Source organism: Vibrio sp. UCD-FRSSP16_30 (assembly GCF_001676025.1).
Lineage (GTDB): Bacteria > Pseudomonadota > Gammaproteobacteria > Enterobacterales > Vibrionaceae > Vibrio.
Window position 1 is genome coordinate 1 of the sequence record NZ_LZFW01000013.1, and the last position, 57671, is coordinate 57671.

A 57671-nucleotide genomic window follows, 5' to 3' on the forward strand; every position below is an offset into this window, starting at 1 on the left:
ATCTTTCATCGATTTATTATTATAAATAGCCATTCCCACAAGTAGCCAAACCATAGACTCGAGTGTGAGTTTTCGTTTTCTCATAGTCACGGTATCGGTAAGGGAATAGGCCTCATTGATTAGCTCTATCGGTAGCAAGTCAGACAAGGTTTCTACATTGCTAGGTTTCCAGTCATTAATTACGTTTAGGGCTTGGGAGACATCCATAAAAAAATCCATGTGCATTAGATACACATGGATTTTGACACCTCTGGAGGATCGGTCAACTGATCATATTTTGCTTAAATGATCGGCATTACCACTTAGGTGGGCTTTATGCCGTTTATTTTCAGTATCTAATTGATCGCATCACTCACCACACAATAAGCATGGCGCATAAGTCATGTTGATAAGTAATGAACATTAACACTGGAAAATTCTCGAGTAGGGATTAAAATGCGACGCTAACCTCCATTGCTAACTAGAGCGACCTTATGCTTCGTGATTACACCTTTAATTGTATTGTGACTATGCCCCGCCATGAACTGGAAGAGTTCAGCGCACGAATGATCAGTAAAATGGTACCTGAAGATGTAATGAGTGAATTGTTCACTTTTGAACACGAAGAAGTCGATAGCGAAGAGCGCATGATGTCCGCGCAGCTTGATGCCAATTTGCGTATGACTGCCATTGCGCTGAGTGAAATACAACAAGCGTTTGATGATTCAGAAAACGCCCAGCAAAACAGTCAAAGAATGACCCGTTTGGTACTGTGGCACTTCTACGCCATGTCCTTTAACTTAGAGCAAGCGATCTCTTTGGAAATACACTGCGAGCAAGTTGAAAAGCTATTGCTTAATACCCCTCAAGACGCCTTAGGTTGGGTGACTGCACTTACCGAGCTATTGCACACCTACGCTCGCATTAACGCCGAGCAAAACGGATAAGTCTCTAACTGCACCAATTTAAAAAAATAATGCGAGGATCATTGACTGCCCTCGCATTATCTAACCAATACCTACAAAGCGTTCAAAAAACGCTTAGCTATATTGTATCTCATGCTCGATATAATCTTCTTCACTAAACCAAGTGACAATACCGATATAACCACCGTCATTGAGCTTAGCATCAATTAAAGCCGCCAAGCGCGTGGTCATTCTAAAGCAACCTTCGTCATTTTCTAATTCATCAAGCAACTCACCCACCATCGCTTGCGCGTCAGTGTCTAATTGCAAACTCATGTAATGCATTCTTTATTATCCGTTTAGCCCATACGCTCGATTTAAGCAGCCTATAAGGCAATAATTCGTCGATTGATTTTACGCTAATACCACTGGTACGCGGTGATAACCGCCTACAGGTGATACTTCTCGTTCGCTGACATCTTGCTCAGTAAAAGAGATATTTTGTACTGAATTTAGCAGTGCTTTAATGGCAATTCTTAGCTCCCATGTCGAGAGTAAACGACCCGGGCAGACGTGTTTTCCGATCCCGTAGACCAGATTTTTATCTGCGTTGCCCTCAGGGTCAAACTGGTTCTGATCAAATACGCCTTCATCACGATTAGCCGATGTCCAGTTGAGCTTCACTTTAGCACCTGCTGGAATATCTTGCCCTGCCACGTGCATAGGACAAGTGGTAACTCGTCTGTTAGAAACGAAAGGATCATCAATGCGAAGAATTTCGTCGATAATCGCGTCCACTTTACTATCAGAACCTTGGCGTATTTCTTCGATTAACTGCGGATGCTCCACAATATAAGCCACAATAACGCCGATACATAACGCGATAGAACCTAGATCCCCACCCGTCCAGTTGCGCAGTATTGAAACAAGTTCTTCTTCGGTAAGTAATCGACCGTTGATGGTTTCAGCGCACAGCTTACTGGTGACATCATCAAAGGTATTATTGTTATCGGCTCGGCGCGGTTGAACCACTGAACGTATGATAACATCAAATTTTTCAGCGACTTGCGCAGTTAAATCATGTTTACCTGAACGCGTAGCAATATGATTGTCATCCATCCATTCCAGCAATACCGCTTCCAACTCTTTAGGCCAGCCTAACCATTCACATTGCAGACGCACAGCCAAAACTGCGCCAATATCATTAACCGCATCCAAAGTTTGCCCTTTTGGCAATTCCGACATCAGTTGCGCCGCAACATTTTCAAATACAGAGATAAAAGGCGTTAAGGCTTGCTTGCTAAGATAACGATCAATAATCGCGCGATATTGAGTATGCTCTTCGCCATCTAAACCGTTGGGGATTTGCAGGTAACGCGATACTTTAGAAGAAAAACGCTCATCATCAAGCGCTGCTGCCATGACATCCGCATGCTTTAATAACACCCATTCGTTATTGATGTTTTTTACTATGGGATGTTTACTTCGCAGATCATCGGTAAACGCTCGAACGTCAAGACCTGAGACAGATATATCATGTGGCATTTTATCAGCCATAATGGCTCCTTTATTGAAAGTATCGTGTGTAGATAAAGTGTTATTGCAACCAAAGCTCATAACCAAAATATAGTTGATAACTTTTAGCAATAAACACTTTCAGGTTACATTCTGTCGTAACCATCACTTTCTTCAAGTTACCATTAACTTACGGCATCAACAATTTGCAGTTTAGTAAGATCAATTTCCACTTTAATGATCAAAAAGATGATGAAATAAAAATGCCGAGTCAGATTAGCGGAATAATCTACCTCGGCATTTGTTTGTATTTAAAAGATTTTTACAAACTGGTTACTGTCTCATTTAAAAAGCGTAACTCACCCCAACTCGGATATCACGGCCTGCGGCATAAACGCCAGCAACACTTTCAAAACCAGGAAGTGATGTGAAATCACCAACACTAGAATGATCGCGGTAGTATTCGTTAAATAGGTTTGTCACGGTTAAGTTAACATTCAGATCTTGGCTGTTTAATGGGTACCATTGAACATAAATATCGTGCACTTGGTATCCAGGCTTATCAATGCTTGAACCATCCGCTACATAAGCATTTTTCACTTCAACATTGTTTAAATCAGCAACGTAAGAGTAGTTCCAACCTAATTCTAGGTGTTGGTTCATGTTATAAGTCAGGTTTAGACCTAATGTATCGCCTCGTGAATTACCGATACCTACATGGTCGTAGCCATTTAATGTTTGTCCATTTAGCTCTGAATCAACACTGCTAAAGCTTGCCATTGCGGTTACTTTTTCAAACCAATACGTCGCTCTTAGCTCATAACCTTTAGTTTTTAATGTGCCGACGTTTTCGTACTGACGACCATCTACGTCAATCACATCATCAATAGTACTTTGGAAGACCGTTGCCGATGCAAGCCAGTTCTCTTGTCGGTACTCTAGACCTATCTCTGCATTTTCTGCGGTTTCGGCTTTCAAATCTGGATTGATGGTATAAACGTCAAGAGTGAACGTATCCCCCACTTGCTTACCACGTAATGCTTGTGCGTAACCTGCGTTAAGCTTCAAACCATCGATAATTTGATAGTTAAAGCCAACGTTTGAGCTTAAACCATCGCTATCAATCTCTGTACCTGTCGAGTGCTGCTTGAGTGTGTATCGGTCATATCGAGTACCAAAACTTAGCAAAAATGAATCTGCTAGTTGCCAATGATCTTGCGCGTACACACCGAATACATCACCATCTTCATTGACCTTAGGACCAGCGCCAGGTTCAAGAGATTTAGCCACGGCTTCATCACTACGATATTCAATTCCGTAAGTTACGGCGTGATCTTGAATGTAGGTGGTGTTACGTACATCTAAACCAATGGTGTTCACTTCACCGTTATATTTGCCCCAGCGAGCATCTTGAGTGACATCGGCTTGAGTGTAGTAAACCGTATTTTCAAGATTGAGCAGGTCATTAAGGCTAAAAGTATGGTTAGCAGTGAAAGTATGGCGTTGCGTCTCAAGGGGATACAGAGGATCGGTTGCCGTTGCTGGCCAGTTTGGACGTTGACCAAACTCACCTTTTTCGTTGCGGTTTTCATAGCTAAACGCCAATGTTTGATTGTCAGTTAGATCGCCGTCAATCTTGATAAAACCAAGCGCTCTATCCGATGATGAACCATAAATTTCATCACCGTTACCATCGGTCATATTTTCATTTTTTGTTTGAACAAAAGAGCCTAAAATACCCCAATTGTCGTTGATTTCACCATATGCACTGGCACTGCCTGCGTAACCATCATTAGTAAAGTAATTAGCACTCACTCTGCCACCAAAGCTCTCGCCTGGCGCTAATAAATCATGAGCACTTTTAGTTTTAAATCGAATTGAACCGCCTAATGCACCAAAACCACTTGTGGCTTCACCTGCACCCGCTTGAACTTCAACGGTTTTGAGAAGATAAGGGTCAATAGATAAACGACCAATATGATGGAATAAAGTACTGGTTTGCGGCGCACCATCAACAGTAACGTTTAGATAAGTATCCTCTAGCCCCCTAACATACACTTTTTGTGCAACCCCGATAGAACCACCAACGGTCACTGAAGGGTCAGTGCGGAAGATATCTTCTAAGTCTTGTGCTTGATAGTTTTCAAGCTCAGTATCGGTGACAGATACGTTAGTCAGCTCACCCACAACAACCATGACTTCAGGACTGTGACTCTTGTCTATTTCTGCATCCGTTTCTTTAGTTTCTGCAAGAGCGACCGGAGAGGCTAAAGCACTTGCGACAAGCATTGCAAGTGATGTTACTTTGAATTCCATATATATTATTCCGTAATTTAGTAGCGTTAAGTTCCTCCATTTGAGTGCCAAACCAACCGATTTACCACACAAATGGTAATGATATTAAGAGTGATTACCATTTGTGTTATACTGATATTTTTGCGCTATGTATATGGATAACAATATAATTTAGAGTCCTTTCCATACAGAATGTGATATGAAACACGTTAATTTAACTCAATTGTGCATCGCACAATTGTGACGACGGCTTCAATAGGGGGTCTATTACTAATAGGAAAGGACAAAGTTAAAGATATTTAGGTGTAATAAAAGCTAACTCGTTTATCATCCACCACCTGAACTTGCATGGGCATATCAAAGACTTTTTCTAGTTTTTCAGCAGTCATAAATTGCTGACTTTGTTGATGATAAATAATAGCCCCATCACGCATGGCGATAATTTGATCGGAATAAATCGATGCAAAATTAATGTCATGCAGCACCACAATCACACGCTTTCCTGATTCATCCGCAGCTTGTCGAATCAGTTTCATCATAATGCGACTGTGTTTCATATCTAGATTATTCAGTGGTTCATCAAGAAGGACATAATCACTATCTTGCGCAAATACCATTGCAATAAAAGCGCGCTGTTTTTGCCCGCCACTTAATTGGTCAAGAAAGCGATGTTGCAGCGCCTGTAAATCAAAAAATCGGATTGCATCATCAATAAGGCGATTATCTTGTTCAGTCGGACGACCTTTGTGATAGGGAAAGCGCCCAAACGTCACTAACTCTCGAACGCTAAGTCTGGCTTGCACCTGCTGACTTTGGGTTAATATCGCCATTTTTTTCGCCAGTACGCTCGGTTCATAATCGTCAAGAGCGATATTATTTAGCGTGACCGTGCCTGAGGTTGGCACTAACAGTCGCGACATAATACCTAGTAATGTCGACTTACCCGCCCCATTACCGCCAATAATGGATGTCACGCCATGCATTGGGATCTGTAAGTTAATATCTGAAATGACCCTAGTATCAGAAAACTTCATTTCAATCTGCTTAAGTTCGAGCATAGCGCCCCTGCCTCACTAAAAGAATAAGAAAAAAGATCCCACCGACAAATTCAATGATGAAACTTAGGCGAGTATTAAACTGAAAAACATGCTGTAGCAGGACTTCACCGCCAAGTAAGCATATACAACCAAGTAATGAGGCTGTAACGAGCGTCACGCTGTGTTTGTAAGTTCCGCTAAGGTGATAAGCTAGATTAGCGACCATCAAACCAAAAAAGGTGATCGGCCCGACTAATGCGGTAGAGATAGAAACCAGCACCGCAATGATAACTAAATGTTTTAGTACCAGTTTTTGATACTCGATACCTAGATTAATTGCATGATCTTTGCCCAGCAATAACACATCCAATTTATGTCTGTCTTTCCACGCTATAGCGCTAGCTACGCATAAAAAAATCGCGCTCAAGCCCATAATATTGACAGGGACTTGGTTAAAACTGGCAAACATTGCGTCTTGCAAGACGACAAATTCACTAGGATCAATCATTCGGGTCATAAATAATGTCAGGCTGCGAAACAGTACCCCAAAAACAACGCCAATTAAGACCAAGGTGTGCAAATCTTGCCTTTGCTTGCCAAATAACCATCTGAACAGAACAAACATAAATCCTGATAGTAGGCACACTTCTATCAGCCACATCAGAGCGCTGTCTAATTGACTGTATTGTTGGCTGCCCAGCAGCCACAGCACTGTGGTTTGCAACAGAATATATAAGGTATCAAAGCCCATTATGGCTGGAGTCAAAATTCGATTATGAGTAATGGTTTGAAAAAGAACGGTCGCGATTGCAACGCTTGCCCCAACTAGCACAAACAGCAGTACTTTTTTCCCTCGGAATTGCAAGGTAAACGACCAACTGGCTTGTTGATTTAAGGTTAAATAAGCACCTATACAGACAGTTAATAATCCAAGCATGAATAGCAGTGAAAGCCCAAAGCGATTAACCACGGCGAAGGCTCCCATTGTTAAGAAGTAGCTGAATGAAAATCACACTCCCCAGCACGCCCATAATGACGCTAACACTGATCTCATAAGGGTAAATCACCAGCCTACCTATGATGTCACACAGCAACACTAATCCTGCGCCAGATAGGGCTAAAAGAGGCAGAGAGTTTCTTAAATTATCACCCATTTTTAAGCGAATAATATTAGGTACCACTAAACCTAAAAATGGTATCGCACCAACGGTCACCACCGTTAATCCGACAATGGCAGCAATGAATGCAAGGGCAAGGTAATAATAGGCTTGATAGTTCAGTCCAAGATTGGTGCTCATTTCTTTACCCAGAGTGAGCATGGTAAATCGGTCAGCAAATAGGTACGCCAAAATCGTAATAAATAAGGTTAGCCAAAGCACCTCATAACGTCCTTGAATAACAGCCGAAAAATCCCCTGATAACCACAACATGATCGATTGCAATAGATCAAACTGATAGGCAAAAAAGCTGACCACCGCACCAATAACCGCAGCGTACATCATGCCAATAAGAGGCACAACAACCGTTGAGCGCAAAGAGACCCGTTGAATAAGCCACATAAAGCCAATTGCGCCAACAAAGGAAGCAGCGCATGCAATCAAAATTTTAGCCAAAATGGACATTTGCGGATTAAAGATAGCAATAGCTAACAGCGCTAAAGCCGCCCACTCAGTAGTGCCCGTTGTGGTTGGTTCGACAAACTTATTGCGAGTAATTAACTGCATTAGCATACCCGCCACCGCTAAAGCCACACCGCTTAATAATAAAGCGGCAGTGCGAGGCCAACGAGATAGCCACAATAATTGAAGATCTTGCGACAGATCTCCTGCGCCAAGTAAGAGACTCACCAGTGCTAATAGCGCGGTGAGTATAATCATAATAAACATCTCGGTTAGTGAGATTTCTGAAGCGCGTTTATATACTCATCAATACCTGTTTCAACCGCGGTTAAACCAGACATGACAATGTACCAGTTGGTTGGGTCTAAATAGATAATTTGATCATTTTGATAAGCATTCATCTTATGCACTATTGGGTTATCGAGCAGAGATTTAGCCCCGCCACTGCCCTGCCCAATCGCAGAATCTCTATCCACCACAAATAACCAATCTGGATTGGTTTTTAGTAGAAATTCAAACGAGATAGGATCGCCATGAGTGGCCGCTTTTACATCTTTAATGGCTGGTGTCATGCCTAATTCATCATGTAACCAACCAAAGCGTGAACCTGAGCCATAAGCGCTGATCTTTCCGCCACTAGTCAGAATAATTAAGCCATTACCCGCCTCTTTTGAAAGCGCATTAGCATGCTGAACTTTTTTATCGAGTGCCGCTAATTTTTGTTCAACGATATCTGATTTATCAAAAATCACGGCAAAGCTGCGCGCTACATTTCTTATTTGATTAAGAAAACCGGGGCCCCAAACGGTCATATCAACGGTTGGAGCAATATTATTAAGTGGTTTAAAAGCTTTTGCTGAACGATTAGCCACAATAATAAGGTCGGGCTGCATGGATGCGACCGCTTCATAGTTTGGTTCAAATAAAGAACCGACATTTCTATACTTTGAGGATTTATATTGACTTAAATAGTCCGGCACAAAAGCTTGAGGTAAACCTGCAACCTCGACGCCTATTGTGTTTAAGGTATCAAGGGAGGCAATATCGAAAGTCACCACTTTCTGTGGAACTGCGTCAAGTTTTAGAACTCCCTGAGCATGGTTTGTCGTAATGGAGGCATGGCTATTAAAAGACAAGATGAAAGTGGCTAATGTAAAAACAATCTTTTTAAATGTCATAACGGACTATCAATGTAAATAAGTTATCTGATTGCATTAGAGTAACACCATTGCAAATAAAAACCATTACCATTTACATTTAGTAATTAACTCGCTAGTCTATATTTGAATTGGAGATTGGTTTAGATTCGACAGCGTATCTGCGCCTTGCCCTTCTTTGTTTGTTGAGCGAAATCGGTATTAATAATCTTATGACCAAGCCAAAACTAAAAGAAATTGAAGTCGTCTTTTGTGAACGAACTACGCCGAACATGCAGCGAATTACTTTTTATAGTACAGAACTTGCAAGTTTGCCCCATGACTGTGAAGGGGGATACATTAAGCTGCTGTTTAATCACAATGGTGGCACTGACATCCGTGATTATAGTGAAAACAAGCGTCCGATAATGCGTACCTATACCATACGCAAATACTGCGCTCATGACTGCACTATCGAAGTCGATTTTGTCTGTCACACCACAACTGATATTAATGCTGGATTTGCCTCCCGCTGGGCAATGCAAGCAAAAGCAGGAGATTCCATTTCTATGGGTGGTCCTGGCATTATAAAAAATCTAAATTCTCATGCCGACTGGTTTTTTATGATTGCGGATATGACAGCATTGCCAGCGCTCAGCGCCAAAATTAAAAATCTGCCAGCAGACGCTAAGGGCTACGCACTCATTCAAGTCATTTCAAAACAAGATATACAGGAAATTGATGCACCAAGCGGTATTAATATTGATTGGCTAACAGATGAAGATTGTTTAGTTGAAAAAGCACGTTCATTACATTGGCATGCCGGTATTCCCTTTGCATGGGTAGCCTGTGAGTTTGATTCGATGAAACAACTACGCCAATATTTTACCAATGAAAAAGCGCTTAATAAATCCAATATGTACATTAGCAGTTATTGGAAAAAAGGGGTTACTGAAGACGGGCATAAGATCATTAAATATGAAGATGCACAAAGTTTAGGTTAAATTAAATACAGAGCTCTACACCACTACATATGCAGGTGGTTTTATAAAAATACTTGTTACTGATTTATATTCTAACCCTTTGTTTTGTAGTAACATTTCTTTTACAAACCAGCCTGTATCTTGGCATATATAGTGTCCATTATTTAATGATTAATTACCTCTCACATTCAACATTCTGTCGATAAATAACTCAATTCAATTACTTTGCGGATTTAGTTAATATTTTTCAAAATTATTTTGGGTACTTGCTCACAGAGTTAATTTTCACTTCTGCACTTCTTTACATATATCAGTACAAAGAGGAGACAAGCAATTTTAGGTCAAACCTCTTAATAATCCTTATTGGAGGTAAGACGAAATATCCTCTACACAAAAGGTGAACGAAGTGTTAAAAGATAAAAGTTTGCTCGGCAATCTTGGTGTACAAGTCGTCATAGCGATGGTCATTGGTACCCTCGTTGGTGCGGTCATGGGTGAAAGCGCAACCGTTTTTGCACCACTTGGCACAATTTTCATTAACCTCATTAAAATGTTGGTTATTCCTTTGGTCGCGGTTGCTCTAATTTCGGGCGCAGCAGGTCTGGGTGACAGCTCATCAGCAGGTAAAGTTGGCTTATCAACACTGGCTTTCTTTGGTTTAACATCTGCACTAGCGGTGACATTAGCACTGGTTATGGGCAATATTTTTCAACCAGGAACTGGCATTGATCTCGCTTCTGTTGAAAGTATGTTCTCTAGTGAATATGCATCTCAAGGGGCAATACCTGGTTTTTGGGATACCGTAACCGGTATGATCCCAACCAATATTTTCCAATCTTTAAACGAAGCTAACATTCTACAAATTTTAGTATTCTGCCTGTTCTTTGGTGTTGCTGTTTCAAGTTTAGAGAAAAAACGTCGTGAACCATTGATGAACGGTGTGAATGCCATTGTTGATGCGATGGTATGGATGATCAACAAGGTTATGCTAGTTGCACCACTAGGTGTATTTGGTTTGATGGCCGACGCAGTGGGTTCATTCGGATTTAGCGCGCTTACTGTCGTACTAAAACTGTTTATCGTTTATGTTGTAGCGATTCTGATTTTCGGTTTTATTGTCTACCCTGCATTAGTTCATGTACTGACTAAAACTTCAGCTAAGAAGTTCTTAGTGGCAATGAAGAAACCACAAGCGGTTGCACTATCAACAGCGTCATCTATGGCAACTCTTCCTGTTACGATGAACACCGTTGAAAAAGAATTGGGCGTAAGAAATTCCACCAGCTCTTTTGTATTGCCTCTAGGCGCAACTATCAATATGTCTGGTAACGCTATCTACTATGGTTTAGTGGCGATTTTCTTTGCTCAAATGTTTGGTATCGATTTAAGCCTTGGCGCTTATATCGCCATCATTGCAACGTCAACGTTGGGCGCAGTTGGTCAAGCCGGTGTGCCTGGACCATCATTCCTAGTAGTTGCAGTATTACTTGCCGCCGGCATCCCAATTGAAGGTCTACCACTTCTATTCGCTCTTGATCGTATTTTTGACATGATTCGTACCGCGCTAAACATCACTGGTGATGCCGCGTGTGCTTTGATTGTTGATTCGCTATTAGAAGATGAAGTATCGACTGTAGAGCAGCACGGTTAATTGCTAACAGTTAAGTCATGAATCGCTAATTTATTAGTACTCATTCATTAGTAAAAAACGGACTAAATAATTAGTCCGTTTTTTTGTTCTACTCTATCAAGCAAAATATCAATAGCGCGAGAAAGTGAAATTAGAAAGGTGATCATGGTTAAGCCTGAGTGGGCGAAGCCATAAGATGGACAAATTTTAGAAGCAAGTCTTTGCTCACGAGGCAGACGAGTGACTTGATAGCTGTCTAGCATTTGACTCACCAAGTGCGCTGGCGTGTCATCATCAAGTTCCCAATGCTGGGTAATATCAAATGCAAAATAGTGACGAAAGAGCGAACTAATCGCTTGAGAGTCGAACACCACATACCCTGCCATCTCTTTTTCCATGCCAGCCTTCATTACCCTAGCAAGATCCTGCGTTTGCTCGCTTTGGTATTTAGCATCAAATAATTCTCTCAGCAACGCTTGGATATAATCATCCCACGCCATAAGAGCGGTTATTGATAAAGTGCTTGGTGTTGGCTCATTATTATGATCTTGGCTGGACGCATTCGAACTAGCGCTTACGCTTGTATGGGTAAGAGTGTGGGTATGGCAAGACAACATAGAAGACTCTATGTTGTCCAATACGGTACTAAAATTAGACTGAGCGCTAGACATATCATTCCTTTTGCCAAGTGCATTTGAAATAGCCAAATCAATTACTTAGCTATCATAACCATCAATCCTTTGATGGCAGCAACGCAAGTAAGCATCACCTTTTAATACTGTAGCACCTTTTTAGCGGATATATAGTTTGTGTCTGTATCTGATGATTAATTCGCCATTACTGCTGCAATTTGAGCACAGGTTAGTTTGGCATCTTTATAATCAATGGCTATCGGTGTCACGCTATCTTGCCCGACAACAAATAAAGAAGGAAAACTATTCCCACCAATAGAGCGCGCAAATGAAATCTCAGAAATAAGAGCTTCGTTTATCTCATTTGACTCAATATCCGAGCAAAACTTAGCAACGTCTAAGCCAATGTCATCGGCCAAAGCAACCAATACACTCATGTCACTAGGATTTTTTGCCTGTAAATAATAGGCATGCTGCACGGCGGTAAGCATTTGCAACTCCCTACCCTGACGCCTTGCCGCCAACATGGCTCGGCACGAAGGATAAGTTGAACGGCGCGGCGTATTCATTGACCAAAAGTCATGATTAAATTCAGTGCCCAGTAGCGATGTGATTTTATTCCAATACGATGCAATTTGAGCCTGCATCTGCCCTGGCATTGCAATATCAGAATCAGGCGCAAGTCCACCCACGACATAGACAATGTCTAGCTTATCTTGAAAGCTTGCTTCAATTTGCTGCCAAGTGGGTTTATACCCCCAGCACCACGCGCACATGGGATCATAAACATAATATAAACGATAATGTTGAGTGTTCATTGCAGCTCCTAACGCTTTTGCTAGTCGGTAAGACAAATACTATTGTGCTTATATTCACTGTAATTAATATCATTATATAAGCTCAAGTGTGATGGAATCGGCGACACAGCCCTAAAGATTAAAGAATCCAATCATCACTTGCTACATTTTGTTACTAACCGCAAGTCAATCGCTATATTTCATGGGTTCGATTAGGTAGACTAAGCCAAACATCGAACTCAGTAAGACCAATGAAACAACTACTTGACTTCATCCCTCTCATCATCTTTTTTGTATTGTATAAGATGTATGACATTTATGTGGGAACCGGGGCGTTAATTGCGGCGACAGCACTGCAACTTTTAATCACGTATTTTGTGTATAAAAAAGTTGGAAAGATGCAATTGATCACCTTTTTGGTGGTGGTGATTTTCGGCAGTATGACCATACTTCTTCATGATGAAGACTTTATCAAATGGAAAGTTACCCTCGTCTATACTCTGTTTTCATTCGGTCTTATTATTTCACAACGATTAGGGAAACCAGCGATCAAGGGAATGTTAGAGAAAGAGATTTCTCTACCTGACAACGTATGGAAGAGAATTAACTGGGCATGGAGCTTATTTTTTGCAGCTTGCGCCCTACTCAACATCTACGTTGCCTTTCATCTTTCTCTTGATGTATGGGTCAACTTCAAAGTGTTCGGCTTATCCATTGCCACACTGTTGTTTGCCTTATTAACTGGATTCTATATCTATCAACACATACCTAAAGAGAGTAAAAAATAGAATGAGTAACCCGTCATCTCTATCTGACAAGATAGCACCTAACGGAGAAATGCTACTAAGAACACTGGCTATGCCAGCTGACACCAACGCCAATGGTGATATCTTTGGTGGTTGGATTATGTCTCAGCTTGATCTTGCCGGTGGTATACTAGCCAAAGAAATATCTAAGGGTAGAATTGCCACGGTATCAGTATCGACGATTACCTTTAAGCGACCTGTTTCTGTCGGTGATATCGTCTGTTGTCATGGTAAATGCAGTCGTATTGGCAACTCATCTATGTCTATTGAGTTGCAAGTTTGGAATAAAAAAGTGCTGGGTGACCGAGCAGGGGAAAGAGAACTGGTTTGTGAAGCCACTTTCCACTATGTTGCTATAGATGAGAATGGTCGTCCTCGCCAAATTCAAAAGTAAAAGGGTTTGTTATGTGGTATGTTATTTTTTCAACTGATGTAAAAGATTCACTACAAAAACGTCTTAGCGTAAGAGAACAACATCTGGCACGTTTACAAGACTTACATGATCAAGGGCGTTTACTCACAGCAGGTCCTATGCCTGCTATTGATAGCGAAAATCCAGCGGATGCAGGGTTTACCGGTTCAACTGTTATTGCTCAGTTTGAAACACTGCAAGATGCTCAATCTTGGGCTGATAACGACCCATACATCGAAGCAGGCGTCTATCAGGACGTTATTGTTAAACCTTATAAGAAAGTATTCTAATTATGTATTCAATATTTAAAAATGCCCTTGTCATCACTATTGCAGCCATTATCTTAGCTGGGTGTGCATCAAGCAGTGCCGAGCAACGTGAACTAAAATTGATGGCTGACCGCCGCGCAGGGATCCTTGCATCAAGTTTACCTATCGAATATGGCCCACTGACCATCACTCGAGCTACAGCAAAAGAGACCACGGTTATCATCGAAATGCTTTATAACCAGTCAGGCCATAAACCTGCTGATAAGCTGGTAACAAGTGCTAATGATTTCTACTGTAACTCTAAAGACGTGCGAGAAACGATGGATAAAGGTATTAACTACCTAATCAAAATTCGTAATAATCGCGGTCAACAAATTATAGAGCAAGTTATCAGCGCTAAAACATGTGCCGCTGAAGCTGAAAAAGAAAAAGAATAACGCTAAAACTATTATCACCGTTTTACCGCTATAGCTTAAATTTACAAAGGCCAAGGCTCATTAGAGTCTTGGCCTTTTCTGTCTTATAAACGGAACAGCTGCACTTTAAGGCTCGCTTCTGGATCAACATCTGCAAACTCATCAGGGTTTGCTAAACGCTCCACATAAGTCAGCTCTGGTGCGTGTTCTGCCATTCCATCAATCACAAAATCTGAAGTCACGGATGGAGAGTTAACGCAAGCCAATACTTGCCCCCCTTCTGCGAGTAAATCAGGTAAGCGACGCAGTATTTTTTGATAATCTTTGGTTAAAGCAAAACTGCCTTTTTGGAACGACGGTGGATCAGAAATAATCAAATCATAAGGCCCCATACGTTTGATTTTTCCCCATGATTTAAAAATATCATGGCCTAAAAATTTCACGCGGCTCAAATCTTGATTATTTAAATGATGGTTTTCACGCCCTCGGTTTAAAGACGAACGAGCCATATCCACATTCACGACTTGGCTAGCATCGCCTGCAATTGCCGCAACAGAAAAACCGCAAGTATAAGCAAACAGGTTGAGCACATTTTTGCCTTTGGCATTGTCTCTCACCCAATCTCGTCCTAAACGCATATCAAGAAACAGACCTGAGTTTTGGTTAGAAGTAATGTTCATCAGGTAATTTAAGCCTGACTCGACCACTTCAACTTTATCTTGCTGCTCTCCAAGCAAAAACTGCGTTGGCGCGCCGTGTTCATAGCGGTGCTGAATAGAGATAGAGCGTATCGTCACATGCTTAGTATCTGTCGCTAACTGCTGCAATCCTTCGGTAAGATGCGTTAAAAACTCATCAGACACAGGTCTAAATAATTGCACCACAAGATGCTGACCAATCCAATCGCAAGTCAGTTGTTCCAGTCCTGCAACAGTGCGTCCTCTGCCATGAAAGAAGCGTCTAACTTCTGTCGACGCTTGGGCTAACCCTTTGTGCAACGCAGCAAAAAATACAGGTAACGACTCTGGATTCATTGGTTTTGGTATATCTTCGTTCATTTAATTTTTGGCCAGTTAAGTAAGTGAGGTTGTTGCCACGCGGCAAGTTGCTGCTTGATTGATTCATTTTGCCACAGCAACCCTAGACGGTTATCTGTTGTCGGATCAAGTTGGTAGCGATAAGTGTCACCGGCAAAGTCAAAGCTAAGAGCAAAAGCATGCAAATACCCTCTATCGATTGTAGCGGTATCAGCACTGGTATCTGCTGTAGCATAAATAGGATCACCGACAATGGGACTGCCTATTGATTTAAGCGCTACCCGAATCTGGTGCGTTTTTCCCGTGCGCGGCTTACAAAGAAAAAGGCGGTAACCTTCTGCTGATGCAGAAAAAAATTGAGTAATTGCAGGGTTTTCATTACTTGGCAATAGCTTCCACATAGAGCGGCGGCTTTTTGCCATATCCCCTTTAATCAACCCTTGTTTCTTCTTAGGTTTCTTATCAGAAATCGCTAAATAAAATTTCTCAACTTGTCGATTAGCAAATGCTTGAGATAACTCACTGGCCGCTGACTGCGTTTTTGCTAATAGCAATAATCCAGAAGTCATTTTATCCAGTCGATGTACTAGATACAGTGCTTTACACTCTAAATGCAGACGCACTTCTTCTACTAATCCACGCTCTTGTTCATCCTTGTGGACGCTCACTCCAGCATGCTTATTAATCAGCACAAAGTGCGCTTGATTATCGACAATATCAAACATAAATTACTCTAAGTGGGGACGCGCTATCGCGAAAGTATGTGATTATATCTTGAGGTGAAGCTTAAACCCAACTTTTGTCTGTAATGCTTTTTTTTACTATCAACTTCAGTTATTCGGTTAACAAAAGGTTAAGCCTTTATGAAGATTCGCGGTTAAAGTAGTCAAACTTCACTCCGTTGAAGGTAAAAACCGCACAAGGCCATGTTTTGTGTATACACTGGTCTATTAAGTTATTGATTGTTCACTGGGATAAATGGAAGAATTTTACCAAGCACTTACTGTTATAGGGTTGATACTGTATTGGGTATTAGTCGCCGGTGTCACTATACGTGTGGTGATTAAGCGCCGTTCTGTCAGTGTTTCTTTAGCTTGGCTAATGATCATCTATATCCTGCCTATCTTTGGTGTGATCTTTTACTTTTTATTTGGTGAGCTTAATCTTGGCAAAAAAAGGGCTGAGCGAGCGCAAGCGATGTTTAACCCCTATAAAGCATGGTTTCTTAAACTGCTTGATTGTAATGCTCACTTACCTGAAAAAACCCCAACTCACATCACTCACATTGATGAACTCTGCACCAATAGAATGGGCATTCCGGCTCTATGTGGTAACACATTATCACTGCAAGATACCCCTCAAAAGATTCTAAAATCGATTATTGAAGATATTGAAAAGGCGCAACACTTTATTCGGATGGAGTTTTACATCTGGAATGAAGGTGGACAGGCCAACGGTGTCGCAGCGGCATTAATTCAAGCTTCTGGACGCGGAGTACGCTGTCAGATCCTATTAGATGCGGCTGGCAGTGGTAAATTTTTCTCATCGCCTTGGTGCAAAATGATGGTCGAAGCTGGGGTTGAAGTAGTTCAAGCCTTGCAAGTAAACCCTGCTCGTATGTTTCTTCGTCGCCTTGATCTTAGGCAACATCGAAAAATCATCGTGATTGATGATGCGATTGCTTATACCGGCTCAATGAACCTAGTTGACCCCGAGTTTTTCAAACAAGACGCGGGCGTTGGTATGTGGGTGGACGTAATGGTGCGTATTACTGGACCTACAGTAAACGTGTTATCAGCTATCCATTGCTGGGACTGGGAAGTAGAAACTGGTGAGCGTTCTTTCCCAACGCCTCCTGTTTGTCATATCGAACAAGACAACCTTTTGCATCCCATACAAGTTGTGCCATCAGGCCCGGGGATGCCTGAGAACTTAATTCAGCAAGTATTAACCATTGCCATTAGTCGCGCGTCTAAATCCGTCACCATTACTACGCCCTACTTTGTGCCAAGTGAAGAATTGCTGCAAACCTTACGCACCACCGCTCAGCGCGGGGTCAAAGTTGAGCTGATAATTCCTAAGAAAAATGATTCGATTATGGTCGGCTGGGCGTCCAAAGCGTTCTATGCAGAACTGTTGTCTGCCGGTGTGATCATTCATGAATTTGAAGGTGGCTTATTGCACACTAAGTCAGTGGTCATTGATAAAAAATATTGCCTGATTGGCACCGTTAATCTGGATGTTCGTAGCCTTTGGCTTAATTTTGAAGTGACTTTAGTGGTTGATGATAAAGAATTTACTCAGCAGCTTCATTGGTTACAAGAGACCTATATCCAGCAATCAACCGTTGTTGATGAGCAGAGGTGGCGCAATCGTAGTCTGTTAAACCGATTCTTAGAGCGCGCTTTCTATTTATTTAGCCCTATTCTATAAACGACAACACTCAAATATTTCTTGCACTGCCTGCCCTGCTCATGGTTTAAATACGATATAGAAATAACATCAGGGAAGGCAGATGTCCAAAAGTAACTCACCCGTATCTAAAACCACACAACTTATCAGTGCTGGACGCGATAAAAAATACACGCATGGCGTGGTTAATCCTCCGATTCAGCGCGCTTCAACAGTATTATTTGATACGGTAGCGGAAAAAACTCAAGCCACCATCAACCGTGCTAACAAAGCGCTTTTCTATGGTCGTCGTGGCACTCAAACTCACTTCGCATTTCAAGATGCAATGGTTGAGCTAGAAGGCGGATTTGGCTGTGCACTATACCCTTGTGGTACTGCCGCAATTTCTAACGCTATTTTGTCCTTTGTCGAAACAGGCGATCATATCTTGATGGTTGATACCTGTTATGAACCGACTCGCGATTTTTGCGACACTATGCTTAAACGCCTTGGGGTGGAAACGACCTATTACACGCCAACAATTGGTGAAGAGCTGCAATCTCTCATCAAACCTAATACCAAGATTTTATTCTTGGAGTCCCCGGGTTCTGTGACCATGGAAGTGCAAAACGTTCCTTTATTGGCAGAGATTGCGCATAACAATGACATGATGGTTATGTTAGACAACACTTGGGCCGCGGGGCTGCATTTCTCACCCTTTGAGTTTGGTGTAGACATCTCTATTCAAGCCGCTACAAAGTACATTGTGGGTCACTCTGATGTGATGTTAGGGACTGCGATTGCCAATGAAAAATATTGGGATCAGCTGCGCGAAAACAGCTACCTAATGGGACAATGCGTTTCACCTGACGATGCCTACCTTGGCCTGCGCGGTATCCGTACTCTGGATCTTCGCTTGAAACAGCATCAACAAAATAGTCTTAAAGTAGCGAAATGGTTAGCCACTCGCCCAGAAGTGGATCACGTTCGTCATCCAGAGCTTGAAACCTGCCCAGGGCATGAATACTTTAAGCGTGATTTCACCGGTGGTAATGGCTTATTTTCTTTTGTGATGAAGTCTCAAGACAGTAAAGCCACCACTGCGTTTCTTGACGGTATGGCGCTGTTTGGCATGGGATACTCATGGGGTGGCTATGAAAGCCTGATTCTTGCCAATGAACCACGCAGTTTTAATAGCCTGCGCACCGTGGCAAACCCTAATTTCACAGGGACATTATTCCGTTTGCATATTGGTCTTGAGAATGTGGATGATCTTATCCAAGATCTTGAACAAGGTTTTGCTCGTTATAATGCAATCATTAATGCTTAATAACTCACCGCTTATTTAACTGAGTTATCGGTAAAGATAAGGCTTTTTGTATAAGTCATTAGTTGATGCTCTCAAGTAGAGTGCCTCTAATTGACTGTGTATAAGAAGCCTTTTTAATATTTCAAATTCATCCCCTCTTCTATTTTTCCGCTAGACCTATATACTGCGAGCATCAAATAGCAGGTATCAATATGTCTAAAAACACCATCACAATTATCGGTCTATGCAACCCTAAGAGTCCAACCAATGTTGGCGCTGTCATGCGCGCGGCAGGTTGCTATCAAGCTGACGAGGTTCGTTTTAACGGCGAACGTTTCGCAAAAGCGGCTAAATACCATACCGACACTAAAGATATGACCAGTAAAATTGCCCTAAACCAAATGGTCTCTCTAACTGATAATCTTGAATCCGATGTCAAAATTGTGTGTGTTGAACTTGCTGAAGGCGCCACCCCATTGCCACAGTTTCAACACCCTGAAAAGGCCATTTATATATTTGGTCCAGAAGATAGCTCCATTCCACAAGAAATTGTCGATAAAGCCGACGAAGTGGTTTATGTGCCAACCATAGGTTGTATGAACCTTGCCGCAACAGTGAACGTATTGCTGTATGACAAACTGGCTAAATCAAACCAAGAAATAGACCATGCAACGCGAGTTGTGCAAAGCCGTGATGTGAATAATCGCCTCAAGGTTTCTTCTTAAATCTCACTCTTCAAGTACAAATTAAGGTAACAAATGTATCAACTTACCGTTTCATTAGAGCAGTTTCTTGCTGAGTTTTGGCAAAAAAAACCCACCATCATCAAAGGTGGATTTGCCAACTTCCAAGACCCAATCTCTGCGGAAGAGCTTGCTGGATTGACCATGGAAGAAGAAGTCGACTCTCGCTATGTTTCAAATATTAATGGTGAATGGACTGCCGAGCACGGACCTTTTACCGAAGACAAATACGCAAACCTTGATGAAACCAACTGGTCTATTATCGTGCAAGCGGCGAACCACTGGCATCTTGATGCGGCGCAACTTATCGAACCATTTAAAGCGATGCCTCAGTGGTTATTTGACGATCTTATGATCAGTTATTCTGTTAAAGATGGCGGTGTAGGCCCGCATATTGATCAATATGATGTCTTTATTATTCAAGGCAGTGGCAAGCGTCATTGGCGTGTTGGGGAAAAAGATGAAGGTCAATATGCTGAAACCTGTCGTCATAACGCGCTACGTCAAATTGAATCATTTGATTCGATCATTGATGACGTTCTGCAGCCAGGTGACATTTTATATATCCCACCGGGCTTTCCACACGATGGCTATGCTTTAGAGCCTTCAATGAGTTATTCCGTGGGCTTTCGCTCCCCTAAAGAGCAAGAGTTAATCAGTAACTTTGCCGATTATGTTTTAGCCAATGACATTGGTGACGCTCACTTGCACAAGCCAGAGTTAAGTGTTCAAAATAACTTTGGTGAGATTCAATCTAGCGATCTGCACTCTTTAACTCAGATGCTTAAAAGCACGCTTGAAGATGAGCACCGCATCAATGACTTTATGGGTTGCTTACTAAGCCAATCACGCCACCAACTCAATATCATCACACCAGAGTCACAATGGCAAAATGAAGAAGTGGCCAATCACCTAGCCACTGGCGGCATCATCGAAAAAGTAGCAGGATTACGTGCTCTATTTCATGAGCAAGATCCTTGCATCGCTTACATTAACGGTGAGGTCATCAAAGTCGCGAGTAAAGATAGTTTCGCCATCAAATTACTTTGTGGTCAGGAGCATATTAGTGCTCACTGCCTTGCTGATGAACTATCAAACACTGCTGTCATTTCATTAATCTGTGACTTGGTGAATAAAGGCTATTGGTTTATTGACGCATAAACCCAACCTCAAACATCGCTAACACCTAAAAGGTCAGCCACTAAGAGCATCATAAGTATGCATCTGGCTGACCTTTTTTATGATTGCTGTCATTATTAGCCCGTCATCTGAAATTTTCACCTTTGAACTATCACTGCAACTGAATAAAGTTTTTACTCTATTGTTCTCAATTCTCATGTATCAACAGGCAAGACTTTCTAAAAATAACGAGTCAAGTCACGTTTTCTTAAACAGATTAACAAATCATCCGTTCATACTTTGTCACATCTCTATTTAGCACCTAACCTAATCCTTATGTAATACAATATGGATAATGCACACAATTTATAGGGTTATTACTCTATTTTGATTGCATGTTGCAGACAATTTTCAAATGGATTTAAAACACTTACACATCTTTAAAGCAAAGCAAAAGGGCGTGGCCCTTGTTGAATTTGCTGTCGTGTTTAGCCTGTTCTTACTGATAATTTTTACCATTATCGACTTTGCTCTATTTGGCTACGTCAAATTGACTATGCAACATGCTGTCCGTGAAGGGGCTCGATATGCCGTGACTGGACGTACTGATATGGACCTAAGTGACGACCCAATCCGCGAACAAGCCGTTCTTGAAAAAATCTCTCAAAGCTCCAGTGGCATACTCGAAAAAGTCATGAACATTGATGATATTCGAGTTGAAGATATTGATGGTAACGCCCTATCTGGCTTTGGCGATCCTGGGCAATTAGTCAGTATTCATCTTGATTGTGAATGGCCCGTATTAAGCCCTTTGATCTTGCCCTTAGTTGAAGACGGCACTTATAAATTTACCGTTAGCTCTGCCATGAAAAATGAAGAGTTTGAGGATTCTATTTAATGAAGCAACTCAAGGCTAAGCATTATCTTAAAGGGCTAGCCGCCGTCGAAATGACCTTAATATTACCCGTTTTATTATTGATCTTAATGGCGATTTGGGAGTTTACTCAGATACTTCAAGCGCACATTGTATTGCTCAATTTAAGTAGAGAAGGCGCTAACCTGATATCGAGAAGCAGCAGTTATGGGGAACAGGACGTAATGGACATCCTTTCCCACTCATCTAACCCTTTAGACTTAACTCAAAGCGGTACGATGTACATTAACGTTATTTCCAAAGACGGCGATACCACCTATATCTCAAGCCAAACCAAATGGCTCAACGCTACCACACAATTATCCAGTGAAGTTTGGGACGGCTGTACTCAGTGGGATGATGACAATCAGTGCACTTACCCTTCAAGCATTGCTGACCTTAAGCTCAATAGCACTGATTTTCCTCTGCAGCTTGAAGATGGAGAATCAGTGTATGTCGTTGAGGTGCTCTATGAATACACAGCGCCTTCTAGCTTTGTATTTGATAGTGATTTGCTCATCACAGAACGCACGTATTTATAGGAACAAATAGATGTATCACAAAGCAAAAGGACTTGTTTCATTATTAATGGTCATCGCCCTACCTTTTCTCTTAATGTTATCTGGTTTTACCATTGATTCTGGACGGGCTTATTTAGCTAAAGCGCAATTAAATGCGGCGGTTGATGCCGCCGGTATTGCCGCCGCTCGCTCTATTTCCATGGGCACTACCGCGGCAGAAGCGTCAGCCGAGCGATACTTTAATGCCAATATGACCGGACGTTCGTTAGATCTGGATTATAAGATCACTAACATTACTTTTATAACCGATGACTGGGGAAATACCTCTGTTGATGTAGAAGCAAACGCCACCATGCCCGCGGTTTTTACCGGCCTATTAGGTGTGCCTACTTGGAATATTAACGCTCAGTCTCAAACACTACGCCGCCCTGTTGATATTGCGTTAGTGGTTGATAATTCCACCTCTCTTGACGCTGAAATGGCAACCGTAAAAACTCGTGCAATCTCATTTTTAAGTAATTTTAATGAAGATTTTGACCGCATTTCTATTTCTAAATTTGGCTATGGCGCAGAGACTGTCGTTTCATTTTCTAGTGGTGAACGTACACACAATAGAGCAACCAATGAATCGGTCATTAATGCCATGACAGTGCGCACTGATGGCAACACTCATGCCACCAATACCTCGAACGGCTTTTACAAAGCCTACGAGCAATTTTCCGATGATGACGATCAAGCCGCTAACCTAAGAGTCATTGTGCTATTTACCGATGGTGCACCCAGTGCCTTCACCTCTGTACTTAATTTTGATGATGAATTGATGGATAGAGCAAGCTCTATAGCCGCATCAGGATCAACAGCATGGGGTTTAACCAAGGCAGACTCCGTGTTTTCAGAGTTACAGTACGATGGTGATGATGTCTTCTATGGCAGCCAGATAAAGAATCATGGAGTATCGATTCCTAGCAATGGTAAATACAAAGGCTTTAACTTATTTGAAGGTAAAAACTATGATGACAATATTGGAAAGAATTTATCCCTAGGGGAAGAAGTATTTGTCGTGGCTAGGGACCTTCCCGCGACCATTGCGCATGCCGCGCGTGAAGATGGCATTTACGTCTTTACTCTTGGGCTTGGTTCACAACTTCAGAGCCAACAAGGTGTCGAAACAGGAGAAGAATTACTCTATCGAATGGCCAACGACCCTAATATGTCCAGTTCTGATTTTGATGAAGATCAACCGCAAGGACTATACTGCTATGCAGAGTATGAAGAAGATTTAGGTCCCTGCTTTGATAAAATGCTTGATGTCATTATTCGACTCACCATGTAGGGCTAAATTTTAAGGACAGTTCAGAGAGAATATTTTTGCATTCAATCATTATCAAATTAAAATTGATAATATTTCAATGAAACCCCTGTTTATCTGCGAAGGTACTCGGTCTATTATCTGTCCTGTCAAAACAACTTACATTAAGGTCCATCATGACAAAGCTAACTATCGTTGCCAACATTATCGCTAAATCAGACAAAATCGAGCTCGTAAAATCAGAGTTATTAAAATTGATTGATGTGACCCGCGCAGAAGAAGGTTGTATCAATTACGACCTACATCAAGACAATGAAAACCCTGCGCATTTTATGTTTTATGAAAACTGGCAGTCACGCGAACTATGGCAAGTTCACATGAATAATCAACACCTTGCGGATTACATGCTTGCAACCGAAGGTGCAGTAGAGCAATTCCTATTAAATGAAATGACTCACATCGCATAGCATTTACTCAGTTAAATACTGCTCAAACTATCCCCTATCCCAGTGCTTACTAAGCGCTGGGATTTTTTTAGTTAAAAAACACTGTCGCTTTCACATCCAAGCTTTGCTAGATTGACGCAACACACCATTCTTGCCTATTAAAAACCTATGCAGATTCGCAATATCACCGCAGACACAACCTTACCCATTCGCCATAAAGTACTGTGGCCAAATAAGCCCATTGAACATTGTAAAGTTGAAAATGATGACGAGGGTTTGCATTTTGGTGTGTTTGAAAATGACCAACTAGTCTGTGTTGCTTCGGTATTTATCATCAATGGTGAAGCTAGACTGAGAAAATTTGCCACCCTACAAGCCTATCAAGGGCGTGGACTCGGTAAGGCGATGATTCAGCATATCCTTACGGATTTAAAACATCGTAAAGTCACATTATTTTGGTGTGATGCTCGAGAATCAGCGATTGGCTTTTATACGCAATTTAAAATGAGCAAACAAGGTGAGCGATTTTATAAAAGTGATGTTTCCTATTTTAAAATGGCCGTCACTCTTGAGCATTGATACCACTAACGATTAATACAGCGCTTATTCATCACATTCAAATCGTGCAATCCTAGCTTCGGCAAGAGTGCAGTTTGTTATTTCCATCAATTGTGATAATGCCATACTCGGATTTTCAGTTAATAATCGCTGCAAGCGACGTTGCGGCGGTTCTAACTTATCTTGGTGCAGTACCAATGCATCATTGAGTTTTTTAATGATGAACAGCATCCCGTCTGAGCGATGTTGCAAACACTGCGTAAAAGACTGAACATCGATTGCCGTCCCCGTCAATTGCCAATACCGACTGCGCCGCACTCGCTTTAACAAACAGCCATTGCTCACAGCCATCGCCTTAGCCAGTTGCGCTTTTTCACTACCCACTCGATGAATCAGAGAAGGTAGCGCGATGATAATAGGCTCATCAATCACAAGTCACCGATACTTTGATAGCAGTACATAGTTGAACTCAACACAACCAACAAAGTGACGGCGTCACCTATTGCGTAATAGAACACCTTCACTTCCCTAGCCTAACCTGCACTGTGCATGATTAGCTGAATGTTTGAATATAAAGTGCTTCTACCTTATCCCTTGCCCACTGTGTTTTTCGCAAAAATTTAAGAGAAGATTTAATCGAAGGATCATTACTAAAACAGTTCACTCGAATCTCAGCATACAAATCATCCCAACCATAGTGCTCCACTAAACGAGTAAGAATTTTTTCTAAAGAAAGTCCGTGTAATGGATTGTTCGGTTGTTGTTGCGTCATGAATAGCTACCTTGTGAATTGTTGAGTGTCGCTCGTTGCGCTCAATAGGAGTAGGAATATATAGCGATATCGTAAAATATCATCCTTTATTTGCCTTTTATTTTACCTAGTTGTCAGAGGACATTAAAGCTGAAACTTTCTATGGCTTAATGGCTAGATATAAGTTGAGCCAAAGGGTCGCCTAACAAGGTTCAGTCCCTAGGGTGAACACTTATCGACCAATCATGTACATCATCTCCACAAGACGCCGTGAAATCATCCTTGATGGCTTCATTGTGGCATCCATGCCACAAACCCATGTCACAAAGAGTTGTTCCTATAATGCACATGATTTTGTTCAAATAACGTTCCTAATATCACCCCGATTCTACCTCCATATAAGATAGCGATCTTTTTAGTTTGTAAGCCGTGACGACGTACTTTCTATTGGTTCTTGGATAGCTTTAAAATGGATTCTTAACAGGAAGAAACTTGCACACTAACTGTATATGCATACCGTTATCATTCTTTTAAGAACATTGCTCTTTGGTGAGTAGCTTGAAATGAGCCTCATCTGCTTTCAACAAGATGCACGAGGCTATCACGATATATGGTTATGTAAGCTTGGCGATCCCAACGCATGCATGTCCTATTTGCAGCAAGGGCATGAAGGTTTCTCCTTGATTCTCTTATTACTTGATGAACTAAATAGCCAAGTGTGAGGTGAGAACATCAACACTTCATGTCCAACTTATTGTACAAGTATTTACTTGAAGACTACACTTGTCCCATTAAATGTACATGTTGCGAGGTTCTTATGAAGATCGTATCTTTTACTGAAGCTAGAAATAGTCTCAAAGCTGTTTTGGACGGTGTGGTTAATGATGCTGACACCACTATCATTACACGTCGTGATTCTGAAGATGCTGTGGTTATGTCTTTAGACTACTACAACAGCCTTATGGAGACCGTTTACTTACTTCGTTCTCCTCAAAATGCAGAGCACTTAAACCGTTCTATTGCTCAGTATCGTGCAGGTAAAACAACAGCACGAAAGTTGATTGATGAGTAGTAGTCAACGGTTATTATCGTGGACTGATGATGCTTGCGCTGGCTATTTGTATTGGCAAACTCAAGATAAAAAAACGCTAAAGCGCATCAACAAACTCATCAACGATGTGAAACGTTCTCCATTTGATGGCATAGGTAAACCGGAGCCATTAAAAGAGAACTTAACTGATTTTTGGTCTCGTCGTATTGATGACAAAAACAGGCTCGTCTACGCAGTCGATAATCAAGAAATTACGATAATTTCGTGTCGTTACCATTACTAAAATAGGTTTCAGCGAACTGCTATAGATTACTTGTTTTGAGTAATCTCAGTCACGGCAGTTGCAGCATCTAACACGGTTTCAGCAAATGGACGAGGGCTCCAGTCAAACAGCTGTAGTGTTTTACTATTGTCTGCGCGAACATTGATATTCAGTAACCCTACCATCCCCTTTGCTTCACTATCAAAAAGTGCCATAAAGCGCAGTAATAGATTTGGGGCGATGCGTGTGCTTGGGCCTTTGTAGCCATGCTCTTTGAGTATTTTTGCAATCTCTGTAAGGTGGGTTGGCTCTGAACGAGAGGCAAGAATACGCTGACCTGCCGCTTGCGTGTGAGTCATCGCTTGTACGTGGATTATTGCCACATCTCGAACATCGACCATTGGCATCGCCACATTAGCCAGCATTGGAATTTTGCCACGTAGCATCTGATCAATCATAGTCATTGATTGCCCACTAATGTCATCACCTAATGCAGGGCCAAATACGCCACCTGGGTTGACAACAACAAGCTCCATAGCAGAGTCTTGCTCCTCCATGAATTGCCATGCTGCTTGTTCTGCCAAGGTTTTACTTTTAGCGTAAGTACCGATGTCTTTAGAGTGGGTATCAGCCCAATCATTTGGCCCAAATGTGCCACTCTTCATTGTTGCCATCATCGTCATAGCAGAACTGGTCAATACGACTCTCTTAACGCCCGCTTTATTAGCCGCACGTAATACTCGAAGTGAGCCGTCGACCGCAGGCTTGATCATATCATCTTCATGTTTTGGCTCAGCGGCGGCATATGGAGAAGCAACGTGCATGACATATTCACAATCTTTAGCGGCACTATCCCACCCTTTATCGGAAGTCAGATCTAATTCAATAAATGATAATTCACTGACGTCTGTAGAGGCTTTCTGTAACGTATTTTTAATGCTCTGAGCTTTTTTCAAATTACGAATAGAGCCACGCACATGAAAACCTTTATCTAAAAGTTGTTTTGCAATGTGGAGACCAATAAAGCCTGAGATGCCAGTCAGTAACACGGTTTGCTTTGCCATAGTGATGCCTTTGAAGTGTCTTGTGTAATTAAGTACTGGGTGGTACATTAATGGTTGGATATTTAACTGTCAAGAATAAAATACCAGTCGGTACTAAAATATGAATAAAGAAAAGAAAGCATCTCGTGGCCGTCCCAAAAAATTTGACCGTACTCATGTGTTAGATATTGCACTGCAAAATTATTGGAAACACGGTATCAATCAGGTATCGATAAATGAATTGTGTAAATTGGCCAGCGTATCCAAACCGAGTATCTATCGTGAATTTGGCGGGGAAGATGGCTTGATGTGCGCGGTGTTACAGCACTACGAGAGTAGCGTGCTTAGCCCAATGCTAGGCTTTCTAAGTACTGAGGCTGCGTTTGATGAGACGTTGCAAAACCTTGCTTTCTATAGCACTGATGAAGTTCGAGATTCTGATATGCCTAAAGGGTGCCTCTTCGCGAATATGAAAGAATTGCGCTTGAATTTAGGCGAAGCGACGGCAGAGCAAATCAATCTAACTTATGAAAACGTCATATTGGCATTTGAACAGTGGGTCAATGGAGCAAAAGAGAGAGGGGAATTCAAGACTACGACGATGGAAAGTCGATTTGCCGCAATCTACATTTATGCTCAAATCAGCTTTGCTCAATCTCAGATGATGAAAGGAGAAAGCAGTGAAGACGTGCGGGCGATATTACAAGTTGCCCTTTCCGTACTTTAATAGGTAAGAATCGGCAATCAGTGCCTTTATCTATAGAGCTATACCAATGCCTTCCAATACAGCCTAGCCGATTAAAACACCGTATATCAATGACGATAATGGATTTTAACTTGGTATTCGCGGGCTAAACTGAGACAATCCCCACCGAATCTATTTATTAAGGTCAAAGATGAAACTTTTAGTTCGTAACCTTTCACGCCAAATGACTGAACACGAAATTCGTGTTCTATTTTCAGAACACGGTGACGTTACCGTTTGCAACTTAGTACTCGATCAAGAGACTGGCTTGTCTAAGGGTTTTGCTTTTGTTGAAATGCCAAATGTTGACCAAGCAAAAGCAGCAATTGCAGCACTTGATCATGCTAATGTGCAAAAAAGTAAAATTCGCGTGAAACTGGCTAAAATTTAGTTGGTATCAAAAAGGGTGAGGCGTCCCCGCCTCATTCCTCTTATAAAGTGTTGTACTTTTTGCTATTTCGGACGCTTACCCACCTACACTGCCAAAGCAAGATCAGTTGCGTTATTTGCAGTTACTTCCGATCGCTTCCTTCAGACTTTACCGTTGACCAAATTCGTAAGGCAAACAATAAACCGCTAGCTATCTGTTAGTTGCACTACTGTCGCTAAGTTATCGACCAATTCTGTCGCCGAAACTCCTTGCAGTTCAATAGTGAAAGACTCTTCATCTTTCTCCACCGTTAAGAAAGACTGCGTGTCATCACCAGTGATAGTCCCTTCTAATTGAGTCAAAAGAGCATCTAGATCAGCATCAGAAACATCAGAGAATACCTCGCTAAGATCTAACTTATCGCCATCTTCAATTGAGAAATCGATGATGGTGTCAGTCTCGTTGAAAACACGCAAGTCAGCTTGAGTCCATACAAAGGTGTCTGCACCAGAGCCACCTGTCATGATGTCCTCACCCAAACCGCCATCAAGAATGTCATCACCTGCCCCACCTAATAGCAGGTCATCACCTGAGCCACCGGTTAGAATGTCATTACCGCCTTGCCCGAATAAAATATCGTCATCGGCACCACCATATAGAACATCGTCTTTATGACTATCATCCGATTGGTCAAATTCATCAGTATGTTGCGAGATATAGGTGAACATATCTTTGGTATCCACATCTGATTCAAACTGGTTTGTTTTATCTGCGATATATTTTTGTATAGCAGGGACACCCTGAACATCGATACTAGCAAAATTGATTGAGTCACCAAACAAAATATCTGATCCCGCACCAGAAGTAATAGAATCCACTCCAGGATCCAATGATGTGGTTTTGCCCAAGATAACTTCTTCTAAGTCATCCACATCAACATTAGATTCAACAAACTGGTCACTATCAAACTTAACTAAAGTGCTTAAATCGACACCATCTCCAAGACCAATGGCCTCTACAGCCGAGATTAAGTTTAAAATGGCGTAATAATGTTGAGCTTGTTTAACCTCTTCTGTTTTATTATCCCAGCGGTCCGTGAAGACAAAGTCATTATCCTTTGCCGTTATATTGCCAAGCTGTTCACCTGTGTATGATGAATAGAAGTTACCTGCGTTATCAACAACCAAGATATTGTCATAATAGACCTCTGTACCTAAGACGTAGTCTTCTGGCAAAATATCTTCAAGCGTATCAACCTGCCCCAGCGTAGCATCATAACCAACCATAAATGAGCTCAAACTAGCTTCGGTTAATTGAATACCACGGGTAGGTTCACCATCCGTAATGAAGAAGGTTTGGTTCGATGCTCCGTTTTCAGACAGTGAGTCAAACCATTCAATCGTTGTTTCGAATGCTGATTCGTAGTTTGTGGAGCTATTTGCATCAAGCTTACTGACTTCGGTTTGGAATTCTGCTTTTGCCTCTTCAGCACTCATTTTTGATAAATCGATAGAAACGACAACCTGAGCGCCAGTTGCAAACTCGGCAAGCATAACATTCACGACACCCGAATTTTCTTGAGTAGCAACATCTACTATTTGGTTAAAAGCCGATATTATTTCGGTTTTTGCGTCAGTAATAACATCTTTCATACTCCCAGAAGTATCGAGAATAAAGGCAATGTTATAATCTTCTCCTGCTATGATTTGAAAGCCTTGAACATCTCCGACTATTAGCTCATTTGCGTCGGTGCCCACAATATCATCATCACCATAAGAAGCGGTCTTAGTGCTAAATTCACTACTTTCAATAAATAGTGGTAGCTTAGTGCTTGATGAAGCCGTCTCACCAGTACTGGTTTCAGTGGATGTGGCTGTGAATAACACTTCATAATCGCCAGTCTCTGTCACATTCGCTTTTAGCGTTGCAATATCAAGACCTGTAATATCAACCCTACCATTCACATCAACAACAACTTCATTGCCGTTAATATCTTTTATGATTGTACCCTCAGGAAGTCCCTCCAAAGTAAGCAGCAAGGTTTCACTATCATCGGTATCGACTAAACCAGCCGTGAGATCCCAAAGATCAACAAACTCACCCTCAAAGCCTCTAGCGTCAGACGACTCCAGAACAAGGTTATCGACAATAGCTCCATAGCTATTAGAATCTGTCGATTGAACAATTAAACGATAATCACCCTCCTGATCAGAAGGTAAGGTTACCTGAATGTTTCGCTCCCAAGTATTATCGGTTGGACGGAACTCATACAAGGTAACAGCTTCATCCATTATAGGATTACCTTGATCGTCGAGTCTGACCCACAAAATATCTAAGTCACTGTCACCGTCTTCCCAGCGTCTAGCCGCTGCATCAAAGGTGAAACTGTAATATCGTCCTTCTTCTACAGAAATATTGGTGAAGATAGAGTTATCGCCATCATCAGCCTCTACCTCGAGCACAAGATTGCTGCTACTCGCACCAGAGCGGTATGTCGACTCCTGACCAATTTCAACTAGGTTGTCATCATTGGCATACCAAGTACCAAGAGTGCCCCCCCCAAGCACTTCACTTACATCAACGCTAGAGCTCCACGTTTTTCCACTTGGCAGATCCGCATCTTGAAAATTAATGGATGCTTCGGTTCGATCTTGCAAAATAACAAGGTCTGGCTTGTCCGCTACAGGGGTAATATCGACGGTAATTATGGCGTTTTCGCTTTCTGAATTACCGTCACTAATTGTAAAATTAAATTCAGCGTAATCTGATTTTTGATCGCCGACTCCTGAGTCAGAGAAACCGTCAAAGCCAGACTCATTTGCATCTGGAGTAAATCGTAAGCTGCCTGCATCAATATCAGCTTTTGCTATCAAATCACCGACTTGAACGTCTTGCCAAACATTATTGATGAGCACTTCCAACACTCCATCTGCTGGAAGTGTTTTAAATACTACCGACAGTTCTGCATCACTATTATCAACATCACTAGCATTGAATTGGCTCCAAGTGAATACAATTGCCGTATCTTCGGTTCCAGATATAACATTGTTGGATGCTGTTGGTGAGTCATTCAAACGAGTGATGTTCGAGGTATCCGTGCTATCTGATTGATATGTGCCATCGTCGGCTTGAACCGTGATGTCCAACGACTCTAGGCTCAGCTCATCGTTATTGATGGCGGCGACGCCTGCATCGGTTAGCACAACATTGGTGCCATCCAGTACAAAGTAACCATCGTCATTATTTAAAAGCGTGTAAGTGAGATCATCACCATCTGCGTCTGACGCGACAAAAGTAGCAATGACAGTGGTGTTACTCACCGACTCCTCAGTTACATCAACAGCAGTCACCGTGATTTCTGGTGCATTGTCATTCACACGGGTGATGTTCGAGGTATCCGTACTATCTGATTGATACGTGCCATCGTCGGCTTGTACTGTAATGTTCAGCGATTTCAGATCTAGCTCATCATTATTGATGGCGGAGACGCCTGCATCGGTTAGCACAACATTGGTGCCATCCAGTACAAAGTAACCGTCATCGTTATTTAGTAATGCATATGTAAGAGTATCGCCGTCCGCATCTGAAGCCACGAACGTTGCAATGACTGTAGTGTTACTCACCGACTCCTCTGTTACATCCTTCGCCGTGACCGTAATTTCCGGGGCGTTGTCGTTCACACGAGTAATGTTCGAGGTATCCGTACTATCGGATTGATACGTGCCATCATCAGCTTGTACTGTAATGTCCAAYGACTCTAGGCTCAGCTCATCGTTATTGATGGCGGCGACACCGGCATCCGTTAACACAACGTTGGTTCCATCTAATACGAAGTAGCCGTCATCGTTATTTAGCAATGTATATGTAAGAGGATCGCCATCTGCGTCTGACGCTACAAAAGTAGCAATGACAGTGGTGTTACTCACCGACTCTTCCGTTACATCAACAGCAGTGACTGTGATTTCCGGCGCGTTGTCGTTAACACGAGTGATGTTCGAGGTATCCGTGCTATCGAATTGATATTTACCATCGTCGGCTTGAACCGTAATGTCCAATGACTCTAGGCTCAGCTCATCGTTATTGATGGCGGCGACACCGGCATCGGTTAGCACAACGTTGGTTCCGTCTAATACGAAGTAGCCATCGTCATTATTTAATAACGTATAAGTGAGGTCATCACCATCCGGATCTGACGCTACGAAAGTTGCAATGACAGTGGTATTACTCACTGACTCCTCAGTTACATCAACAGCAGTGACTGTTATTTCAGGCGCGTTATCGTTGACACGAGTGATGTCCGAGGTATCCGTGCTATCGGATTGATACGTGCCATCATCCGCTTGAACCGTAATGTCCAACGACTCCAGATCTAGCTCATCATTGTTGATTGCTACTACACCGGCATCCGTCAGAACTACATTGGTGCCATCCAGTACGAAGTAGCCGTTATCGTTGTTTAATAGCGTGTAACTTAGATCATCGCCGTCTGCATCTGACGCTACGAACGTTGCAATAACAGTGGTGTTACTCACTGACTCCTCAGTCACATCCTTCGCCGTCACCGTAATTTCCGGTGCGTTGTCGTTGACGCGAGTGATGTTCGAGGTATCCGTACTATCGGATTGATACGTGCCATCGTCAGCTTGAACCGTAATGTTCAACGACTCTAGATCTAGCTCATCATTATTGATGGCTGCTACACCGGCATCCGTAAGAACTACGTTCGTACCATCAAGAATAAAGTAACCGTCATCGTTATTTAATAGCGTATAAGTTAGGTCATCACCATCCGGATCTGACGCCACAAAAGTTGCAATAACAGTAGTGTTGCTTACAGACTCTTCCGTTACATCAACAGCAGTCACTGTGATTTCCGGTGCATTGTCGTTGACACGAGTGATGTTCGAGGTATCCGTGCTATCGGATTGATATGTGCCATCATCGGCTTGAACCGTAATGTCCAACGACTCCAGATCTAGCTCATCGTTGTTGATGGCTGCTACACCCGCATCCGTCAGAACGACATTAGTGCCATCCAGTACGAAGTAGCCGTTATCGTTGTTTAATAGCGTGTAAGTTAGATCATCGCCGTCTGCATCTGACGCGACAAAAGTTGCAATAACAGTGGTGTTACTCACTGACTCCTCAGTCACATCCTTCGCCGTCACCATAACTTCCGGCGCGTTGTCGTTAACACGAGTGATGTTCGAGGTATCCGTGCTATCTGATTGATATTTACCGTCATCGGCTTGAACCGTGATGTCCAACGACTCCAGATCTAGCTCATCATTGTTGATGGCCGCGACGCCTGCATCGGTCAAAACGACGTTCGTACCATCAAGAATAAAGTAACCGTCATCGTTATTTAATAGCGTATAAGTGAGGTCATCTGCATCTGAAGCCACAAAAGTTGCAATAACAGTAGTGTTGCTTACAGACTCTTCCGTTACATCAATAGCCGTCACCGCGATTTCTGGTGCGTTGTCGTTCACTCGGGTGATGTTCGACGTATCCGTGCTATCGGATTGATATGTGCCATCGTCAGCTTGAACCGTAATGTTCAGCGACTCTAGATCTAGCTCATCATTGTTGATGGCCGCGACACCGGTATCGGTTAGCACAACATTGGTTCCGTCTAATACAAAGTAGCCATCGTCATTATTTAATAGCGTATAAGTGAGGTCATCACCATCCGCATCTGAAGCCACAAAAGTTGCAATAACAGTAGTGTTGCTTACAGACTCTTCCGTTACATCAACAGCAGTCACCGCGATTTCTGGTGCGTTGTCGTTGACACGAGTGATGTCCGACGTATCCGTGCTATCGGATTGATACTTACCATCATCCGCTTGAACCGTAATGTCCAACGACTCTAGATCTAGCTCATCATTGTTGATGGCCGCTACACCGGAATCCGTCAGAACGACATTAGTGCCATCCAGTACAAAGTATCCATTGTCGTTGTTTAAAAGTGTATAACTGAGATCATCGCCGTCAGCATCACTTGCCACGAACGTTGCAATGACTGTGGTGTTGCTCACCGACTCTTCCGTTACATCAACAGCAGTGACGGTGATTTCCGGCGCGTTGTCGTTAACACGAGTGATGTTCGAGGTATCCGTGCTATCGAATTGATACTTACCATCGTCGGCTTGAACCGTAATGTCCAATGACTCTAGGCTCAGCTCATCGTTATTGATAGCTGCTACACCGGCATCCGTTAGCACAACGTTGGTTCCGTCTAATATGAAGTAACCATCGTCATTATTTAACAGCGTGTAACTGAGATCATCACCATCTGCATCTGATGCTACAAAAGTAGCAATGACTGTAGTGTTGCTTACCGACTCTTCCGTTACATCAACAGCAGTAACGGTGATTTCCGGTGCATTATCGTTCACGCGAGTGATGTTCGAAGTATCCGTGCTATCTGATTGATATTTACCGTCATCGGCTTGAACCGTGATGTCCAACGACTCCAGATCTAGCTCATCATTGTTGATGGCCGCGACGCCTGCATCGGTCAAAACGACGTTCGTACCATCAAGAATAAAGTAACCGTCATCGTTATTTAATAGCGTATAAGTGAGGTCATCACCATCCGCATCTGAAGCCACAAAAGCTGCAATAACAGTAGTGTTGCTTACAGACTCTTCCGTTACATCAACAGCAGTCACCGCGATTTCTGGTGCGTTGTCGTTCACTCGGGTGATGTTCGACGTATCCGTGCTATCGGATTGATATGTGCCATCGTCAGCTTGAACCGTAATGTTCAGCGACTCTAGATCTAGCTCATCATTGTTGATGGCCGCGACACCGGCATCGGTCAGAACTACGTTCGTACCATCAAGAGTAAAGTAGCCGTCATCGTTATTTAGCAATGTATATGTAAGAGTATCGCCATCTGCATCTGAAGCCACGAACGTCGCAATGACTGTAGTGTTACTCACTGACTCTTCCGTCACATCCTTCGCGGTGACCGTGATTTCCGGTGCGTTATCGTTGACACGAGTTATGTCCGAGGTATCCGTGCTATCGGATTGATACGTGCCATCGTCAGCTTGAACCGTAATGTTCAGCGACTCTAGATCTAGCTCATCATTGTTGATTGCTGCTACACCCGCATCCGTCAGAACGACATTAGTGCCATCCAGTACGAAGTAGCTGTTATCGTTGTTTAATAGCGTGTAACTTAGATCATCGCCGTCTGCATCACTTGCCACGAACGTTGCAATGACGGTGGTGTTGCTTACAGACTCTTCCGTTACATCAACAGAAGTGACGGTGATTTCCGGTGCGTTGTCGTTGACGCGAGTGATGTTCGATGTATCCGTACTATCGGATTGATATGTGCCATCGTCGGCCTGAACCGTGATGTTCAACGACTCAAGATCTAGCTCATCATTATTGATAGCCGCGACACCGGCATCGGTTAGCACGACATCATTGCCTACTAATTTGAAGTAGCCATCATCGTTATTTAATAGTGTGTAACTGAGATCATCACCATCTGCATCTGACGCTACAAAAGTAGCAATGACAGTGGTGTTACTCACAGACTCCTCAGTCACATCCTTCGCCGTGACCGTGATTTCCGGTGCGTTGTCGTTGACGCGGGTGATGTTCGACGTATCCGTGCTATCTGATTGATATGTGCCATCGTCAGCTTGAACCGTAATGTTCAGCGACTCTAGATCTAGCTCATCATTGTTGATGGCCGCGACACCGGCATCGGTTAGCACAACGTTGGTTCCGTCTAATACGAAGTAACCATCGTCATTATTTAAAAGGATGTAAGTGAGATCATCACCATCCGCATCTGAAGCCACAAAAGTTGCAATGACGGTAGTGTTGCTCACCGACTCTTCCGTTACATCAACAGCAGTGACGGTGATTTCCGGTGCGTTGTCGTTAACACGAGTGATGTTCGAGGTATCCGTGCTATCGGATTGATACGTGCCATCGTCGGCTTGAACCGTAATGTTCAGCGATTTCAGATCTAGCTCATCATTGTTGATTGCGGCTACACCGGCATCCGTTAGAACGACATTGGTGCCATCCAGTACAAAGTAACCGTTGTCATTGTTAAGTAACGTATAAGTCAGGTCATCGCCATCTGCATCTGACGCAACAAAGGTGGCAATGACTGTGGTGTTGCTTACTGACTCTTCCGTCACATCCTTCGCCGTCACCGTGATTTCCGGTGCGTTGTCGTTGACACGAGTAATGTCCGAGGTATCCGTGCTATCGGATTGATACTTACCATCATCCGCTTGAACCGTAATGTTCAGCGACTCTAGATCTAGCTCATCATTGTTGATGGCCGCGACACCCGCATCGGTTAGCACAACGTTGGTTCCGTCTAATACAAAGTAACCATCATCATTATTTAATAGCGTGTAAGTCAGATCATCGCCATCTGCATCTGACGCAACAAAGGTTGCAATGACGGTGGTATTACTCACTGACTCTTCCGTCACATCCTTCGCCGTCACCGTGATTTCTGGTGCGTTGTCGTTCACTCGGGTGATGTTCGACGTATCCGTGCTATCGGATTGATATTTACCATCATCGGCTTGAACCGTAATGCCCAACGACTCCAGATCTAGCTCATCATTATTGATAGCAGTGACGCCGGCATCGGTCAGAACAACGTTCGTACCATCAAGAGCAAAGTAGCCGTCATCGTTATTTAGCAATTTATATGTAAGAGGATCGCCATCTGCGTCTGACGCTACGAAAGTTGCAATGACGGTGGTATTACTCACTGACTCTTCCGTCACATCCTTCGCCGTCACCGTGATTTCTGGTGCGTTGTCGTTCACACGAGTGATGTTCGACGTATCCGTACTATCGGATTGATATGTGCCATCGTCGGCCTGAACCGTGATGTTCAACGACTCAAGATCTAGCTCATCATTATTGATAGCCGCGACACCGGCATCCGTTAACACAACGTTGGTTCCGTCTAATACAAAGTAACCATCATCATTATTTAATAGCGTATAAGTGAGGTCATCACCATCCGCATCTGAAGCCACAAAAGTTGCAATAACAGTAGTGTTGCTTACAGACTCTTCCGTTACATCAACAGCAGTGACTGTAATTTCCGGTGCGTTGTCGTTGACGCGAGTAATGTTCGCCGTATCCGTGCTATCGGATTGATACTTGCCATCGTCGGCTTGAACCGTAATGTCCAATGACTCTAGGCTCAGCTCATCGTTATTGATGGCGGCGACACCGGCATTCGTTAACACAACGTTGGTTCCATCTAATACGAAGTAACCATCGTCATTATTTAAAAGGGTGTAAGTGAGATCATCACCATCTGCGTCTGACGCGACAAAGGTTGCAATGACAGTAGTGTTGCTCACAAACTCCTCAGTCACATCCTTCGCCGTCACCGCGATTTCTGGTGCGTTGTCGTTGACGCGAGTGATGTTCGAGGTATCCGTACTATCGGATTGATACTTACCATCATCCGCTTGAACCGTAATGTCCAATGACTCTAGATCTAGCTCATCATTATTGATAGCCGTGACACCGGCATCGGTCAGAACAACGTTCGTACCATCAAGAATAAAGTAACCGTCATCGTTATTTAGCAATCTATATGTAAGAGTATCGCCATCTGCGTCTGACGCTACGAAAGTTGCAATGACGGTGGTATTACTCACTGACTCTTCAGTCACATCCTTCGCAGTGACCGTGATTTCTGGCGCGTTATCGTTGACGCGAGTGATGTCCGAGGTATCCGTGCTATCGGATTGATACTTGCCATCGTCAGCTTGAACTGTGATATTCAGTGACTCCAGATCTAGCTCATCATTATTGATAGCTGCTACACCGGCATCCGTTAACACAACGTTTGTTCCATCTAATACGAAGTAGCCATCGTCGTTATTTAATAGCGTGTAACTGAGATCATCACCGTCTGCATCTGACGCTACGAAAGTTGCAATGACGGTGGTATTACTCACTGACTCTTCCGTCACATCCTTCGCCGTCACCATGATTTCCGGCGCGTCATTTTCTGGTTCAACGGTCACTACCAGTTCTGCAGAAGACTGCAGTCCATCTTCGTCTTCTATGACATAAATGATCTTTACGTCGCCGTTGAAATTTTCAGAGGGAGTAAACTTAACCTTGCCATCTACAATGTTTACTGAGCCTTGTGAAGGATCAGCGAGCGATATATCTTTCAGGGTGATTTGATCGCCATCAACATCTAAATCGTTCTCAAGAACATCAATTATAACAGGGGTATCTTCTTGGGTTATTACTTGGTCATCAACTGCAGTAGGGGCATCATTGACAGGTACTACAATGACGACTGCGGTTGCGCTGTCTTCATTTCCACTGCTATCTCTGATCGTGTATTCAATCTCAGCTTCGCCATTGAAATCTTTCGCCGGTTTGAAATAGTAGCTGCCGTCTGGATTTTGATGGACGGTACCCTGGTCTGCAGGAACGGTCACATTAACAATTTCGATGTCATTAAAGTCGACAAAATCGTTATTCAATAAGTCCAACTCTACATTTTGATCCTCTAGGGTCTCTAAAAGATCGTCAATTGCCGTAGGAATAACAATTTTGTCATCTTGGGGCTCTGAACCCTCAACTGGTAGGAGAACTGTATTGGCATCAGCAATGAACTGATTGAACGCACTCTTTTGTTCGTCTGTGAACTGATAGCCAGTAAAACCTTCTGTTTCAAAGGCTGTCTGGGCAATAGTTTCCGCGTTGTCCCTTTGTACGGCGCTAGTCGTGGTTAGACTAGATCCCGAATCTTCTCCCGTCACAGTCTCCGTGCTTTCTACTTGTGTAGGATCTTTAGCATTTTGAACGTTATTAGCGACGAGTTCGTCGGAAGAATTTAGCTCTGCTTGGGTTACTTTAAGTTCTCTAACTAAATCATCGGGAACAGTTATAGCAGTATCACCAACTGACAAAACGACTTCGCCATTTTGAGGTATATAACCTTCATTAGCTAATTTTAAGTTACCTTGTGCGTCGATAACTAACCATGCATCGCCAGAAATTACTTGCTGGGCAATCGAGATACTATCCATGTTGTCTCCACTAAACTCTTTTAGCTTTAAATGTTGATGCGCTAAATCCATTGCGCCTAACTAAAACTTACCATGCGACCGTCATTAACTCTATCGCAATACCTTATTAACAAGTGGAACATTGACTCATATCGCATAATGTATCGCTAAAAAAACATCTGCTCATAACAGGCATAAAGTGTACTTCCTCCCTTCGCAACACTTGATGGACGCTTACCCTCCTATACTGTCGAAGCAGACTCACTTGCACTGAGTACTGTTCACTTCCTTTGGCTTCTTTCAACCTGATAGGTTTATACCAATCTCGTAACAAATCTCTGATCAGCCTAGCAGGTTAAAACACTTGATAACCGCGTTGAAATTTTTGATTATAGAATAACTACTTATCAAAAATATTCGCCTTGTTCTCAGTGTTTTTCCTGCGCTATTTCTGACCATTTAATTACTGTTATTGGTATTACCAGTTTCGCTAGGCAAAAAAAAGCCAGCTAAATTTAGCTGGTTTTTAGTATCAATCTATTGGAAGCGTATTAATAAAAACTGTGTGATTTTGTTTCCGATAGTTCAAGTAAAATAGTACTGCCTAATAAGACAATTTTTAAGCCTAAAACTGCACTTACTACAAAAACCCCATCAACAGATAAGCCACTGATTAGCATCGCTAAACAAACAAATGTCACCACTAAATCAACACATGGTAGTGCTAGACATTTGATTCTATTTTGTCGAAATACTCGCACTACAGTCGATAGTTCATCAAACAAAAAATAAGCAATTGCTGTCGCCGCTACGAAAGTTAAAGCTTCATTCGCAAAAAAAGTCATTGAATAAGAAGCAAGAAACAGTAATATGGTCAGTGTTGCATAGCCGTTAAAGCCTTTTGCTGCAATGGTTTGTTTGAAGGTGCTCTCACAACCAGCCAATATAACGACTAATGTAATGGCAAAAATAGCAAATCCAATTGATAAAATTTGAACAAAAAGGGCGTGAGATATTAGAGGATAAGCCATAGTGAAGAAACCAATAACTGCGGCCCCTACCCCTACGGTAACTTGAATACGTAAGTCTGAGGTTAAATCAGAGCTAACTGTGTTTGATTGTTGATTAAAAAAGTGAGTCGTCATGAGTATGTCAAATCCTTGTTTAACAACGAAAGTTTCGCTGTTAGGTGATGGATTAATAGTACTCTTCGAATACCAGACCATTGATTAAAGCCCTTAACGGCTTCTCAATTTATTCATGATAGTTAGCTGTTGCTTACTATGAAAACAGTTCCAAATGCTAATTTTAGACACTGGATACAATCTGGCACTCTAAGTGTACTAAAGCACTCACAAATTTATCTCGCGAGTGCTTTTTAAACCAATAAGTTATTGGGTTGACAGTTCTCTTAACAGTGGGAAGGCTTGCTTAGTTTTGTCTTCCGTTGCAATAAATCCGATCATAGTATCATCGTCATTATATGCTTTGGCTACAATACCATCAGCATGTATGTCTAGATTCCAACGCGCTACAACACTATCTGTTGTTGTTCCGCCAAGTTGAATTGGATAACTAGGTGTTTTAACCTTCACCATCATGTTAGGTAATACCACAGAGGTACGCTCACCCAATAGTGTTTTTGCTAAAGACGATGCACTTATTACTGTTGGTTGAAGATAGGCTCTTACTTGGCCGTTCTGCTCAGCACAATCACCCAGTGCATAAATATCTTCACATGATGTTTGCATAGCATCATCTACACAAATACCACGGTTAGTCGATATTCCTGCTTCACTTGCAAGCACTGTATTTGGGATTAAACCGGTACAGACTAGGACTTCATCAACATAGACAACATCGCCATGCGCTAACGTTACCATAAAGCCTGTATCTGTTTTTGCGACCTGTTTCACGCCTTGACCTAATTTCACATCAACATTCAGTTTCTGCATGCCTTGATCAAGTTTTAAACCAATGAATTCAGGTAATTGGTTTGCCATCAAGCGAGGAGCTGCTTCAACTACCGTCACTTTTTTGTCAGATAGCGCTAAATCCATGCTGATTTCAACACCAATTAAGCCACCACCGATAACCAAAATTGATTTTGCGCTGGTCAGTCTATCTCTAAATTCTTCAAACTCTTGCAAGCTATTTAAAGTAATTGGCGCACTCTCTTTGAGACCTTCAATTGGCGGCATGAAAGGCTTAGCGCCTGTTGCCATAACCAGGCTTGAGTACTCATAGTTTTTGCCATTAGCCACGACTACTTTAAGTTGTGGATTGATTTCACTCACTAGATGCTCGGCACATAGTTCGATATTGTGCTGCTGTACAAAGTCATCAGCTTTAGACGTAATTAAGTCTTCTGCTGTTTGTTGCTTTGAAACCACATGGCTTAAATCCGGTTTATTATAATCATGACCTTTATCGGCGGTAATGATTCGAATTGGCACTTCAGCATTCATTCTGCGGATTGTTTTTACCAATTGGTAAGCGGCAAAGCCGCTACCGATTATCGTAATTGGATTCATTATTATGCGCCTCGCTTGTGTGGTGCAAATACATCTTTACCTAGGTGACACTCTGGGCACAAGAAGTAATCAGGAACATCGCCCCACGCTGTACCAGGCTCAACACCTTGGTTTGGCTCACCAATTTCAGGATCGTAAATCCAGTTACATACAGTACAAATCATGCAGCCACAGTCACTACCGTGAGCTTCAGATGTTGCTGCTGGAGTTGCAGTTGCAGCCGGTGCTGTAGCTTGAGGAATCGCAATAGATAGAGGTTGAACTTCTTCTTGTTCCACTGTCATTGGTTGAACATTAAGAGGGTGCAATGCCCATTGCTTAGCCACTTGTTGACCGTGTGCACGACACGTTCTCATTGCTTTACCATCTGGACGCCATTTTGTTTTTAGGCCAGCGACAGTTTCAAAACCTGCGTCAGTTAGACGTGAATGGATACGGTCAACCGCGCCACCATTCCAGCCGTAGCTACCAAAAGCGCCTGCTTTTTTCTGTTTGAAGCGAAGACCAGTGATCTCTTCAAGCATACCGGCAACTTTAGGCATCATTACGTTGTTCATTGTTGATGAACCAACCAAAATACCTTTTGAACGGAATACTTGCGCTAGGATTTCATTCTTGTCATGACGAGCAACGTTAAATACTTTTACGGCTACAGCAGGATCCACATCATGGATGCCTTGTGCAATTGCGTCAGCCATCATACGAGTATTGTTTGACATTGAATCGTAGAAGATAGTAATGCGATCTTCTTGATAATCCCCTGCCCACTCCAAATATCTTTCGATGATTTGTGCTGGGTTATCACGCCATACGATACCGTGAGAAGTCGCAATCATATCTACAGGCAGGTTAAAGCTTAGAACTTCTTTAATTTTTGCTGTAACAAGGCTGCTAAACGGAGTCAAAATATTTGAGTAGTAACGTAGACACTGATCCATTAGCTCAGTTTGATCGACTTCATCGTTAAATAGGTGTTCATCACAGTAGTGCTGACCAAATGCATCGTTACTAAATAGAACAGCATCACCTGTTAGGTATGACATCATGCTATCAGGCCAATGCAGCATTGGTGCTTCAACAAATACAAATTGTTTGCCATTACCGATGTCTAGGCTATCACCTGTTTTTACGGTTCTGAAGTTCCACTCTGGGTGATGATGGTGACCAACAATTGAATCAATTGCCGCTTCTGTACAGTAGATAGGAGTGTTGGGAATGCGCTCCATTAATGCAGATAATGCACCAGCGTGATCTTCTTCAGCGTGGTTGATGATGATGTAGTCGATGCTGTTAAGATCGATTTCCATTTCTAAGTTTTGAACAAATTGATGGCTAAATCTATGATCAACAGTATCGATAAGTACTGTTTTTTCTTCACGAATAAGATAACTGTTGTAGCTGCTACCTTTTGTTACTTTGAATTCTGTACCGTGGAAATCTTGAATTTCCCAGTCGCGTTGGCCAACCCAATGGATGTTGTTCTTTACGTGAATAGTCATAATTAAAGCCTTTATTTTTCTAAATAATAATTACCTTTCTTATAGCATTAAGCGTGCCAACTTTTTAAGTCCTTGATTTTAAAGGAAGCAGCATTATTAATGAAGTGTTCTTTGTATTTATGACAAGATATTTTTATTGTTAATCTGATAATTTTTATCAAAATAACAAACATGCTTCGCTAATGTAATGAGCTGTTGTTATAACGGTGGTTGTGAATTATTGCTGTGAGTAGGCATAAAAAAACGCAGTAACCTTATGATTGTAAATAAGGTTACTGCGTTTTTAATCTTGTATATGCTCTGTATTAACTCTTAGCTTACCAATAGTTCTCAGAGCTAAAGTGTCCAGTTTTGCGTCTCAAATGCTTGTGGTAGCCTCTATCGCTCAATGAAAGCCCACTCTCTCGCACCATTGCTGGATTACCACACAAGTAAACAAACGTTTTTTCCATATCCAGTTTCACACCAGTATGTGATTCTAAGGTTCTTTGATCGATCAAATGTGGAACTCGACCAGTCAAACCTTCGTCTAATTTCTCTCTTGAAACAATAGGAACATATTGAAGTTTGCCAGCAAATTTCTGTTTCAGTTCTTCAATTAAGCTTTTATAAACAAGGTCTTGTTGAAAACGCACCGCATGCACTAAAATGATATCAGTATAGTGTTCTGGAAAGTCTTCAGTTTGTAGAATCGATAAATAAGGACCGATACCTGTTCCGGTAGCCATCAGCCACAGCTCTGTCGCGTGCTGCGGAACTTCATCTAATGTCATAAACCCAGCACATTGGTCACCGACCATCACTTCATCATTCGGGTGCAAAGTATGTAGGTTTGGAGATAAAGCGCCATCCAGATCGGCGATAATTAAAAACTCCAATTCTTCAGTTTTTGCATAATCTTCAGGAGAATTTACGATTGAATACGCTTTGCGTAAAAACTCACCTTTTGCATCGTACAAACCTAATTTGGTAAATTGCCCGGCAATAAACGAAAGACCTTCGATTTTCACTCGTAGCGAAAACAATATATCGGTCCAATCTTTACGAGAAACAACTAAACCACAATTAAATCCGATATGTGGAGTCATGACATCTCACCTCTGCTCTTCCTAGTACAATTATCTTATTTAATATAGCAAAAGGTATGCCAACATCTAATATTGTGCAAACTCAGCCTGTTACGTATATCGCGTGCTACTAGAATATCATTTTGACAAAACAATTCCATATATCTAAATGACAATATCTTGTTATACTGACAAACCAGTAAGCCTACTCGTCAGCTAAGCAGAACGCATAATGAAACAATACCAAAGTGAATGGATCCAAGTTGCTCGTGACATTACCTCGGGGATCTCTGAACAAGATCGCTTTCAGCGTTTGCTGGCTACCATACGTAATATGCTTAAATGTGATGCGACCGCATTACTATTATTCCAAAAGCAAAACTTTATTCCGCTGGCCATTGATGGCCTCAGTGATGACGTATTAGGACGCCGCTTTAATATAGAGCAGCACCCTAGACTTGAAGCGATTGCCAGAGCTGGCGACATTGTGCGATTCCCCTCAGACAGTGATCTGCCTGATCCGTATGATGCATTGATTCCTAACCATGCACAAAAACTTGAAGTCCACTCCTGTATTGGCCTGCCGCTGTTTCAAGATGACACATTAATTGGCGCGGTAACCATTGACGCTTTTGATCCCACTCAGTTTGATACCTTTCCTGATGACCACTTCCGTCTGATCAGTGCACTTGCAGCCAATAGCTTAAATACCGCTTTGTTAGTGGCTAAACTTGAAGAAAATATTGGCGTTGCTGAGCCTTCAAAAAAGAAACTCGCACAATATGACCAACTAGACTTTATTGGGAAATCCCAAGGCATCATTGAGCTAAAATCACACATCAACGCTGTGGCAAATACCGATCTTTCTGTTTTGATCATGGGCGAAACAGGGGTAGGTAAAGAACTTGTCGCGCATGCCATTTACTCTCAGTCACAGCGAAAAGACGCCACGTTTGTTTACCTTAACTGCGCCGCTTTACCCGAATCTGTTGCTGAAAGTGAATTATTTGGCCACATTAAAGGCGCATTTACCGGTGCAATAAGTGATCGTAAAGGGAAGTTTGAGCTTGCCAATAAAGGCACTCTGTTTCTTGATGAAGTGGGCGAACTCTCTCTTGCCCTACAAGCTAAGTTACTTAGAGCATTGCAATATGGCGACATACAGCGTGTCGGTGATGACAGTAATATTAAAGTTGATGTGCGCATTATTGCCGCAACCAATAGAACCATGCACGAAGAAGTCAAAGAAGGTAATTTCCGTTCCGATCTTTACCATAGATTAAGCGTATTCCCAATTTTTGTGCCACCACTACGTGACAGAGAAAAAGACGTTATCTTATTAGCCGGCTTCTTTGCTGAGCAATGCCAACACAAACTCAACCTTTCTAGCATTACTTTAGATGCGGATGTATTAGTGCTATTACAAAATAATCCTTGGGAAGGTAACGTGCGCGAGTTAGAGCACGCCATCAATCGAGCCAGTGTTATCGCAAAAGCAGAAAGTAACGCGCCTCATTTGATATTAAAGCCTCATCACTTTCAGTTTACTAACACTGAGATGGCGACAGGTGCACCATCAATATCGTCATTCCAAGAATCTAGTGCCTTGCCGATCACCCAATATCATGATTTGCCGTTAAAAGAAGCCACTGAACAATTTCAAATGCAATTGGTGCAATCTACATACTTAAAAAATGACAAAAAGCTCAGTGCTACAGCCAAAGATTTAGGATTAAATCCGGGTAATTTGCATCGCTTGATGAAACGTCTTGGTTTGAAATAAACTCTGCATTCAAATGATAGGAATGTCGCTCGCAATCAACTACTGTGAGCGGCAAATACAATCTAAATCATGGTCATTAACAATGCCCGTCGCCTGCAAAAAGGCATATAAGGTTGTACTGCCCAAGAACTTAAAGCCTCGTTTTTTCAAATCCTTAGACAACTGATCAGATAACGGCGTGGTTGCCACAACAGCGTCACCTTCTACTCTTTGATCTATGGGTTGATCATTCACATAAGCCCAAATAAACGAGCTAAAACTGCCATATTCACGCTGAATATCAATAAACAAATGCGCATTGTTAATGGCTGATTCTATTTTTGCTCGGTTGCGAATGATGGAACTATCTTGCATTAGCTCTTCTACGCGAGCGGCATCAAATTGGGCTACTTTCACTGGGTCAAAATTAGCAAACGCTTTTCGGTAACCCTCTCGACGCTTGAGAATGGTGTACCAACTGAGCCCTGCTTGAGCCGATTCTAAAATGAGAAACTCAAAAAATACTTGGTCATCATAAACAGGCCTACCCCATTCTTTATCATGATATTCCACGTAGTCAGGTTTGCTCGTATCAAGCCAATCACATCGCTTTACTGTTTCACCCATTATGCTTTCCTTATGAGGTAGTGATACCAATCGTAGCAAGTCATCCAAGTATAAACGAACAAAGGTTACCTTAAGGTAACCTTTGTTGATTAAGCATAACGCCTTACTAGATTTTAACGACTTCTATTTTATAAAACAGTCGATACAAAACAGGCACAACAATCAAGGTCAGAACGGTTGCAAAGCCTAAGCCAAACATGATGGTTACCGCCATTGGCTTAAAGAATATATCCGGCAATAACGGAATCATACCCAATATCGTGGTTATCGCCGCCATACAAACCGGCCTTACACGACTTAATGCCGCTTCAATCACCGCATGATAAGGCTCCTTGCCCGAATGTATTTCCAGCTCAATTTGGTCAATCAAAACGATACCGTTTTTCAATAGCATCCCAGAAAGGCTCAAGAAACCAAGCAATGCCATAAAACCAAATGGCGTATTTAGAACCAGCAGTCCGGTGGTTACGCCAATCAATGCCAGCGGCACCGTCAGCCATACAATCAGAGATTGCTTCACCGAATTAAACAAAAACACTGTGATCAAGAACATGAACAAATAGCCCATCGGCATTGTTGAAAATAGGGAGGCTTTAGCATCGCCCGATGATTCATATTCTCCCCCCCACTCTAGGCTATAACCCGGTGGCATTTCTATCGCTTCAACCTTGTCTTGTATTCTTGCCTGTAGTGTTGCGGCCGTTTCTTCGCCAAGAATGTCTGGGTCAGCAAATACCGTTAACATACGCTTTCTGTTTTTACGGATGATCAGCGGATCTTCCCAGCGAATTTCATTACCCAAGGTGATTTGTTGTAAAGGAATGTAATCCCCCAACACTGGGCTCCAGATCTTCATACCTTCGATGCTTCTAAAGTCTATGCGCTCTTCTTCCGTCAAGCGAGTCACTATCGGCATTAACGTTGTCCCGTCACGGTATACACCAACGGTCAATCCAGAAAATGACATTTGTAAGAAGTCGTCTACTTCATTCTTACTGATGCCATAGCGACGAGCCTGACTTTCATTAAATTGAGGCTCAATCACTTTCGTGCGCTCTCGCCAGTCATGGCGCACCCCGGTAGTGCCCGGATCAGCATTGAGAATATCAACCACTTGAGCGGCAATCGTTCTTAGCACCGTAGGATCAGAACCAATAATTCTGGCTTCGATCTTCGCTCCGCCACCGGGACCTAATTCAATTTGTTTTAGCTTATAGCTAATTTCAGGGAAATGATCCGACACGTAATTGCGATATTTATCCATGATGTCATGAAGCACTTCATAGCTTTCAACCCGAGTAATGATTTCACCATAGGCGGCGTAACTCTTCTCTGGGGTGTAGGTCAGCATGAATCGCTCTAAACCTTTACCTGCGGTCGTTGTTACAGCCTCTACGCCATCTTGCTCCAATAACCAACTTTCTATTGCTTTTAGCTTGGTATTTGTTACCCGAATATCACTTCCTTCGGGTAGCCAAACATCCGATAAAAATATAGGCGTTGTGGACGATGGGAAAAATGCTTGCTTAATATAACCAAAACCATAAATGCTCACAGCCAGCGCCAACACCAACGTTGTTACTGTCGTCCAAGCGTTTCGCATACAAAGTTCTAAGAATTTTTTATAAGAGACAAAGATAAAACCATTGTAGGGATCACTGTTTTCGCCATCTTTAAATTTTTGACCTTTAAAGAAAATGTCGGCAAAGAACGGGGTTAAGGAAATGGCGGTAAACCATGACAGCATAAGCGAAATGAGCAGTACTGAGAACAGAGTACGACAATACTCACCGGTCGAGTCTTCTGACAGCCCTATCGGTGCAAACGCAGTCACGGCAATGACCGTTGCGCCCAACAAAGGCCACTTAGTTTGCGTCACGATGTCGGTTGCCGCTTGCAGTCTGGTTCGTCCTTTTTGCGTCCCGACTAATATGCCTTCAACCACCACAATCGCATTGTCCACCAGCATCCCTAAGGCAATAACCAATGCACCTAATGAGATTCGTTGTAAATCAATGGCAAAGTACTTCATAAAGACAAAAGTACCGAGTACGGTCACTAGCAAAATTAAACCAATGAGCAGGCCTGAACGCAGCCCCATAAAGAACAACAGCACGATAATAACAATCGCTACCGCCTGACCTAGACTCACAACAAAACCACTAACGGATTTATCGACTTCTTTGGGTTGGCTATAAATTTCAGAGATTGAGATACCAAAAGGCTGCTGATATTTCAACTCAGCCAAGCGTTCATCAAGGTGCTTACCTATATTGACAACGTTTACACCGGCGTTGAATGAAACGCCCATATTAAGCGCCATATTGCCGTTATAATTAACGATATTACTTGGTACATCGATGTAACCACGCTTAACTTCAGCCACATCACGTAGATAAATAAGACCCGAATTTTCCTTTGCCGAATCGGTAATGATCAGATCGCCAAGCTGATCCACATCCTGAAACTCTCCCGTAGGATGAATACGAATATACTCATCACCAATGCGTACTGCACCAGCCGGAGATATTATGTTTTGGGTGTTTAAAAGATTGGTTACCGTATCTGGTGAAATACCCAGAGTATTTAAGCGCTTCATCGACATTTCGATGAAAACTTGCTCTTGCTGCTCTCCCGAAACCGCCACTTTACTGACGCCATCCACAAGCTCTAACTCGCGGCGTAAATAATCAACGTAATCTAAAAGCTCTTTATAGGAATACCCTTCACCTGTTACTGCAAGCAATACGCCATAAACATCGCCAAAATCATCGACAACCGCAGGCGTATTCACCCCCGGCGGCAAGGTTCCTTCTAAATCGGTTACTTTTCGGCGAAGTTCATCCCATATTTGCGGTAAATCATCCGGACCATAGTTATTTTTCATCGTCACTGTGATTTGCGACAAACCACGACTGGAAATCGAATTAACTTCATCAACATACGTCAATTGCTGAATGGCTTTCTCTATGGGGTAAGTGACTTCTTCTTCTACCTGCTGAGGGGTTGCGCCGGGGTAGCTGGTCACTACCATCGCATCTTTAATCGTAAAAGCGGGATCTTCTAAACGACCGAGTTCAAAGAAAGAGAATGCGCCTCCAATAAAAAAGATCAAAGAGATCATCCAACTGATCACTTTGTTTTTTATAAAATAGGCGGCGATACCCTTGCTACCATCGTCATTTTGCTGCTCGAGATTATTCTGGCTCATTGAACAGCCTCCTTCTTAATCACTTTTACTACCGATCCATCTCGTAATTGTGAAACGCCTTTCACCACAATTTGTTCTGCGCCTTCAAGACCACTAATTATCTGTATGGTTGTGTTGCGCATTTTTCCTAACTCAACTTGTTGTTTTCGTACTTTATCGCCTTCAAGTACCCAAACATAAGTCTCTGCGCGATCCAGATCGTCACCATCGGCATTAATTACCGCGGTAAGCGGAACATCCGTTCCGACACTGACATTAAGCCCAGCATCACTGCTGCGCGCAGTCACTTCTAGCGCCATCCCATCAAGAATGACCTCTTGTTCCGGCATTGGCATAATCAAGGTTAAGTTATACGTCCCTGTCGCGGGATCAGGCTCTGTTGTAAATTCTTGAATTTTCGCATCATAAATACTGCCACTTTCGGTCTTAACCTTAGCGGTGACTTTTCTGAGATCCCTTTGCGTTGGTTGATGCACAAATAAACGATCCGGCACCTGAATGAGTACTTCAACGTCATTCACGCTATGAATATTGACTATTTGCTGTCCAACTTGGATGTTTTCAAAACGATCGACATTCACTCGCGAAATAATCCCATCGGTTGGCGCTGTCAATGTTGTGAATTGCAGGTACAGTTGCGCCAGCTTCAAATCAACTAAAGCCACACTTCGCTGTGCTTTAAGTTCATCAAATTGAGATTGGGCTAACAATCCTTTTTTGACCAAAGGTTGAGAACGTCTGTATTGGCTATTAATGGCGGCATAACTGGCTTTCGCATTATCGACCGCAATTTGAAAATCACGCTTGTCTAACTGTGCCAGTAAGTCGCCTTTTTTAACCTTGTCGCCTTCTTTAACAACAAGTTCGGTGATCTCTCCTGATACTCGAAAACTCAAATGAGAACGCAAAGCGGCTTGAGCAATAGCTGGAAAATAAAGACGATCGGTCACTTCAGGATTGCCTAGTTGCAATACATCAACTTTGGCGACATGATCAATAGGTTTTATCACTGATTTATCGCAACCGATGAGCGCCGTTGATAGCGCCGCTAACATCATGCTTCGATAGAGCCATTTTTTATTTTCCATCACAAGCCCCTCTCCTTGATCCACTCTCGTACTTTCATACCGGATTTAAGTTCTTTAACGCCAGATAGCACAATTTCATCACCGTCTTTTAAACCTGATGTCACCTGACCTTCTGAGCTCAGTGACACAGAGACTTGCTCAACGGTAAAGTCCTCTTTCACACGCCATACGCACTGTTGATTTGCACAAGAAAATAATGATGTTTGTGGCAACTTAGACGGCTTAATTCTTGGGAGAGTGACATGTATATGCCCCGACATTCCCGGCAATATGCCCAAGTCTTGAGGTCGCTCCATTATCATGGTGACTTTGTAGCTGCCTGTGGAATGATCAGATTCGGTATCAATTTCCTGAAAGGTAACCGGAAATTTGTGCTCAGGAAATGAATCAAACACCATGTACGATTTCACTGCATCATAGCCACGAAAACGAGTCAGTATTGATTCTGGTAGAGGGAAAATGATTTTTAGTAGATCATTTGATTGGATGTTCATCACGCCTTGCTTGGCGTCAACATACTCAAAATTATCGATATTGATCAGAGAAATAGTGCCGTCAAATGGCGCGGTTAATTTGGTGTAGCTGTAGTTTGCTAGAGCTTGATCGTAGTTGGCACGCGCTGACTTATGCTTGGCCCTCGCTTGATCATATTCTTGCTCTGATACAACCTTATCTTTAATTAGCTTTTTGCTTCGATTAAATTGCACCGTGGCAAGATCAAAGTGCGCTTTCGCTTGCGATCTGAGTAACTTATATTCTTTGTCATCAAGGATGGCGAGTACATCGCCCTTCTTCACCATCACGCCTGCCTTTACTGGCAAACTTGATAGCTCTCCAGGGACTCTAAATGCCAGTACCGCTCTATCTCCTGCTGATGAGCTTGCAGGAAATATTCTCTCAAAACTTTTTTCACCAACCGATACCGTTAGAAATTTCGCCGGTCGAGATTCTGGCTCAGAAACGACATCTTCCTTGGTGCCGCAACCTGTTAAACTCAGTGCTGCCACCAGCACTGCCAATCCGTGAGTACGCATAATATTTCCTTATTTAGCGACATAAGGATAATCATATATGTTTCAGGATGTTATATCTAGGTTAACGGTGGGTTTTGCGATGTTTTATCTGCGTAGGTTAAATGTTTAAAACAAGGTATGTAGCAATCACAGTCAGTATGCAGAAATAACCCAGCAAAACACTTGAAAACAAGACAAAAATTTCCATCCAATTATCGAGTGTTTAACTAGCGGTTTACCAGTACAAGATGAATCGTTATTTAGACTCTGCTTGAAGAAAGATTTGCTCTGTTTTCAAGTCTGTCATGTTACGAACTTGACGCCAGATATAGTAAAAGATACCAAACATCATCAACATACTTGGGATGGCAATAACGGGATAACTGTATAACGTCAGTTTACCTAGCTCTTCATTAAAGGCTGGTGTCCCTGCCGGACTTGTCACTATGTAAGTGGCTAACACGTAATTCATGACTGACGAGAAAGCAAAAGTGCTAGCAAAGAAGTAATTCGAGTTCATCAAACAACGGTCAAACGCTCTTTCATTACCGCCTTCTTTTAAACGAGCTTCAATTAAAGGCAGATTTAAAATCGACTTATTAAAGACCAGCTTTTGCATTAATGGGTGACGAGTAAAGGTTGAGCCTAGCACTGCAACACCAATCAAGCCTGGAATGAGCGCTTCTTTTAATGCCAGCCAGCGAGTATCTAACTCCAATAGACCGATACCACCGGTTAAAAGCACACTCACAAAACCCAACGCCGCAATAAAATTGAATTTTTTATTGCGAATCAACTCAAGTCCACCATATACAACAGGGAAAGCTAAGGCGACAACCAAAGAGAATACAGAACCTAAATATTCTTCACCGCTGAACTTCATTAAAATAAAAGAAGGGATAAAGACATTAAATAGAATTTCAAATAGCGGGTTTGATTTTTTAGGGGTGTTGTTACTCATAATCTTCCAGTGTTAAGTACGATGTATTAATTTAGCGAAAAGGATTGTTTCCTGCGAAAGGGGAAATGTAAAGTATTTAAGGTATGCAATGAGTAACAAGAAGCCAACGCGCACAACTTTCTACTTTATTTAGTGATCTATTTTAAGGGATGTGACTCATAAGAATCTGTTTTATTAATATGATTAAAATTTCCGCTATTTATTTTAACCATTGAAATAAATAGAAAAACACACTCATATATAGTCATCTCGCCTCATATCACAAATATCAATATTATTGCTTCAAGCTATATTTTGACTGATGAAATTGTCTATGTAGTCACAAAAAATCATACAATACTATTGTAGTCTTTATCTCACCAAACAAAGAAAACACTGAATCAAGTGAGATAAATATTATGAAAAAAGTATATCTAGCCCTAGCTATTACCGGCCTTCTAGCTGGTTGTGCAACTCAAGGTAACAACGCTCCTGCAACATCTGACGCAGCAAACACTGCAGCACCTGTTGTTGCTGTATCTGGTAAAAACCTTGTTGCAGATCCTCAAATTGCTGAGTTCCGTGCTAACAAGGGCCAAAGTGATGTTTGGGTTAAAGTCGCTAAGAAAAATGATGGCCTAGGCGATGTTGGTAGTTCAAAAGTTTCTGCATTTGCATCTGACGAAGGTTCTGCTCGTATTCGTTTCATTGGCGAAAATGACGACTTCTCTGCAACTCCTGGTCTAACTCAGCAAATTAACGTAGCACCAAATACTGATTACGTATTCTCGCTATACTTTGAAGATAAGAAAGGCGAAGCTTCTCCTACTTCATTGCTAGCTGGCGCAATGGGTACAGATGGTAAAGCAATTTCTGAAGAAACATTCCACGTAAGTGATCTTGGCGATGCACCTCGTGCTGACCGTAGCACTTTCCGTCAAGTAACTGTTGCATTCAATACTGGTAGCAACACTTCAGTATCTGTATTTGCTAAATTGAAAGTAACTGACAAATCAGCTCTAAACATGGGCGGCAACATCGGTAAACAAACTGAAGTTCGTGTTGATGGTTTCTCTCTAGCTGCTAAGTAATTTTACTGACAGTAATTGAAATTTTCAGAACATAATAAAAACGCCAATCCTATTTAGGGTTGGCGTTTTTTCTTATCCATCACGGTTAACTTTGCAAAATGTTTCAGGTTATAAGTTTCTAAAATCAGCCTGCGTTTTTCGAGAGTCCGAAGTGACAAATGCTTCCATCTTACGTAATGTCATTTCCATCTCAGCAAAATCTTGCTCTGTAACCGCTAATAGCTCTTTAGGCGCACGCCCAGATTGCCAAGGCTTATTTTTCATTTGATGATCATACTGCTGCTGACGAGTTTGAAAAATCTGCGGTGATTGCTTTTCTAACATTAAACTAGTGGCAAAATAGCCTAAAATGATGACAAAGCCGCCACCTAATAAGGTTGCCGAGACAAAAAGAATTCGCACCACCCATACTTCAAAGCCAAATCGAGCCGCAATACCGGCGCACACGCCCGTCAATTTACCGTTTTGAGTATCTCGATATAATCCCTTCACGACTTACCTCTCCAATCTGGAGACTCGGCATCCAGTATTTTCTCAAGGGTTTGAATGCGTTGCTTCATTTGTATTGCTTTACTTGAAAGCTGTTGTAGCTGCTCTCTTTCATCAGAAGACAAACCTTGGTTTAGCTTACGTTTACTTCTATAGTGCAAAATGAGCCAAAGTGGCGCGACGAAAATAAAGAAAACGCTCAGTGGTACTGTAATCAATGCTGTAGACATTAAATTCCCCGTCTATTATTTTTATTAACCTTGTACATTAAAGTGGTTTATTAACGCTATTTTTCATTTTTTGCAGCTCTTGCTCAATTTCATCATCAGCTTGTAAGTTGGCAAACTGATCATCCAAACTGGCTTCTTTGCCTATATCAAAGCTATCTGCATCCGCTTCCAAGCGGTCAATTTTTTGTTGATATTGTTCAAACTTGGCCAAGGTGTCTTTAGTGCGGCTACTGTGTAAATGCTGCTGAATGTCTTTTCTGTTTTTCGCCGTACTCTGACGCATTGCTAAAGCAGATTGACGTGCACGTGTTTCAGTAATTTTATTTTCGAGTTTTCCTACTTCATCACTCAATTTACTGATCGTTTCATCGATCAACGTTTGCTCGGTTTGTAACGATTTGAGCAACTGCGTAATTCGTAGCTTTTCGACTAAAGCCGCTCGAGCTAATTCTTCACGTCCTCGGCTTAAAGCAAGAGAGGCTTTTTGCTGCCAATCTTGTACCTGCTCTTCTAGTTGCTGCACGCGGCGCTGCATGTCCTTACGCTCTGCCAATGCTTTTGCTGAATTGGTCCGAACTTCTACCAACGTTTCTTCCATCTCTTGAATAATAAGACGAATCATTTTTTCAGGATCTTCGGCTTTATCTAGTAATGAATTGATATTTGAGTTCACTATGTCAGCAAAACGAGAAAATATTCCCATTGGGTTCTCCTTATTTAATTCAGATGACAGCGACGGTATCACTCTCACTCATTCACTTTAATGTATTCAAATTACATGCCATATAAGGGAGCAGCGATTATTCACTCAGGTCACTCTTTAACAAAACCGATTTTTATTAATATAAATCAATAGATTATGTAAATGAAATCACCATATGAACTAGCTGACCTATCTCTCAATAATCCCAATTCACTCTATAAATAATTTGACTCTTGCCAAGGATAGTAAATTATTAACCATTAATAGGTAAAAAATACCAACCACAGCCCATAAGGAACACTATGAAGCAAACATTGATCGGTCAATCCGGTGCGTTGTTGTCGGTACTCGATAAAGTATCCAAACTTGCCCCTATTGAACGTCCAGTATTGATCATGGGCGATAGAGGTACAGGTAAGGAGTTGATTGCACAAAGACTCCACTATCTATCCAAACGTTGGGATAAACCTTTAATCAGCCTTAACTGCGCCGCACTCAATGAAGGGATTGTTGACTCTGAGCTCTTTGGTCATGAATCTGGATCATTTTCTGGCGCGACGGGAAAACACATTGGTCGCTTTGAACGCGCAGAAGGTGGCAGTTTATTTCTTGATGAATTAGCCACCACACCCACCACAGTACAAGAAAAACTATTGCGCGTTATTGAGTATGGTGAATACGAGCGGGTTGGCGGTCGGCACTCACTGCAAGCCAATGTAAGACTTATTTGCGCCACTAACGTCAACCTACTGGAACTGTCTCAACAAGGTCACTTTCGCGCCGACCTACTCGACCGACTCGCCTTTGATGTCATTTATTTACCCAGCTTGCAGCAAAGAAAAGAAGACATACTGCTCCTTGCAGAACACTTTGCTATGGGAATGTGTCAGGAACTAGGACTGCCTTTATTTGCAGGGTTTAGCGCAAAAAGCAAACAAGCACTTCTAGATTATGCATGGCCGGGTAATATTCGTGAATTAAAAAATGTCGTTGAACGCGCGATTTACCTAAACGACAAACCGAATAATCCAATCACTAAACTGGTGTTTAATCCTTTCATCAGTGCTGAGACTTCCGCGGAACAAGAAGCCATAGAACCTGAGTCACAACACATTGAAAAACCAGTAGTTTCTTTACCCATTGATTATAAACAATGGCAACACGATCAAGATACTGCACTTATTTCTAATGCCTTAAATCAAGCTCAATATAATCAAAAGAAAGCCGCCAGTCTGCTAGGCTTGAGCTATCATCAGTTTCGAGGAATGCTTAGAAAGTATAAAATGGTTTAAGATCAATCGCTAAGCTAATGGAGCTAACACGATAGAAGTGTTAAATTATGCAGTTCATTTTTAAAGTGCAATCAA

At 42.2% G+C, this 57671-nt stretch carries 51 protein-coding genes; 23 read left to right on the forward strand and 28 right to left on the reverse strand.

What is annotated here, in order from left to right:
• A partial coding sequence (locus tag A9260_RS07230) for a transposase domain-containing protein (RefSeq protein ID WP_197485221.1) occupies window positions 1-207 on the reverse strand: 207 nt, incomplete at its 3' end.
• Window positions 208-473: 266 nt separating this feature from the next.
• On the opposite strand from A9260_RS07230, the gene A9260_RS07235 reads away from it, so the two are divergent.
• Entirely contained in the window at window positions 474-926 is a 453-nt protein-coding gene (locus tag A9260_RS07235; RefSeq protein WP_068697586.1) for an exoribonuclease R, read from the forward strand.
• 93 nt (window positions 927-1019) lie between these two features.
• Here the strand turns inward: A9260_RS07235 and A9260_RS07240 are convergent, their stop codons facing one another.
• The 7 genes from A9260_RS07240 to A9260_RS07270 all read right to left on the reverse strand — a co-directional run bounded on the left by A9260_RS07240 (window position 1020) and on the right by A9260_RS07270 (window position 8528).
• A complete protein-coding gene (locus tag A9260_RS07240; protein ID WP_231892547.1) occupies window positions 1020-1220 on the reverse strand; it encodes a hypothetical protein in 201 nt (66 codons plus the stop codon).
• 78 nt (window positions 1221-1298) lie between these two features.
• Window positions 1299-2441, reverse strand: coding sequence for a cytochrome P450 (locus tag A9260_RS07245; RefSeq protein ID WP_068697588.1), 1143 nt, complete (start codon window positions 2439-2441; stop codon window positions 1299-1301).
• 303 nt (window positions 2442-2744) lie between these two features.
• The gene (locus tag A9260_RS07250; protein ID WP_068697590.1) at window positions 2745-4715 is read right to left on the reverse strand and encodes a TonB-dependent receptor domain-containing protein; all 1971 of its coding nucleotides are present in this window, start codon (window positions 4713-4715) and stop codon (window positions 2745-2747) included.
• Window positions 4716-4993: 278 nt separating this feature from the next.
• On the reverse strand, window positions 4994-5752 hold the full coding sequence (locus A9260_RS07255) for an iron ABC transporter ATP-binding protein (protein ID WP_068697591.1): 759 nt from the start codon (window positions 5750-5752) through the stop codon (window positions 4994-4996).
• On the reverse strand, window positions 5739-6701 hold the full coding sequence (locus tag A9260_RS07260; RefSeq protein ID WP_197485222.1) for an iron chelate uptake ABC transporter family permease subunit: 963 nt from the start codon (window positions 6699-6701) through the stop codon (window positions 5739-5741). The genes A9260_RS07255 and A9260_RS07260 overlap by 14 nt, the downstream gene beginning before the upstream one ends.
• Window positions 6694-7608 (reverse strand): ABC transporter permease, encoded by a 915-nt coding sequence (locus A9260_RS07265; protein WP_197485223.1) that lies wholly within the window; start codon window positions 7606-7608, stop codon window positions 6694-6696. The genes A9260_RS07260 and A9260_RS07265 overlap by 8 nt, the downstream gene beginning before the upstream one ends.
• 14 nt (window positions 7609-7622) lie before the next feature.
• Window positions 7623-8528: a siderophore ABC transporter substrate-binding protein gene (locus tag A9260_RS07270; RefSeq protein ID WP_082957016.1), complete on the reverse strand. Its 906-nt coding sequence runs from the start codon at window positions 8526-8528 to the stop codon at window positions 7623-7625.
• A gap of 191 nt (window positions 8529-8719) precedes the next feature.
• On the opposite strand from A9260_RS07270, the gene A9260_RS07275 reads away from it, so the two are divergent.
• Both A9260_RS07275 and A9260_RS07280 read left to right on the forward strand, forming a co-directional pair.
• Window positions 8720-9490 carry a siderophore-interacting protein gene (locus A9260_RS07275; protein ID WP_068697597.1) on the forward strand — a complete coding sequence of 257 codons (771 nt, stop codon included), beginning with the start codon at window positions 8720-8722 and terminating at the stop codon, window positions 9488-9490.
• Between the two features lie 376 nt (window positions 9491-9866).
• Window positions 9867-11120: a dicarboxylate/amino acid:cation symporter gene (locus tag A9260_RS07280; RefSeq protein ID WP_269451462.1), complete on the forward strand. Its 1254-nt coding sequence runs from the start codon at window positions 9867-9869 to the stop codon at window positions 11118-11120.
• A 62-nt stretch (window positions 11121-11182) separates the two neighbouring features.
• On the opposite strand, the gene A9260_RS07285 is transcribed toward A9260_RS07280, so the two are convergent.
• Together A9260_RS07285 and A9260_RS07290 are read right to left on the reverse strand one after the other, a co-directional pair.
• Window positions 11183-11770, reverse strand: coding sequence for a hypothetical protein (locus tag A9260_RS07285; protein ID WP_068697598.1), 588 nt, complete (start codon window positions 11768-11770; stop codon window positions 11183-11185).
• Between the two features lie 155 nt (window positions 11771-11925).
• Complete coding sequence (locus A9260_RS07290; RefSeq protein WP_068697599.1) at window positions 11926-12549, reverse strand: DsbA family protein; 624 nt, start codon at window positions 12547-12549, stop codon at window positions 11926-11928.
• 230 nt (window positions 12550-12779) lie between these two features.
• Here A9260_RS07290 and A9260_RS07295 point away from each other — a divergent pair, with 230 nt between their 5' ends.
• The 4 genes from A9260_RS07295 to A9260_RS07310 are packed head-to-tail and all read left to right on the forward strand — an operon-like array spanning window position 12780 to window position 14452.
• Window positions 12780-13316, forward strand: coding sequence for a septation protein A (locus tag A9260_RS07295; protein ID WP_068697604.1), 537 nt, complete (start codon window positions 12780-12782; stop codon window positions 13314-13316).
• Between the two features lies 1 nt (window position 13317).
• Complete coding sequence (gene yciA / locus A9260_RS07300) at window positions 13318-13728, forward strand: acyl-CoA thioester hydrolase YciA (RefSeq protein ID WP_068697606.1); 411 nt, start codon at window positions 13318-13320, stop codon at window positions 13726-13728.
• Window positions 13729-13739: 11 nt separating this feature from the next.
• Window positions 13740-14036 carry a YciI family protein gene (locus tag A9260_RS07305; protein ID WP_068697608.1) on the forward strand — a complete coding sequence of 99 codons (297 nt, stop codon included), beginning with the start codon at window positions 13740-13742 and terminating at the stop codon, window positions 14034-14036.
• Window positions 14037-14038: 2 nt separating this feature from the next.
• Window positions 14039-14452 (forward strand): GspS/AspS pilotin family protein, encoded by a 414-nt coding sequence (locus tag A9260_RS07310; protein ID WP_068697610.1) that lies wholly within the window; start codon window positions 14039-14041, stop codon window positions 14450-14452.
• An 83-nt stretch (window positions 14453-14535) separates the two neighbouring features.
• Here A9260_RS07310 and A9260_RS07315 read toward each other — a convergent pair whose 3' ends face one another.
• Together A9260_RS07315 and A9260_RS07320 are read right to left on the reverse strand one after the other, a co-directional pair.
• Window positions 14536-15465, reverse strand: coding sequence for a class I SAM-dependent methyltransferase (locus tag A9260_RS07315; protein WP_068697924.1), 930 nt, complete (start codon window positions 15463-15465; stop codon window positions 14536-14538).
• 20 nt (window positions 15466-15485) lie between these two features.
• A complete protein-coding gene (locus A9260_RS07320) occupies window positions 15486-16193 on the reverse strand; it encodes a TIGR01621 family pseudouridine synthase (RefSeq protein ID WP_068697616.1) in 708 nt (235 codons plus the stop codon).
• Window positions 16194-16446: 253 nt separating this feature from the next.
• On the opposite strand from A9260_RS07320, the gene cls reads away from it, so the two are divergent.
• The 9 genes from cls to A9260_RS07365 all read left to right on the forward strand — a co-directional run bounded on the left by cls (window position 16447) and on the right by A9260_RS07365 (window position 24798).
• A complete protein-coding gene (gene cls, locus A9260_RS07325; protein WP_068697618.1) occupies window positions 16447-17901 on the forward strand; it encodes a cardiolipin synthase in 1455 nt (484 codons plus the stop codon).
• Between the two features lie 82 nt (window positions 17902-17983).
• A complete protein-coding gene (locus tag A9260_RS07330) occupies window positions 17984-19189 on the forward strand; it encodes a cystathionine beta-lyase (RefSeq protein ID WP_068697620.1) in 1206 nt (401 codons plus the stop codon).
• 191 nt (window positions 19190-19380) lie between these two features.
• Window positions 19381-19893, forward strand: a complete 513-nt coding sequence (locus A9260_RS07335) for an RNA methyltransferase (protein WP_068697625.1) — start codon at window positions 19381-19383, stop codon at window positions 19891-19893.
• 33 nt (window positions 19894-19926) lie between these two features.
• Window positions 19927-21072: a ribosomal protein uL16 3-hydroxylase gene (locus tag A9260_RS07340; protein WP_068697627.1), complete on the forward strand. Its 1146-nt coding sequence runs from the start codon at window positions 19927-19929 to the stop codon at window positions 21070-21072.
• A 373-nt stretch (window positions 21073-21445) separates the two neighbouring features.
• A complete protein-coding gene (locus A9260_RS07345) occupies window positions 21446-21928 on the forward strand; it encodes a TadE/TadG family type IV pilus assembly protein (RefSeq protein ID WP_068697628.1) in 483 nt (160 codons plus the stop codon).
• On the forward strand, window positions 21928-22485 hold the full coding sequence (locus tag A9260_RS07350; RefSeq protein WP_068697629.1) for a TadE/TadG family type IV pilus assembly protein: 558 nt from the start codon (window positions 21928-21930) through the stop codon (window positions 22483-22485). The genes A9260_RS07345 and A9260_RS07350 overlap by 1 nt, the downstream gene beginning before the upstream one ends.
• A 10-nt stretch (window positions 22486-22495) precedes the next feature.
• Window positions 22496-23797 carry a vWA domain-containing protein gene (locus tag A9260_RS07355; RefSeq protein ID WP_068697630.1) on the forward strand — a complete coding sequence of 434 codons (1302 nt, stop codon included), beginning with the start codon at window positions 22496-22498 and terminating at the stop codon, window positions 23795-23797.
• 152 nt (window positions 23798-23949) lie between these two features.
• Complete coding sequence (locus A9260_RS07360; protein WP_068697631.1) at window positions 23950-24240, forward strand: putative quinol monooxygenase; 291 nt, start codon at window positions 23950-23952, stop codon at window positions 24238-24240.
• Window positions 24241-24387: 147 nt separating this feature from the next.
• Entirely contained in the window at window positions 24388-24798 is a 411-nt protein-coding gene (locus tag A9260_RS07365) for a GNAT family N-acetyltransferase (RefSeq protein WP_068697633.1), read from the forward strand.
• Window positions 24799-24822: 24 nt separating this feature from the next.
• On the opposite strand, the gene A9260_RS07370 is transcribed toward A9260_RS07365, so the two are convergent.
• A complete protein-coding gene (locus tag A9260_RS07370; protein ID WP_197485224.1) occupies window positions 24823-25209 on the reverse strand; it encodes a ribosome recycling factor family protein in 387 nt (128 codons plus the stop codon).
• A gap of 121 nt (window positions 25210-25330) precedes the next feature.
• The gene (locus A9260_RS07375) at window positions 25331-25549 is read right to left on the reverse strand and encodes a VF530 family DNA-binding protein (protein ID WP_068697635.1); all 219 of its coding nucleotides are present in this window, start codon (window positions 25547-25549) and stop codon (window positions 25331-25333) included.
• Window positions 25550-26345: 796 nt separating this feature from the next.
• Between A9260_RS07375 and A9260_RS07380 the strand changes: the two genes are divergently transcribed.
• Together A9260_RS07380 and A9260_RS07385 are read left to right on the forward strand one after the other, a co-directional pair.
• Window positions 26346-26600 (forward strand): type II toxin-antitoxin system Phd/YefM family antitoxin, encoded by a 255-nt coding sequence (locus A9260_RS07380; RefSeq protein WP_068697637.1) that lies wholly within the window; start codon window positions 26346-26348, stop codon window positions 26598-26600.
• A complete protein-coding gene (locus A9260_RS07385) occupies window positions 26593-26862 on the forward strand; it encodes a Txe/YoeB family addiction module toxin (RefSeq protein ID WP_068697638.1) in 270 nt (89 codons plus the stop codon). Before A9260_RS07380 ends, A9260_RS07385 begins: the two co-directional genes overlap by 8 nt.
• Window positions 26863-26888: 26 nt before the next feature.
• Here the strand turns inward: A9260_RS07385 and A9260_RS07390 are convergent, their stop codons facing one another.
• A complete protein-coding gene (locus A9260_RS07390; protein ID WP_068697640.1) occupies window positions 26889-27905 on the reverse strand; it encodes an SDR family oxidoreductase in 1017 nt (338 codons plus the stop codon).
• Between the two features lie 100 nt (window positions 27906-28005).
• Here A9260_RS07390 and A9260_RS07395 point away from each other — a divergent pair, with 100 nt between their 5' ends.
• Both A9260_RS07395 and A9260_RS07400 read left to right on the forward strand, forming a co-directional pair.
• The gene (locus A9260_RS07395) at window positions 28006-28611 is read left to right on the forward strand and encodes a TetR/AcrR family transcriptional regulator (RefSeq protein ID WP_068697642.1); all 606 of its coding nucleotides are present in this window, start codon (window positions 28006-28008) and stop codon (window positions 28609-28611) included.
• A 169-nt stretch (window positions 28612-28780) separates the two neighbouring features.
• Window positions 28781-29020, forward strand: a complete 240-nt coding sequence (locus A9260_RS07400; protein WP_068697643.1) for an RNA recognition motif domain-containing protein — start codon at window positions 28781-28783, stop codon at window positions 29018-29020.
• Window positions 29021-29205: 185 nt separating this feature from the next.
• On the opposite strand, the gene A9260_RS07405 is transcribed toward A9260_RS07400, so the two are convergent.
• The 5 genes from A9260_RS07405 to A9260_RS07425 form a co-directional block, all read right to left on the reverse strand.
• Window positions 29206-40071, reverse strand: a complete 10866-nt coding sequence (locus A9260_RS07405) for a tandem-95 repeat protein (protein WP_197485225.1) — start codon at window positions 40069-40071, stop codon at window positions 29206-29208.
• A 530-nt stretch (window positions 40072-40601) separates the two neighbouring features.
• Window positions 40602-41195 (reverse strand): hypothetical protein, encoded by a 594-nt coding sequence (locus A9260_RS07410; RefSeq protein WP_068697646.1) that lies wholly within the window; start codon window positions 41193-41195, stop codon window positions 40602-40604.
• A gap of 246 nt (window positions 41196-41441) precedes the next feature.
• Window positions 41442-42584, reverse strand: coding sequence for an NADH:flavorubredoxin reductase NorW (gene norW, locus A9260_RS07415; protein ID WP_068697647.1), 1143 nt, complete (start codon window positions 42582-42584; stop codon window positions 41442-41444).
• Window positions 42585-42586: 2 nt separating this feature from the next.
• Window positions 42587-44083 (reverse strand): anaerobic nitric oxide reductase flavorubredoxin, encoded by a 1497-nt coding sequence (gene norV, locus A9260_RS07420; protein ID WP_068697649.1) that lies wholly within the window; start codon window positions 44081-44083, stop codon window positions 42587-42589.
• Window positions 44084-44400: 317 nt separating this feature from the next.
• Window positions 44401-45171, reverse strand: a complete 771-nt coding sequence (locus A9260_RS07425) for a ferredoxin--NADP reductase (RefSeq protein WP_068697650.1) — start codon at window positions 45169-45171, stop codon at window positions 44401-44403.
• 211 nt (window positions 45172-45382) lie between these two features.
• Here A9260_RS07425 and norR point away from each other — a divergent pair, with 211 nt between their 5' ends.
• Window positions 45383-46933, forward strand: coding sequence for a nitric oxide reductase transcriptional regulator NorR (gene norR / locus A9260_RS07430; RefSeq protein WP_068697651.1), 1551 nt, complete (start codon window positions 45383-45385; stop codon window positions 46931-46933).
• Window positions 46934-46972: 39 nt separating this feature from the next.
• Here norR and A9260_RS07435 read toward each other — a convergent pair whose 3' ends face one another.
• The 5 genes from A9260_RS07435 to A9260_RS07455 form a co-directional block, all read right to left on the reverse strand.
• The gene (locus tag A9260_RS07435; RefSeq protein ID WP_068697655.1) at window positions 46973-47539 is read right to left on the reverse strand and encodes a DNA-3-methyladenine glycosylase I; all 567 of its coding nucleotides are present in this window, start codon (window positions 47537-47539) and stop codon (window positions 46973-46975) included.
• A 106-nt stretch (window positions 47540-47645) separates the two neighbouring features.
• The gene (locus A9260_RS07440) at window positions 47646-50750 is read right to left on the reverse strand and encodes an efflux RND transporter permease subunit (protein WP_068697657.1); all 3105 of its coding nucleotides are present in this window, start codon (window positions 50748-50750) and stop codon (window positions 47646-47648) included.
• Window positions 50747-51838 carry an efflux RND transporter periplasmic adaptor subunit gene (locus A9260_RS07445; RefSeq protein WP_068697658.1) on the reverse strand — a complete coding sequence of 364 codons (1092 nt, stop codon included), beginning with the start codon at window positions 51836-51838 and terminating at the stop codon, window positions 50747-50749. Before A9260_RS07445 ends, A9260_RS07440 begins: the two co-directional genes overlap by 4 nt.
• The gene (locus A9260_RS07450; RefSeq protein ID WP_068697659.1) at window positions 51838-52872 is read right to left on the reverse strand and encodes an efflux RND transporter periplasmic adaptor subunit; all 1035 of its coding nucleotides are present in this window, start codon (window positions 52870-52872) and stop codon (window positions 51838-51840) included. Before A9260_RS07450 ends, A9260_RS07445 begins: the two co-directional genes overlap by 1 nt.
• Window positions 52873-53107: 235 nt before the next feature.
• Window positions 53108-53812, reverse strand: coding sequence for a VC0807 family protein (locus tag A9260_RS07455; protein WP_068697660.1), 705 nt, complete (start codon window positions 53810-53812; stop codon window positions 53108-53110).
• 398 nt (window positions 53813-54210) lie between these two features.
• Between A9260_RS07455 and A9260_RS07460 the strand changes: the two genes are divergently transcribed.
• Window positions 54211-54882 (forward strand): hypothetical protein, encoded by a 672-nt coding sequence (locus A9260_RS07460; protein ID WP_068697662.1) that lies wholly within the window; start codon window positions 54211-54213, stop codon window positions 54880-54882.
• A 108-nt stretch (window positions 54883-54990) separates the two neighbouring features.
• Here the strand turns inward: A9260_RS07460 and pspC are convergent, their stop codons facing one another.
• Genes pspC through pspA form a run of 3 tightly spaced genes read right to left on the reverse strand, consistent with a single transcriptional unit; the run spans window position 54991 to window position 56304 of the window.
• The gene (gene pspC / locus A9260_RS07465) at window positions 54991-55374 is read right to left on the reverse strand and encodes an envelope stress response membrane protein PspC (protein ID WP_068697664.1); all 384 of its coding nucleotides are present in this window, start codon (window positions 55372-55374) and stop codon (window positions 54991-54993) included.
• Window positions 55371-55601 carry an envelope stress response membrane protein PspB gene (pspB, locus tag A9260_RS07470; protein WP_068697666.1) on the reverse strand — a complete coding sequence of 77 codons (231 nt, stop codon included), beginning with the start codon at window positions 55599-55601 and terminating at the stop codon, window positions 55371-55373. The genes pspC and pspB overlap by 4 nt, the downstream gene beginning before the upstream one ends.
• A 37-nt stretch (window positions 55602-55638) precedes the next feature.
• Complete coding sequence (pspA, locus tag A9260_RS07475) at window positions 55639-56304, reverse strand: phage shock protein PspA (protein ID WP_068697668.1); 666 nt, start codon at window positions 56302-56304, stop codon at window positions 55639-55641.
• Between the two features lie 302 nt (window positions 56305-56606).
• Here pspA and pspF point away from each other — a divergent pair, with 302 nt between their 5' ends.
• The gene (gene pspF, locus A9260_RS07480; protein ID WP_068697670.1) at window positions 56607-57596 is read left to right on the forward strand and encodes a phage shock protein operon transcriptional activator; all 990 of its coding nucleotides are present in this window, start codon (window positions 56607-56609) and stop codon (window positions 57594-57596) included.
• The last annotated feature ends 75 nt before the right edge of the window (window positions 57597-57671 follow it).

Bases quoted from the DNA above. Each gene is read 5' to 3' on its own strand.
- A9260_RS07235 (WP_068697586.1), top strand. From the start codon at position 474: ATGCTTCGTGATTACACCTTTAATTGTATTGTGACTATGCCCCGCCAT.
- A9260_RS07240 (WP_231892547.1), bottom strand. From the start codon at position 1,220: ATGAGTTTGCAATTAGACACTGACGCGCAAGCGATGGTGGGTGAGTTG.
- A9260_RS07245 (WP_068697588.1), bottom strand. From the start codon at position 2,441: ATGGCTGATAAAATGCCACATGATATATCTGTCTCAGGTCTTGACGTT.
- A9260_RS07250 (WP_068697590.1), bottom strand. From the start codon at position 4,715: ATGGAATTCAAAGTAACATCACTTGCAATGCTTGTCGCAAGTGCTTTA.
- A9260_RS07255 (WP_068697591.1), bottom strand. From the start codon at position 5,752: ATGCTCGAACTTAAGCAGATTGAAATGAAGTTTTCTGATACTAGGGTC.
- A9260_RS07265 (WP_197485223.1), bottom strand. From the start codon at position 7,608: ATGATTATACTCACCGCGCTATTAGCACTGGTGAGTCTCTTACTTGGC.
- A9260_RS07270 (WP_082957016.1), bottom strand. From the start codon at position 8,528: ATGACATTTAAAAAGATTGTTTTTACATTAGCCACTTTCATCTTGTCT.
- A9260_RS07275 (WP_068697597.1), top strand. From the start codon at position 8,720: ATGACCAAGCCAAAACTAAAAGAAATTGAAGTCGTCTTTTGTGAACGA.
- A9260_RS07285 (WP_068697598.1), bottom strand. From the start codon at position 11,770: ATGTCTAGCGCTCAGTCTAATTTTAGTACCGTATTGGACAACATAGAG.
- A9260_RS07290 (WP_068697599.1), bottom strand. From the start codon at position 12,549: ATGAACACTCAACATTATCGTTTATATTATGTTTATGATCCCATGTGC.
- A9260_RS07295 (WP_068697604.1), top strand. From the start codon at position 12,780: ATGAAACAACTACTTGACTTCATCCCTCTCATCATCTTTTTTGTATTG.
- yciA (WP_068697606.1), top strand. From the start codon at position 13,318: ATGAGTAACCCGTCATCTCTATCTGACAAGATAGCACCTAACGGAGAA.
- A9260_RS07305 (WP_068697608.1), top strand. From the start codon at position 13,740: ATGTGGTATGTTATTTTTTCAACTGATGTAAAAGATTCACTACAAAAA.
- A9260_RS07310 (WP_068697610.1), top strand. From the start codon at position 14,039: ATGTATTCAATATTTAAAAATGCCCTTGTCATCACTATTGCAGCCATT.
- A9260_RS07315 (WP_068697924.1), bottom strand. From the start codon at position 15,465: ATGAATCCAGAGTCGTTACCTGTATTTTTTGCTGCGTTGCACAAAGGG.
- A9260_RS07320 (WP_068697616.1), bottom strand. From the start codon at position 16,193: ATGTTTGATATTGTCGATAATCAAGCGCACTTTGTGCTGATTAATAAG.
- cls (WP_068697618.1), top strand. From the start codon at position 16,447: ATGGAAGAATTTTACCAAGCACTTACTGTTATAGGGTTGATACTGTAT.
- A9260_RS07330 (WP_068697620.1), top strand. From the start codon at position 17,984: ATGTCCAAAAGTAACTCACCCGTATCTAAAACCACACAACTTATCAGT.
- A9260_RS07335 (WP_068697625.1), top strand. From the start codon at position 19,381: ATGTCTAAAAACACCATCACAATTATCGGTCTATGCAACCCTAAGAGT.
- A9260_RS07340 (WP_068697627.1), top strand. From the start codon at position 19,927: ATGTATCAACTTACCGTTTCATTAGAGCAGTTTCTTGCTGAGTTTTGG.
- A9260_RS07345 (WP_068697628.1), top strand. From the start codon at position 21,446: ATGGATTTAAAACACTTACACATCTTTAAAGCAAAGCAAAAGGGCGTG.
- A9260_RS07350 (WP_068697629.1), top strand. From the start codon at position 21,928: ATGAAGCAACTCAAGGCTAAGCATTATCTTAAAGGGCTAGCCGCCGTC.
- A9260_RS07355 (WP_068697630.1), top strand. From the start codon at position 22,496: ATGTATCACAAAGCAAAAGGACTTGTTTCATTATTAATGGTCATCGCC.
- A9260_RS07360 (WP_068697631.1), top strand. From the start codon at position 23,950: ATGACAAAGCTAACTATCGTTGCCAACATTATCGCTAAATCAGACAAA.
- A9260_RS07365 (WP_068697633.1), top strand. From the start codon at position 24,388: ATGCAGATTCGCAATATCACCGCAGACACAACCTTACCCATTCGCCAT.
- A9260_RS07375 (WP_068697635.1), bottom strand. From the start codon at position 25,549: ATGACGCAACAACAACCGAACAATCCATTACACGGACTTTCTTTAGAA.
- A9260_RS07380 (WP_068697637.1), top strand. From the start codon at position 26,346: ATGAAGATCGTATCTTTTACTGAAGCTAGAAATAGTCTCAAAGCTGTT.
- A9260_RS07385 (WP_068697638.1), top strand. From the start codon at position 26,593: ATGAGTAGTAGTCAACGGTTATTATCGTGGACTGATGATGCTTGCGCT.
- A9260_RS07390 (WP_068697640.1), bottom strand. From the start codon at position 27,905: ATGGCAAAGCAAACCGTGTTACTGACTGGCATCTCAGGCTTTATTGGT.
- A9260_RS07395 (WP_068697642.1), top strand. From the start codon at position 28,006: ATGAATAAAGAAAAGAAAGCATCTCGTGGCCGTCCCAAAAAATTTGAC.
- A9260_RS07400 (WP_068697643.1), top strand. From the start codon at position 28,781: ATGAAACTTTTAGTTCGTAACCTTTCACGCCAAATGACTGAACACGAA.
- A9260_RS07410 (WP_068697646.1), bottom strand. From the start codon at position 41,195: ATGACGACTCACTTTTTTAATCAACAATCAAACACAGTTAGCTCTGAT.
- norW (WP_068697647.1), bottom strand. From the start codon at position 42,584: ATGAATCCAATTACGATAATCGGTAGCGGCTTTGCCGCTTACCAATTG.
- norV (WP_068697649.1), bottom strand. From the start codon at position 44,083: ATGACTATTCACGTAAAGAACAACATCCATTGGGTTGGCCAACGCGAC.
- A9260_RS07425 (WP_068697650.1), bottom strand. From the start codon at position 45,171: ATGACTCCACATATCGGATTTAATTGTGGTTTAGTTGTTTCTCGTAAA.
- norR (WP_068697651.1), top strand. From the start codon at position 45,383: ATGAAACAATACCAAAGTGAATGGATCCAAGTTGCTCGTGACATTACC.
- A9260_RS07435 (WP_068697655.1), bottom strand. From the start codon at position 47,539: ATGGGTGAAACAGTAAAGCGATGTGATTGGCTTGATACGAGCAAACCT.
- A9260_RS07440 (WP_068697657.1), bottom strand. From the start codon at position 50,750: ATGAGCCAGAATAATCTCGAGCAGCAAAATGACGATGGTAGCAAGGGT.
- A9260_RS07445 (WP_068697658.1), bottom strand. From the start codon at position 51,838: ATGGAAAATAAAAAATGGCTCTATCGAAGCATGATGTTAGCGGCGCTA.
- A9260_RS07450 (WP_068697659.1), bottom strand. From the start codon at position 52,872: ATGCGTACTCACGGATTGGCAGTGCTGGTGGCAGCACTGAGTTTAACA.
- A9260_RS07455 (WP_068697660.1), bottom strand. From the start codon at position 53,812: ATGAGTAACAACACCCCTAAAAAATCAAACCCGCTATTTGAAATTCTA.
- A9260_RS07460 (WP_068697662.1), top strand. From the start codon at position 54,211: ATGAAAAAAGTATATCTAGCCCTAGCTATTACCGGCCTTCTAGCTGGT.
- pspB (WP_068697666.1), bottom strand. From the start codon at position 55,601: ATGTCTACAGCATTGATTACAGTACCACTGAGCGTTTTCTTTATTTTC.
- pspA (WP_068697668.1), bottom strand. From the start codon at position 56,304: ATGGGAATATTTTCTCGTTTTGCTGACATAGTGAACTCAAATATCAAT.
- pspF (WP_068697670.1), top strand. From the start codon at position 56,607: ATGAAGCAAACATTGATCGGTCAATCCGGTGCGTTGTTGTCGGTACTC.